This window comes from Telluria sp. LT1R51-2 (genome assembly GCF_059685775.1).
On sequence record NZ_JCASIM010000002.1, the window covers coordinates 685,316 to 741,106 of the forward strand.

Annotated in this window: 54 protein-coding genes (2 of these 54 only partly in view); 29 read left to right on the top strand and 25 right to left on the bottom strand. The window is 63.3% G+C overall.

The genetic code is table 11. From position 1 onward, the window contains the following. On the bottom strand, positions 1–670 hold the beginning of the coding sequence (putA, locus tag AC56LH_RS21260) for a trifunctional transcriptional regulator/proline dehydrogenase/L-glutamate gamma-semialdehyde dehydrogenase (protein ID WP_499649447.1). The gene continues 3,002 nt to the left of window position 1, outside the view; the window shows 670 of its 3,672 coding nt (coding positions 1–670); its start codon is at positions 668–670; the stop codon falls past the left edge of the window. Positions 671–883: 213 nt separating this feature from the next. Here putA and AC56LH_RS21265 point away from each other — a divergent pair, with 213 nt between their 5' ends. After that, entirely contained in the window at positions 884–1,339 is a 456-nt protein-coding gene (locus AC56LH_RS21265) for an Lrp/AsnC ligand binding domain-containing protein (protein WP_183554882.1), read from the top strand. A 1-nt stretch (position 1,340) separates the two neighbouring features. Here the strand turns inward: AC56LH_RS21265 and AC56LH_RS21270 are convergent, their stop codons facing one another. Continuing rightward, complete coding sequence (locus AC56LH_RS21270) at positions 1,341–3,296, bottom strand: PKD domain-containing protein (RefSeq protein WP_499649449.1); 1,956 nt, start codon at positions 3,294–3,296, stop codon at positions 1,341–1,343. Between the two features lie 274 nt (positions 3,297–3,570). Further along, positions 3,571–4,524: a LysR family transcriptional regulator gene (locus tag AC56LH_RS21275; RefSeq protein ID WP_183554886.1), complete on the bottom strand. Its 954-nt coding sequence runs from the start codon at positions 4,522–4,524 to the stop codon at positions 3,571–3,573. A 138-nt stretch (positions 4,525–4,662) separates the two neighbouring features. Between AC56LH_RS21275 and AC56LH_RS21280 the strand changes: the two genes are divergently transcribed. Continuing rightward, the gene (locus AC56LH_RS21280) at positions 4,663–4,860 is read left to right on the top strand and encodes a hypothetical protein (RefSeq protein ID WP_499649451.1); all 198 of its coding nucleotides are present in this window, start codon (positions 4,663–4,665) and stop codon (positions 4,858–4,860) included. A 614-nt stretch (positions 4,861–5,474) separates the two neighbouring features. Here the strand turns inward: AC56LH_RS21280 and AC56LH_RS21285 are convergent. The 4 genes from AC56LH_RS21285 to AC56LH_RS21300 all read right to left on the bottom strand — a co-directional run bounded on the left by AC56LH_RS21285 (position 5,475) and on the right by AC56LH_RS21300 (position 7,992). Further along, the gene (locus tag AC56LH_RS21285) at positions 5,475–5,735 is read right to left on the bottom strand and encodes a YfhL family 4Fe-4S dicluster ferredoxin (protein ID WP_183554890.1); all 261 of its coding nucleotides are present in this window, start codon (positions 5,733–5,735) and stop codon (positions 5,475–5,477) included. 16 nt (positions 5,736–5,751) lie between these two features. Beyond that, positions 5,752–6,252, bottom strand: coding sequence for a pantetheine-phosphate adenylyltransferase (gene coaD, locus AC56LH_RS21290; protein ID WP_367610094.1), 501 nt, complete (start codon positions 6,250–6,252; stop codon positions 5,752–5,754). 123 nt (positions 6,253–6,375) lie between these two features. Continuing rightward, positions 6,376–7,032, bottom strand: coding sequence for a 16S rRNA (guanine(966)-N(2))-methyltransferase RsmD (gene rsmD, locus AC56LH_RS21295; protein ID WP_499649453.1), 657 nt, complete (start codon positions 7,030–7,032; stop codon positions 6,376–6,378). A 66-nt stretch (positions 7,033–7,098) separates the two neighbouring features. Beyond that, the gene (locus AC56LH_RS21300; protein WP_499649455.1) at positions 7,099–7,992 is read right to left on the bottom strand and encodes a DUF6279 family lipoprotein; all 894 of its coding nucleotides are present in this window, start codon (positions 7,990–7,992) and stop codon (positions 7,099–7,101) included. A gap of 25 nt (positions 7,993–8,017) precedes the next feature. On the opposite strand from AC56LH_RS21300, the gene glmU reads away from it, so the two are divergent. Next, the gene (gene glmU, locus AC56LH_RS21305) at positions 8,018–9,394 is read left to right on the top strand and encodes a bifunctional UDP-N-acetylglucosamine diphosphorylase/glucosamine-1-phosphate N-acetyltransferase GlmU (protein WP_499649457.1); all 1,377 of its coding nucleotides are present in this window, start codon (positions 8,018–8,020) and stop codon (positions 9,392–9,394) included. A gap of 134 nt (positions 9,395–9,528) precedes the next feature. On the opposite strand, the gene AC56LH_RS21310 is transcribed toward glmU, so the two are convergent. Beyond that, entirely contained in the window at positions 9,529–10,005 is a 477-nt protein-coding gene (locus tag AC56LH_RS21310) for an Lrp/AsnC family transcriptional regulator (protein WP_499649459.1), read from the bottom strand. Between the two features lie 156 nt (positions 10,006–10,161). On the opposite strand from AC56LH_RS21310, the gene glmS reads away from it, so the two are divergent. Both glmS and AC56LH_RS21320 read left to right on the top strand, forming a co-directional pair. Beyond that, on the top strand, positions 10,162–11,991 hold the full coding sequence (glmS, locus tag AC56LH_RS21315) for a glutamine--fructose-6-phosphate transaminase (isomerizing) (protein WP_499649461.1): 1,830 nt from the start codon (positions 10,162–10,164) through the stop codon (positions 11,989–11,991). Between the two features lie 418 nt (positions 11,992–12,409). Further along, on the top strand, positions 12,410–13,093 hold the full coding sequence (locus AC56LH_RS21320) for a PEP-CTERM sorting domain-containing protein (RefSeq protein ID WP_499649463.1): 684 nt from the start codon (positions 12,410–12,412) through the stop codon (positions 13,091–13,093). A 75-nt stretch (positions 13,094–13,168) separates the two neighbouring features. Here the strand turns inward: AC56LH_RS21320 and AC56LH_RS21325 are convergent, their stop codons facing one another. From AC56LH_RS21325 to AC56LH_RS21335, 3 genes are all read right to left on the bottom strand, one after another. Beyond that, positions 13,169–13,597 (bottom strand): barstar family protein, encoded by a 429-nt coding sequence (locus AC56LH_RS21325; protein WP_499649465.1) that lies wholly within the window; start codon positions 13,595–13,597, stop codon positions 13,169–13,171. Between the two features lie 70 nt (positions 13,598–13,667). Next, a complete protein-coding gene (locus tag AC56LH_RS21330) occupies positions 13,668–15,839 on the bottom strand; it encodes a TonB-dependent receptor (RefSeq protein WP_499649467.1) in 2,172 nt (723 codons plus the stop codon). A 110-nt stretch (positions 15,840–15,949) separates the two neighbouring features. Then, the gene (locus tag AC56LH_RS21335; protein WP_499649469.1) at positions 15,950–16,327 is read right to left on the bottom strand and encodes a DUF2946 domain-containing protein; all 378 of its coding nucleotides are present in this window, start codon (positions 16,325–16,327) and stop codon (positions 15,950–15,952) included. A 558-nt stretch (positions 16,328–16,885) separates the two neighbouring features. On the opposite strand from AC56LH_RS21335, the gene mqo reads away from it, so the two are divergent. Further along, positions 16,886–18,475 (top strand): malate dehydrogenase (quinone), encoded by a 1,590-nt coding sequence (gene mqo / locus AC56LH_RS21340; RefSeq protein WP_499649471.1) that lies wholly within the window; start codon positions 16,886–16,888, stop codon positions 18,473–18,475. 79 nt (positions 18,476–18,554) lie between these two features. Here the strand turns inward: mqo and AC56LH_RS21345 are convergent, their stop codons facing one another. Together AC56LH_RS21345 and tssK are read right to left on the bottom strand one after the other, a co-directional pair. Then, on the bottom strand, positions 18,555–19,097 hold the full coding sequence (locus AC56LH_RS21345) for a DNA-binding protein (protein WP_499649473.1): 543 nt from the start codon (positions 19,095–19,097) through the stop codon (positions 18,555–18,557). A gap of 188 nt (positions 19,098–19,285) precedes the next feature. Continuing rightward, positions 19,286–20,638 carry a type VI secretion system baseplate subunit TssK gene (gene tssK / locus AC56LH_RS21350; RefSeq protein ID WP_499649475.1) on the bottom strand — a complete coding sequence of 451 codons (1,353 nt, stop codon included), beginning with the start codon at positions 20,636–20,638 and terminating at the stop codon, positions 19,286–19,288. A 171-nt stretch (positions 20,639–20,809) separates the two neighbouring features. On the opposite strand from tssK, the gene tssE reads away from it, so the two are divergent. From tssE to AC56LH_RS21370, 4 genes are all read left to right on the top strand, one after another. Further along, positions 20,810–21,334, top strand: a complete 525-nt coding sequence (gene tssE / locus AC56LH_RS21355; RefSeq protein ID WP_499649477.1) for a type VI secretion system baseplate subunit TssE — start codon at positions 20,810–20,812, stop codon at positions 21,332–21,334. A gap of 1 nt (position 21,335) precedes the next feature. Continuing rightward, the gene (tssF, locus tag AC56LH_RS21360) at positions 21,336–23,183 is read left to right on the top strand and encodes a type VI secretion system baseplate subunit TssF (RefSeq protein WP_499649479.1); all 1,848 of its coding nucleotides are present in this window, start codon (positions 21,336–21,338) and stop codon (positions 23,181–23,183) included. Then, positions 23,147–24,316, top strand: coding sequence for a type VI secretion system baseplate subunit TssG (gene tssG / locus AC56LH_RS21365; RefSeq protein ID WP_499649481.1), 1,170 nt, complete (start codon positions 23,147–23,149; stop codon positions 24,314–24,316). The genes tssF and tssG overlap by 37 nt, the downstream gene beginning before the upstream one ends. A gap of 75 nt (positions 24,317–24,391) precedes the next feature. Continuing rightward, positions 24,392–24,799 (top strand): DUF2750 domain-containing protein, encoded by a 408-nt coding sequence (locus AC56LH_RS21370; RefSeq protein ID WP_183554928.1) that lies wholly within the window; start codon positions 24,392–24,394, stop codon positions 24,797–24,799. Between the two features lie 22 nt (positions 24,800–24,821). On the opposite strand, the gene AC56LH_RS21375 is transcribed toward AC56LH_RS21370, so the two are convergent. Continuing rightward, on the bottom strand, positions 24,822–26,807 hold the full coding sequence (locus AC56LH_RS21375) for a PAS domain-containing hybrid sensor histidine kinase/response regulator (RefSeq protein ID WP_499649483.1): 1,986 nt from the start codon (positions 26,805–26,807) through the stop codon (positions 24,822–24,824). A 234-nt stretch (positions 26,808–27,041) separates the two neighbouring features. Here AC56LH_RS21375 and AC56LH_RS21380 point away from each other — a divergent pair, with 234 nt between their 5' ends. After that, entirely contained in the window at positions 27,042–29,300 is a 2,259-nt protein-coding gene (locus AC56LH_RS21380) for a PhoX family protein (RefSeq protein ID WP_499649485.1), read from the top strand. Positions 29,301–29,375: 75 nt separating this feature from the next. Here the strand turns inward: AC56LH_RS21380 and AC56LH_RS21385 are convergent, their stop codons facing one another. Next, positions 29,376–30,275: a LysR family transcriptional regulator ArgP gene (locus tag AC56LH_RS21385; RefSeq protein WP_499649487.1), complete on the bottom strand. Its 900-nt coding sequence runs from the start codon at positions 30,273–30,275 to the stop codon at positions 29,376–29,378. A gap of 94 nt (positions 30,276–30,369) precedes the next feature. Here AC56LH_RS21385 and AC56LH_RS21390 point away from each other — a divergent pair, with 94 nt between their 5' ends. The 5 genes from AC56LH_RS21390 to AC56LH_RS21410 all read left to right on the top strand — a co-directional run bounded on the left by AC56LH_RS21390 (position 30,370) and on the right by AC56LH_RS21410 (position 35,481). After that, the gene (locus tag AC56LH_RS21390; protein ID WP_499649817.1) at positions 30,370–30,987 is read left to right on the top strand and encodes a LysE/ArgO family amino acid transporter; all 618 of its coding nucleotides are present in this window, start codon (positions 30,370–30,372) and stop codon (positions 30,985–30,987) included. Positions 30,988–31,066: 79 nt separating this feature from the next. Beyond that, positions 31,067–32,371: a Xaa-Pro dipeptidase gene (locus tag AC56LH_RS21395; RefSeq protein ID WP_499649489.1), complete on the top strand. Its 1,305-nt coding sequence runs from the start codon at positions 31,067–31,069 to the stop codon at positions 32,369–32,371. Between the two features lie 457 nt (positions 32,372–32,828). After that, complete coding sequence (locus tag AC56LH_RS21400) at positions 32,829–33,836, top strand: zinc-binding alcohol dehydrogenase family protein (RefSeq protein ID WP_499649491.1); 1,008 nt, start codon at positions 32,829–32,831, stop codon at positions 33,834–33,836. A gap of 69 nt (positions 33,837–33,905) precedes the next feature. Then, positions 33,906–34,562 (top strand): oxygen-insensitive NAD(P)H nitroreductase, encoded by a 657-nt coding sequence (nfsB, locus tag AC56LH_RS21405; RefSeq protein WP_499649493.1) that lies wholly within the window; start codon positions 33,906–33,908, stop codon positions 34,560–34,562. 142 nt (positions 34,563–34,704) lie between these two features. Beyond that, on the top strand, positions 34,705–35,481 hold the full coding sequence (locus AC56LH_RS21410) for a glutaminyl-peptide cyclotransferase (protein WP_499649495.1): 777 nt from the start codon (positions 34,705–34,707) through the stop codon (positions 35,479–35,481). Here AC56LH_RS21410 and AC56LH_RS21415 read toward each other — a convergent pair whose 3' ends face one another. Then, positions 35,482–36,507, bottom strand: a complete 1,026-nt coding sequence (locus tag AC56LH_RS21415) for a zinc-dependent alcohol dehydrogenase family protein (protein ID WP_499649497.1) — start codon at positions 36,505–36,507, stop codon at positions 35,482–35,484. It abuts the gene before it with no gap. 26 nt (positions 36,508–36,533) lie between these two features. After that, complete coding sequence (locus AC56LH_RS21420) at positions 36,534–37,823, bottom strand: SDR family oxidoreductase (protein ID WP_499649500.1); 1,290 nt, start codon at positions 37,821–37,823, stop codon at positions 36,534–36,536. Between the two features lie 36 nt (positions 37,824–37,859). Here AC56LH_RS21420 and AC56LH_RS21425 point away from each other — a divergent pair, with 36 nt between their 5' ends. Then, a complete protein-coding gene (locus AC56LH_RS21425; protein ID WP_183554952.1) occupies positions 37,860–38,333 on the top strand; it encodes a hypothetical protein in 474 nt (157 codons plus the stop codon). Positions 38,334–38,340: 7 nt separating this feature from the next. Here the strand turns inward: AC56LH_RS21425 and AC56LH_RS21430 are convergent, their stop codons facing one another. The 3 genes from AC56LH_RS21430 to AC56LH_RS21440 are packed head-to-tail and all read right to left on the bottom strand — an operon-like array spanning position 38,341 to position 40,290. Continuing rightward, complete coding sequence (locus AC56LH_RS21430) at positions 38,341–39,201, bottom strand: oxygenase MpaB family protein (protein ID WP_499649502.1); 861 nt, start codon at positions 39,199–39,201, stop codon at positions 38,341–38,343. Position 39,202: 1 nt separating this feature from the next. Next, positions 39,203–40,135 carry a DUF808 domain-containing protein gene (locus AC56LH_RS21435; RefSeq protein WP_499649504.1) on the bottom strand — a complete coding sequence of 311 codons (933 nt, stop codon included), beginning with the start codon at positions 40,133–40,135 and terminating at the stop codon, positions 39,203–39,205. After that, positions 40,114–40,290 carry a hypothetical protein gene (locus AC56LH_RS21440; RefSeq protein WP_499649506.1) on the bottom strand — a complete coding sequence of 59 codons (177 nt, stop codon included), beginning with the start codon at positions 40,288–40,290 and terminating at the stop codon, positions 40,114–40,116. The genes AC56LH_RS21435 and AC56LH_RS21440 overlap by 22 nt, the downstream gene beginning before the upstream one ends. Positions 40,291–40,340: 50 nt before the next feature. Here AC56LH_RS21440 and AC56LH_RS21445 point away from each other — a divergent pair, with 50 nt between their 5' ends. The 11 genes from AC56LH_RS21445 (at position 40,341) to AC56LH_RS21495 (ending at position 51,476) form a co-directional block, all read left to right on the top strand. Beyond that, entirely contained in the window at positions 40,341–40,550 is a 210-nt protein-coding gene (locus tag AC56LH_RS21445; protein ID WP_499649508.1) for a BrnA antitoxin family protein, read from the top strand. Between the two features lie 89 nt (positions 40,551–40,639). Continuing rightward, the gene (locus tag AC56LH_RS21450; protein ID WP_183554962.1) at positions 40,640–40,927 is read left to right on the top strand and encodes an HU family DNA-binding protein; all 288 of its coding nucleotides are present in this window, start codon (positions 40,640–40,642) and stop codon (positions 40,925–40,927) included. Positions 40,928–41,041: 114 nt separating this feature from the next. After that, positions 41,042–41,680, top strand: coding sequence for a LysE family transporter (locus tag AC56LH_RS21455; protein WP_332531216.1), 639 nt, complete (start codon positions 41,042–41,044; stop codon positions 41,678–41,680). 113 nt (positions 41,681–41,793) lie between these two features. Next, positions 41,794–43,794 (top strand): DUF6600 domain-containing protein, encoded by a 2,001-nt coding sequence (locus AC56LH_RS21460; protein ID WP_499649510.1) that lies wholly within the window; start codon positions 41,794–41,796, stop codon positions 43,792–43,794. Between the two features lie 82 nt (positions 43,795–43,876). Next, positions 43,877–44,143, top strand: a complete 267-nt coding sequence (locus AC56LH_RS21465) for a DUF493 family protein (protein ID WP_183554968.1) — start codon at positions 43,877–43,879, stop codon at positions 44,141–44,143. Positions 44,144–44,157: 14 nt separating this feature from the next. Beyond that, entirely contained in the window at positions 44,158–44,865 is a 708-nt protein-coding gene (gene lipB / locus AC56LH_RS21470; protein ID WP_183554970.1) for a lipoyl(octanoyl) transferase LipB, read from the top strand. Beyond that, a complete protein-coding gene (gene lipA / locus AC56LH_RS21475) occupies positions 44,862–45,854 on the top strand; it encodes a lipoyl synthase (protein ID WP_183554972.1) in 993 nt (330 codons plus the stop codon). Before lipB ends, lipA begins: the two co-directional genes overlap by 4 nt. A gap of 539 nt (positions 45,855–46,393) precedes the next feature. After that, a complete protein-coding gene (gene nadB, locus AC56LH_RS21480) occupies positions 46,394–47,977 on the top strand; it encodes an L-aspartate oxidase (RefSeq protein ID WP_499649512.1) in 1,584 nt (527 codons plus the stop codon). Positions 47,978–48,077: 100 nt separating this feature from the next. Further along, positions 48,078–48,860, top strand: a complete 783-nt coding sequence (locus AC56LH_RS21485; RefSeq protein ID WP_499649514.1) for a sulfite exporter TauE/SafE family protein — start codon at positions 48,078–48,080, stop codon at positions 48,858–48,860. A gap of 126 nt (positions 48,861–48,986) precedes the next feature. Then, complete coding sequence (locus tag AC56LH_RS21490; protein ID WP_499649516.1) at positions 48,987–50,996, top strand: helicase-related protein; 2,010 nt, start codon at positions 48,987–48,989, stop codon at positions 50,994–50,996. 57 nt (positions 50,997–51,053) lie between these two features. Continuing rightward, positions 51,054–51,476 (top strand): PaaI family thioesterase, encoded by a 423-nt coding sequence (locus tag AC56LH_RS21495; RefSeq protein ID WP_258836872.1) that lies wholly within the window; start codon positions 51,054–51,056, stop codon positions 51,474–51,476. 6 nt (positions 51,477–51,482) lie between these two features. Here the strand turns inward: AC56LH_RS21495 and AC56LH_RS21500 are convergent, their stop codons facing one another. The 5 genes from AC56LH_RS21500 to AC56LH_RS21520 all read right to left on the bottom strand — a co-directional run bounded on the left by AC56LH_RS21500 (position 51,483) and on the right by AC56LH_RS21520 (position 55,069). Next, positions 51,483–52,019 carry a TlpA disulfide reductase family protein gene (locus AC56LH_RS21500; protein WP_499649518.1) on the bottom strand — a complete coding sequence of 179 codons (537 nt, stop codon included), beginning with the start codon at positions 52,017–52,019 and terminating at the stop codon, positions 51,483–51,485. 79 nt (positions 52,020–52,098) lie between these two features. Next, positions 52,099–52,746 (bottom strand): BON domain-containing protein, encoded by a 648-nt coding sequence (locus AC56LH_RS21505; RefSeq protein ID WP_499649520.1) that lies wholly within the window; start codon positions 52,744–52,746, stop codon positions 52,099–52,101. Continuing rightward, positions 52,739–53,335, bottom strand: coding sequence for a phosphoheptose isomerase (locus tag AC56LH_RS21510; protein ID WP_183555000.1), 597 nt, complete (start codon positions 53,333–53,335; stop codon positions 52,739–52,741). Before AC56LH_RS21510 ends, AC56LH_RS21505 begins: the two co-directional genes overlap by 8 nt. Positions 53,336–53,391: 56 nt before the next feature. Next, entirely contained in the window at positions 53,392–53,751 is a 360-nt protein-coding gene (locus AC56LH_RS21515; RefSeq protein ID WP_499649522.1) for a YraN family protein, read from the bottom strand. A gap of 1 nt (position 53,752) precedes the next feature. Further along, positions 53,753–55,069, bottom strand: coding sequence for a penicillin-binding protein activator (locus AC56LH_RS21520; RefSeq protein ID WP_499649524.1), 1,317 nt, complete (start codon positions 55,067–55,069; stop codon positions 53,753–53,755). 11 nt (positions 55,070–55,080) lie between these two features. On the opposite strand from AC56LH_RS21520, the gene rsmI reads away from it, so the two are divergent. Further along, positions 55,081–55,791, top strand: the 5' portion of a protein-coding gene (gene rsmI / locus AC56LH_RS21525; protein ID WP_499649526.1) for a 16S rRNA (cytidine(1402)-2'-O)-methyltransferase. 195 nt of this gene lie beyond the right edge of the window; 711 of the gene's 906 nt are visible here — the first part of the coding sequence; its start codon is at positions 55,081–55,083; its stop codon lies beyond the right edge, outside the window.

Consider the following 55,791-nt stretch of genomic DNA (forward strand, 5'->3'; position numbering starts at 1 on the left):
TCAGCGCGGCTTCGCCCAGCATGTCGTACGAGTAGCGGTAGCCGCGCGTTTCGTTTTCGCGGCTGTTCTTCAGCGCCTCGTCGATGGTCTGGCCGGTGACGAACTGGTTGCCCAGCATGCGCATCGCCATGTCGACGCCCTTGCGGATCAGCGGTTCGCCGCCCTTGGCGATCATGCGTGTGAGCGCCGAGCCCAGGCCTTGCTCGCTGTTGGTCGACACCAGCTTGCCGGTGATGAGCAGGCCCCAGGTGGCCGCGTTGACGAACAGCGACGGCGACTCGCCCAGGTGCTTGCGCCAGTCGCCCTTACTGATCTTGTCGGCGATGAGGCGGTCGGCCGTTTCGCTGTCCGGAATGCGCAGCAGCGCTTCAGCCAGGCACATCAATGCGACGCCTTCTTCGGACGACAGCGAGAATTCGTGCATCAGGGCGTCCACGCCCGACGAGCGGGTGCGCTTTTCACGCACGGCGGCGACCAAGCGATGCGAGAGGGCCTGGGCATCGTGGCTGGCGCCGGAACCCTGGGCCAGCAGCCACTGCACTGCCTCGGTTTCATCGCGGCGGTAGGCGGCCGTGATGGCGGCGCGCAGGGGAGTCTGGTCGCGCTTGATTTCAGCGTGAAGGGCGTCGAACGGAACGAAGGTGGAGGCCGGGTGAGCAGCAATCTGCATGGCTATCTAGTCAAAAGAAAAATACACAACGAGGGCCACCGCACAGCAAAAGCGCCGTGCTGTAAGCAACAGCCGGCGCAGATTGGAACTTGGTGGAAATGATTCGATTGTAGAAGGATTTCTTCTGGATTTATTCTGGATTTATCCGATACTGGCAATAGATAGTTTTTGATGCGACAATCTGACCAAATAAAATTTACAAGGAGATGTAGCATGCTGGACAAGATTAGCAAAAAGATTCTGGCCGAATTGCAGAACGACGGCCGCATCAGCAACGTCGAACTGGCGGCGCGCGTCAACTTGTCGCCGGCTGCCTGTCTTGAACGTGTGCGCAAGCTGCACGAATCGGGTTACATCATGGGTTACACCGCCCAGCTCAACCCGCAGTTGCTGGATGTGTCGCTGCTGGTGTTCATCGAAGTCGTGCTCGACCGCACCACGCCTGAAGTGTTCGATGCCTTCAAGCAGAGCGTGCAGATGATTCCCGAAGTGCTCGAATGCCATATGGTGGCTGGCGGCTTCGACTACCTGGTCAAGGCGCGTGTAAAAGACATGGCCGCCTACCGCGAATTTCTGGGCAAGACGCTGCTGCAGAAAGGTGTACGTGAGACGCACACCTATGCGGTGATGGAAGAAGTGAAAAATTCCACCAAGCTGCCGATTCGCTGAATCACGGCTGCCCGGCCTCGCGCACCTGGCCGGTCAGGCGTAACGCGCCGCGGTACAGCAGGCTGGCCGGCAGCGCCTGCGCGGCCTGACTAGCGGCCTGATCCACATCCTGCGGCGTATCGGCGCCGCGGCCGGCTTCGAACGTTGCTGTGCGCAGCAGGCCCACCGCATCCGCTTCGTCGATGCGCACCGCCATCCTGCTGGCGCTGGTTGGCGCGGCGCCCTCATCTGCCACGGCATCGATCACGAAGCGATAGCCGGGGCGATTGTCCAGTTGCCCGGTGCCTTCCAGCCGGACCCGGTTGCCGTCGCGCGCGATCCGATCGAGCGTTTCGCCGTTAAACGACGTGCGGCCCAGCAGACGAAACACGAACGGCGTACCAACCTCTGTTTTGAGCGTGAGTGGCGCTGCCAGCCGGAACGATGTTCTGGCGGCAGGCGAATTGACGCGACTGCCGGAGGCCACACCCGATTGCAGCATGCCTTCGCCCACCAGCTGTACGCCGTCGATAAAGCCAACCCGGACCAAGGCAGACATCGTCGTACGCCTGCGCCCCGAATCGGTGACGATCACGGTCGCGCGGTAATCCCCGGCAACGCCATACGTGTGTTCAGCCTGTACCGTGCCGGTGCCATTGCGCTCGCGCACGACTGCTGGCAACGCCCCACTGCCGTCGCCCCAGTCGATGGTGGCAGTGTGGGTATCGCTCGCATTGCGGTCGCGAAATGACAGCGTGAGCCTGGCAAGCTCTTTCTCGCGCAGCGCCGGTATTTGCAGTGGGCCCAGTACCGGCGCATCGGTACCCGCGCCACCGCAGCGCAGAAACACCAGGCCGGCGTTGGATTGGGCCAGGATGTCCCCGTTGGCGGCAATACCAAGCCCTTCTGTCACCACCAGCCCTGGTGGCGCGTTGTGCAGGCGCAGATTGAGATCGGTTGCCACGCCCGTGCGCGACCAGCGATACGCGCGGCCTTCGTCGAGCATGCTGGAGCGGACCAGGCCGACACTCATGCCTTCATCGTTCAGTGCATTGGCCTCGGACGTGAACATCCCTGCCGGGTGCAGGCTGAGAAAGCCGCGTGCACGCGAATAACGGAAGGCGCGAAACTCGCTCGTGGTCGGACCCCGCACGGCGCCGATGACCTCACCCGCTTGATTGAGCGTCGTGGGATAAGCGGCATTGATGCTGACTGCGCTCTTTCCAGGGCTCGATAGGAAGAAGCCCCGGGTTGCAGCGTCGACGATGCGCCAACCGAGAATGTCGCCCTGATTATTGATGCGGATACCGAACGCACTGCGTGCCCCGAACGTTCCCAGGTTCGTGGGACGGCCGTCAGCGTTCCAGACCAGCGTGGTCGTGCCGCCATTGACAGCGCTGCCCGAGCCGACGACGGTATCGAGATCGTTGATGCCGTAGGCAGCGCCTGGAACGAAGCCGGTGACGCCGGGCAGTGATGACAGGCGATTTGCTGACGTCCAGCGCACTGCACGCACGCTGCTGTTGTCGCTGGACGTGGCAGACAGGCCCGCGATCTGGCCATGTTCATTGATTGCATCCAGGGAGGCGTATTCGCGCGCATTGAGCGACGGTAGCACGACCCGGCCCCTTGCGGCCGACCAGCGCAGCGGTTGGTAGCGCAGGCCGCCGGGACTTTGCGCGTCAAGGAAGCGTGCGTTGAAAATCACCTCGCCTTGTTCGTTCAGACCACCGACAAACGTACGGTCATTGCCTGGAGGACTGATGTCGACAATGCGGTCGCCATTGAAGAACGCCACCTGGGTGCGATCGCCCGGCCCCAGGTACTCGAATGCCGCCTGACCATGTGCATTGACAAAACCGATGTAGCTCGTTGGTGGCGCGAGATTGACAATGCCGTAGATGTCGCCACCACTGCGCCCGGTATCAGTGGCGCCACTTTCCGTAGCCGCATTGGCCCCGCCGGATAGCGCAAGCATGAGCGGCACAATGGTCGCAAACACCCCGTAGTGGCCCGTCGATAAATGGCGCATTGTCATCTCCCTATCTTCATGGATGCGCGTATGCGGTATGCACCGCGCATGACCATTCTGGAACGTGAAGAATCGTGCAGGACGACCTAGCGCAAACCCGGTGACGGATCTCGCGCAAAATGGATTGGGGAATTGCATGGTAGGCAGAGCCACCAAGCAAGGAGGTCAGCGTGCAGGTAAAACGGAATGGTGCGGTTGCGCCATTCCCGGTGACAATTTATCAGACGACCTTGCGCACGCCGCCCTTGGACGCGCTTTCGGCCATGCCTTCAAGGTTCTTGCGCAGCCAGCGGTGCGCCGGACTGCGACCATCGCGTTCGTGCCACAACATGTCCAGGTGAACAGCTGGCAACTGCAGCGGGAGTTCTTTCCAGATCAGGACATCCGCCATGCCGGTCGAGACCAGCAAGTGCTTCGGCAACACGGTGATCAGGTCCGAATTGGCTACCACCCGGCCAGCCGTGAAGAACTGGTTCACCGTCAGCAGGATGCGCCGTTCGCGGCCCATCTGGCCCAGCGCTTCGTCCACCAGGCCGTGGGCGCGGCCCGAGAAGCTCACCAGCAGGTGGTTCGCCTTGCAATACGTATCGAGATCGAGCTTTTCCTTGGCCAGCGGGTGATCCTTGCGCATCACGCACACGTACACGCCCGAATACAGCCGTTCGTGGCGGATCGGCGAACCGGTTTCGTACGACAACTGGGCTGCTACCCCCGGGAAGAAGCCCACCGCCAGGTCGATATCGCCGCGCAGCAGCATCGGCCGCGGTTCGCGCGTGGTCAGCGGCACCATGCGGATGTTCACGCCCGGCGCCTCGCCTTCGATCGAGCGCATCAGTGACGGCAGCCACAGGGCGGCGGTGGCGTCGGCCATTGCCATCCGGAACGTGGCCTGCGCCTTGGAGACATCGAACGTTTCCGGCATCACGGCCGCTTCGAGCGCTGCCAGCGCCTGGCGTACGGCCGGCCACAATGCTTCGGCGCGCGGCGTTGGCTTGACGCCGTAGGCGGTGCGGATCAGAAGTTCATCCCCCAGGCTTTCGCGTAATCGCTTGATGGCATTCGAGACTGCGGGCTGGGTCATGGCCAGATGGCCGGCGGCACGCGTCAGGTTCTGCTCGGTCATGACGGCATCGAATACGCGCAGCAAATTCAGGTCTAGCGTCAGAAAGCTCATGGGATTCGGGATAAAACTGTCGTGAATACAAGTGTACCTCAACTCATTCACAAACAGTATAAGTGCCATCAGCGATGGGAATTAGATTTATATGTTGCGATGCACTAGAGTTATCCACAATCATAGAACGAGTACATCATGTCTTCCACCGCCACCTTAGTTCAAGCCGCCAGCGCGGTGCCCTACAGCCTGTTGTTCAGCATGACCATGTATCTTGCCCTGTTCGGCGGGATCGCCCTGTTTTTCCGGCCGCTGCTGGTCGGCATCGGCCGCGCGCTGTACTTGACGGTGCGCCCACGTCGCAGCAAGTCGGCTTCGCCGTCGAAATCAGTCTGATGATGCGCTCTTACTGATCTGCTCTTCCCCTCGTTGAAACGCGGCACCGGACACGGTAGCCGCGTTTTTTTTCGCCTATTGCTTGGTATTCCAGCAAAGCACGCCCAACTCTCTTGGCTTTGATGGTGACTTGATGTCACCTGGATTTTCTCGGAGCATGCATTTAACGAAGTTCACATAGAATTACATTTTTCCGAAACAGCATAATGCCTAAATTTTGATTTTAGGATCATAGAACATCTAAATAAGCAGATAAAGACGTATCTTAGACGAATTTTAAGAAATATGTAGGTCTCTTTGCATTAGAGATAAATTAGACATAGATAGAATAAATTGACGATGAAAGGTGATTTTAATCATCTTATGTTGTATTTTAAATGAAGTTCACATTCTTTATTATTTAAGTAGTAACCATAAGTAATAGAAATGACGTCGTTAAATTTACTACTGAAAGTACCAGGCGAAATTAACCATGTAGAACGTGAGGAGGTAGACGGGATGCAAGGCGGCGTCAGGACGCGAGCGAACGCCGCCAGCGTGTCAAGCCAGCTGGCGGTGAAGCGATGCAGTGAGGGAGAAGCAAGCCGACAGGGAGGCGTCGGCCAGAGAGGTGATCAGGCGGCGGCTTTGTCGGCCGTCAGACGTTCGTACTTGATGAGGAGTTCTTCGCGCGATTCGCGCCAGGCCGGGTCGAGCGGGATGCAAGCGACCGGGCACAGGAGTTGGCACTGCGGTTCTTCAAAGTGACCCACACACTCGGTGCACTTGTTCGGATTGATCTGGTAATACTCGTCGCCCATCGAGATGGCATCGTTGGGGCATTCGGGTTCGCAGACGTCGCAGTTGATGCAGTCGTCGGTAATCAGAAGGGCCATGGTACTTCCTGGTGGATCAGACGACCGGTGCTGGAGGCAAGCTGGCGATCTTGTTTTGCAGCCAGCGGTCGACCGATGGGAAAACGAATTTGGACACGTCGCCGCCCAGCATGGCGATCTCGCGCACGATGGTGCCCGAAATGAACTGGTACTGGTCGGACGGGGTCAGGAACAGGGTTTCGACATCCGGCAGCAGGTAGCGGTTCATGCCCGCCATCTGGAACTCGTATTCGAAATCGGATACCGCGCGCAGGCCGCGCACGATCACGCGGGCATCGTGCTTGCGCACGAAGTCCTTGAGCAGGCCCGAGAAACTCTCGACCTGCACGTTCGGATAATGGCCCAGCACTTCATTGGCGATCTCGAGCCGCTCTTCAAGCGTGAAGAAGGGACGCTTGTTCCGGCTATCGGCAACGCCGACCACCAGACGGTCGAACAGGCCGGATGCGCGGCGTACCAAATCCTCGTGGCCGCGGGTGAGCGGATCGAAAGTACCTGGATAAACAGCTACAACCATTGCGGCTCCTGTGAAAAATACACCGTGATAGAACGCGCATTATGCCTTAAATACCCGGCATTCGCCCCAGCTTGGGGCGCGGTTTGCCCAATGGCTGTGCAGTTTCCACAGCCTTTCAACAACTCATGCCTGCTTTTCTTGCAGCTTGAGCAGATGATAGTAGACCATGCCGGCCTTGTCCGCACGGACGGCTTCCCAGCCTGCCAGCCAGTCGGGTACGTCTTCACCGTCGGCCAGCAGCGGCGCTTCGGCTTCCGCATATACCATCCCGCCCTCGTTCAGCAGCGCTGCGCACAACGGCAAGGTCTTGGCCAGCAAGTCCTGCTGGTAAGGGGGATCGAGAAAGATCACGTCGAAGCGCTGGCCACGGCTGGCCAGGTCGCGCACGAGCGTCAGGGCGTCGGCGCGCAGGATGGTGACGTTGGTCGCTTTGAGCTTGTCGCGGTTTGCTTCCAGCTGGCGTACTGCGGGGCTGTGGTTATCGACCATCAGCACCGACGCCGCGCCGCGGCTGGCCGCTTCAAAGCCGAGCGCCCCGGAACCGGCGTACAGGTCGAGCACGGTAGCAGCATCCCAGTCATTGCCGAGCTGGTGATTGATCCAGTTGAAGACGGTCTCGCGGACGCGGTCCGGCGTGGGCCGCAGGCCAAGGGCGTCGACGACCGGGAGTAGAGTTCGTTTGAAGGCGCCGCCGATGATGCGGACCTGGTGCTGCGCCATGCGCGGCGCGCCGTGCGGCTTGGTGCCGGCAGGCTTGGAGTTGATGGACTTTCTGTGCATGGGCGGCACTATAGCATGGGGTTTACATGCGATTGCGCGCCGCCCTTCAGGTGCTTTTTCGCGTGCTTATTTACCTGCAGCCAGTGCGTCAAGATCACCAATCCAGCCCTGGATGCGCTCCTGCGCATGGGCTTTCTGCTGGGGCGTCGCGATCCGGATCGCCGTCAGGATGAACTTGGTAGTGTGATCGATGCTGGCATCATAGAAACCCTTGCGCTCCGGCGAGTCCATGCGGCTGGACATCTCGCGCATCAAGCTCGAAACGCGTGCTGCGGCTTGCTCGCGGTTGAGCTTTTTTTGCTGGATCTCGGTCAGTACCGCCAGCACGCGGCGCTGGCGATACTGGCGCTCTTCCAGCCACAGGTTGTTGTCCAGCGGACGCAGGTCGGACGCGCGGCGCAGCGTCGCCTCCTGTTCACTGCTGAAGTTCCCGAACCAGAGTTCCATCTGTTCCATTGATTTCTTGAAGCGGGCGCGCTGGCGCTTGTCGGCGCTGCCATCGATGAACTTGCGGCGGTATTCGTCGTTCTTGTCCTTGAACTTGCGCTCCATGTGGGTGATCTGCTCTGGTGTGATCGACATGGCCAGCGTGGTCAGTTCCGGTACGGCGCGCTGGCCCAGGCGATCGGCGCGGACCCGGATCTCGCGGTAGGCGCCGAGCAGGTCGGCCTGAGTCGGGTTGCCAGCCAGCTGACGCTTGAACGTGCCCAATAATGCAGCATAGTCACGCAATTCGGTCTTGCGATGCCACTGGAACACGGCTTTGATATCGCGCTTGGCCACATCCGCTTGTTGACCTTCGAAGTCGACATACGAGTTCATCCACCAGTACAGTAAAGTGTCACCCTGGTTGTACGAGAAGCGAATCGAGCTGCAACCGGCGGCCATGACCGTCATGGCCAGCAGCAGGAGTGCGAACGCACGTCGGAATGCGCCATCGCGCATGCTAAAATTTTTCATATATTCAACTTTTTGAGAACGGCTTATGAACGTTGTGATCCTCGCCGCCGGTATGGGCAAACGCATGCAGTCCGCCTTGCCGAAAGTACTGCATCCATTGGCTGGTAAGCCCCTTTTGCGCCACGTCATCGATACCGCGCGTGGCCTGAGTCCGCAGAAATTATGCGTGATTTACGGACATGGAGGCGCAGCGGTGCCAGAGATGGTCGCCACAGTGGCAGAATCCACCGGCAGTACGATCGATACCGCGCTGCAGGAGCCGCAGCTGGGCACCGGTCACGCCGTCATGCAGGCGCTGCCGCAACTGGACGATGATCAGCCGACGATCGTGCTGTACGGCGACGTGCCCCTGACCACGATCGACACCCTGCGCCGCCTGGTCGAGGCCGCGGGTAGCGACAAGCTGGGCATTCTGACCGTCGAGCAGGCCAATCCGTTCGGGCTGGGCCGCATCGTGCGTGAAGACGGCAAGATCGTGCGCATCGTCGAAGAGAAAGATGCGACCGAAGCCGAACGTGCCATCAAGGAAATCAACAGCGGCATCATGGCGATTCCGACCCGTCACCTCAAGAAGTGGCTGGCAGCGCTGTCCAACACCAATGCCCAGGGCGAGTACTACCTCACCGACATCGTCGCCCAGGCCGTGGCCGACGGCGTGCCGGTCGTCTCGAGCCAGCCATCGGGCGAATGGGAAGTGGCGGGCGTGAACAGCAAGGTGCAGTTGGCCGAACTCGAGCGCCGTCACCAATTGAACATTGCCCACGCACTGCTGGAACGTGGTGTGACCTTGATGGATCCGGCGCGCATCGATGTGCGCGGTGAACTCATTTGCGGGCGCGATGTCACGATCGATGTGGGTTGCGTGTTCGAAGGCCGCGTCGAGCTGGCTGACGGCGTGCGTATCGGCGCGCACTGCGTGCTGGTCAACGCCACCGTAGCCGCGGACACCAATATCAAGCCGTTCTGCCACATCGAGGACGCCACGATCGGCGCCGTCTCCCAGATTGGCCCTTACGCGCGCCTGCGGCCGGGCACGGCACTTGGCGAAGATGTCCACATCGGTAACTTTGTCGAGGTCAAGAACAGCACGGTCGCTGCGCACAGCAAGGCCAATCACCTGGCGTACGTGGGAGACGCCACGATCGGTTCGCGCGTCAACATCGGCGCCGGCGTTATCACCTGCAACTACGATGGCGCCAACAAGTTCCGCACCGTGATCGAAGACGACGTGTTTGTCGGCAGCGACACCCAGCTGATCGCCCCGGTCACGGTTGGCAAGGGCGCGACGCTCGCAGCCGGCACGACACTGACCAAGGATGCGCCGGCCGGCAAGCTGACCATCTCGCGCTCGAAGCAAGTCACCATCGACAGCTGGAAGCGTCCGGTGAAAATCAAGAAGTAATCCACCGGCCGTGCACAGGCTAATCACAGGAAATGAACAGGATAAACACAGGGTAATACCCTGCTTATCCCATGTTCTTCCCTGTGGTCATCCACATTGTTATCCACAGGCATTCGCGTGGTTTTCTGACCTGGCTACAAGGCGATGCGTGTTTCGAACTTGCTGCGGTGGGTCGCAAAATAGGTCTTCACGTTACGCACATTGGCGTGCGCAGTGAACAGCCGGTGCGCCAGCTCGTGGTAGGCCGGCATGTCGGCCACCTGCACGATCAGCACGAAATCCGGGCCCGGTGACACGCGGTAGCACTGCAGCACCGCGGCCTCCGTGTCTACTAATCCCTCGAATTCGGCCATGCGCTCGGCGGCCTGCACATCGAGCGTGATCTCGACAATGGCGCTCAGGCTTGCCCCTACCTTGTCAGGTGCAACGATGGCCACCTGGCGCTGGATGACGCCGTTGTCCGTCATGGTCTTCACGCGGCGCAGGCACGTCGGTGGCGACACATGCACTAGCTCCGCCAGCTGCGCGTTCGTCTGCGATGCGTCAGCCTGCAGAATGGTCAGGATGCGACGATCGATGTCGTCAAGGACAGGGAGAGCATTGATTGGCATGAAATTTAATTGCATTTAATGCTGCTATATGAAACAAGATTTCACAGCGTAGTGATCATGAAATAATATGACAAATATAGCCGCACACTGTACGCTTATTTCTCCGTAATTGCTCTACGATAATACTCATTGAATATTTTTGAAGTGAGGTTAGCCATGTGCGGTATCGTCGGAGCAGTTGCAAAACGCAACATTACCCCTGTCCTGATCGAAGGTCTCAAGCGCCTCGAGTACCGGGGCTATGACTCGTGCGGCGTGGCCGTGCACCTCGATGGCCGCCTGACCCGTTCTCGCTCGACGTCGCGCGTGGCCGAACTGGAAGCACAGGTCAAGGAAGCGCATCTGGAAGGCTTCACCGGGATCGCGCACACCCGCTGGGCCACCCACGGCGCGCCGGCATCGCACAATGCCCACCCGCACTTCTCGCCAAGCGAAGACAATGCACGCATCGCACTGGTTCACAACGGCATCATCGAAAACCACGACGAACTGCGCGCCGAGCTGACCGCTCTGGGCTACGTCTTCATGAGCCAGACCGACACCGAGGTCATCGCCCACCTGGTCGACCACATGTACAACGGCGACCTGTTCGAGACCGTGCAGCAAGCCGTCAAGCGCCTGCACGGCGCCTACGCCATTGCCGTGTTCTGTCGCGAAGAACCACACCGCGTGATCGCCGCGCGCCAGGGCTCGCCACTGATCGTCGGCGTGGGCAAGGACGAGAATTTCGTCGCCTCCGATGCGATGGCGCTGGCCGGCACGACCGACCAGATCATCTATCTGGAAGAAGGCGACGTGGTCGACCTGCAACTGGCGCGCTACTGGATCGTCGACGTCGACGGCCGCCCGGTCGAGCGCGAAGTCAAAACCGTGCACGCCCATACGGGCGCGGCCGAACTCGGCCCATACCGCCACTACATGCAGAAAGAAATCTTCGAGCAGCCACGCGTGATCGGCGACACACTCGAAGGCGTCACCGGCATCATGCCGGAACTGTTCGGCGACGGCGCCTTTGCTGTGTTCAAGAAAATCGACCGCGTGCTGATTTTGGCCTGCGGCACCAGCTACTACGCAGGCCTGACTGCCAAGTACTGGATCGAATCGGTTGCCAAGGTGCCTGTGAGCGTCGAGATCGCCAGCGAATACCGCTACCGCGACAGCGTGCCGCATCCGGACACGCTGGTCGTGACCATCACCCAAAGCGGCGAAACGGCCGACACCCTTGCCGCGCTCAAGCATGCGCGCAGCCTGGGCATGGAACACACGCTGACCATCTGCAACGTCTCGACGAGCGCCATGGTGCGCGAGTGCAAGCTGGCCTACATTACCCGCGCCGGTGTCGAAGTCGGCGTGGCCTCGACCAAGGCCTTCACGACCCAGCTGGCCGCCCTGTTCCTGCTGACGCTGACGCTGGCCCAGGTCAATGGCCGCCTGACCGATGCCGAAGAAGCCGAGCACCTCAAGCAGATGCGTCACCTGCCGGTCGCGCTGGCCGCCGTGCTGGCGCTCGAGCCGCAGATCATCGCCTGGGCCGACGACTTCGCCCGCAAGGAAAACGCCCTCTTCCTGGGCCGCGGCATCCACTACCCGATCGCGCTGGAAGGTGCACTGAAGCTCAAAGAGATTTCGTACATCCATGCCGAAGCGTATCCGGCCGGCGAACTCAAGCACGGCCCGCTGGCGCTGGTAACCGAAGAGATGCCCGTGGTCACGATCGCCCCGAACGATGCACTGCTGGAAAAGCTGAAGTCGAACATGCAGGAAGTGCGCGCGCGCGGTGGTCAGCTGTACGTGTTCGCCGACGTCGATTCACGCATCACGTCGGGCGATGGCCTGCACGTGATTCGTTTGCCTGAACACTACGGTTTGCTGTCACCGATCCTGCACGTGGCAGCGCTGCAGTTGCTGGCGTATCACACGGCGCTGGCGCGTGGGACCGATGTGGACAAGCCGCGTAATCTGGCGAAGTCGGTGACGGTGGAATAACGTGTTCGCTGTTTGAAGCACTGCTGTGGCGCGCGGGTAAAGCACGCCACAGCCCATTAGAGTTTGCAATAAGCGCCAACCGCGCCGCTACTTCGATCGCGGAATATCTACGTTCGCCCCCCTGCTTGTCCGCTGCAATCTGCAATTCCTCTCAGTACCAATTCCACTCACAACATCGCCTTTCGCCGAGTCGTTGGCTCACGAGTGCCTGCGAACGTCGTGACAATGCCAGCAAGAGAAGCGATGTCTCTGACGCAGCAAATGGCCGTGTGGGCTAGTTGCTACAAAGTCTTTTTAAATTATTAATTTCTAGTGACTAAGTTAATGCAGCCCGGTTAAGATTTAGCTGTAAATACAGTCTCATCAGCCACTTACTGGCTGACACATCCCCAATAAACCGACCGTTCTCGGAGCTCACATGACTTCGTTCAAATCTGTTCTGGTTTCTCTTTTTTTGGCTACCTCTGCACTCGCCGGCGCGCCAGCAAGCGCCGTCCCGACGGTGATCACATTCGACGCCGGTGACCCGATCGGCGGGCTGGGTGTGGGCGTAGTGCTTGGCAGCCAGTACGCGGGCTACGGGGTAACATTCGCTCCCAATGCATTTGCGGGAAGCGGAGGACCGACCGGAAACTGGGCAACCAACACGACAATGAGCGTCGTCAGCAGTTCGGGTGACGTTGGCGGGCTAGGCAGTCCATCGCTGGTCAGTGGCAACATGCTGCGCGCCTTCAGCGGCTGGCTGGATGAAAATGGCGACCCAAGCTTCTCGGCTTTCTTTAGTGGCGGCATCAATTCCTTCAGCGCCGACTTTGCTGGCGTGTCTACCCCTGCGGATGTGCGCGTTCTCGCTTACCAGGGCGGTACCTTGCTGGGCACCGTGGTCGGGTCGACCATTGGCCAGTTCAACCTGGCGTTTGCCAGCAGCGTCCTGTTCGACCGCATCGTCATTGTCCCGGGCAGCTTCAATGATTGGGTCGGTATCGATAACATCACATTCGACGGGTCAGCGCCGGCGGACGTTCCTGAACCGGCAACGATGGCAATCATGGCGCTCGGTCTGACGGGCATGGCCTTCGCGCGTCGCCGTCGTGTAAGGTAATTGAAGAAGCCTCACCGTTTTAAACGAAACGGACAGGATTGATGTCTGCCTGCGGTGGCAGAAACGGGGCAGACATCAGCGATCAGCCGCGCGCAGTGTAATGTTCGGATGATCAGCAAATACCTGCATCACCAGATCAAAGTACGTCGGCCCGCCCTGCCCGAGGCGCGCCAATGCCGCGTGAATCGGGCCAGGTTTGAACACCTGCGGATGCTTGAGTTTTGCGAGATAGTAAGCACGGGTCGCCTCAACGCCCAGGGCAATACGGCTACTGTCCATCTGCTGCCAGACGACGATCGCTGGCGACTTGCCGCGCAGGACCCCATAACCACCGTATAGCATGTCATCCAGCCCATCCAGGCTGGCGCCAAGCTGCCAATCCTCGCCCACCATGAAGACGCGATTGATCTCGTCATAGAATGAAGCGATGTCCCGGATGTTGGCGCCGTCAATGATGAGGACCTGCGGTGGCGATTCGGCAGGCAAACTTGTGGTCGTCGTCATCGATATCGCATCCCGTAGCAAACATCCTATATGTGCCCGCATTCACGGGATTCAATGCGAGCTAACCCGGTCAGAACCGGTAAGTACCGGTCAGCCTGACGTTGCGCCCCTCGCCCGGCATGATCCAGCGCGATACATGCAAGTGGCTCGACACGAAATAATGCTGGTTGAACGCATTGCGTAGTGCCAGTTGCATCTCGATCGACTGACCGTGCCCAAGCTTTCTGGCCCAGGTGTGTGTGGCGTCGAAGCGGCCGTAGCCCGGCAGTGTCGTGCCGTTTGCCTCGTCCGCAAAGCGCGCTCCTTGCAGGTACAGGCCCGCACCGGTTTTCCAGGCGTCGTTCCAGCGGTATTGGCCCCACAAGGTCATCGCATGGCGGGCCACGTTGGGCACGCGCTTGCCGCCATACACGGCATTCTGCCGATAGGCCGCGTCCGTGTATGCATAGGTTGCCGCAACGTCCAGGTTCGCGGTGACCGAACCGGTCAGCGATGCCTCGATGCCTTGCGAGCGCGCCGAACCGTCGATGGTGAAGTCAAAATTATTTGTCGGCGTGCTCTGATCGGCCGAAATCATATTGGTCTGCTGCAGACGATACAGGGCGATATCGCCCATCAACAGCCCTTCCAGCCACAGCGATTTCCAGCCCATTTCCATTTGCCTGGAAACGCGCGAAGGCAGCGACCGGTTCGATGACGACGACACCTGGTTTGGCGACATACCGGACGCGATATTCGCGTACACGGTGTGCTGTGCCGATACGCGGTACAGCACACCCAGTTTCGGCGACCAGCGGGACTCATCCACTGGCAGCGTACCCGCGGCGCCATACATGAACTGCTGGTCCGTGTATCGCAGGCCTGCCACGAGTGACCAGGCAGCAAGATCGATCTGGTCCTGGGCAGATGCCGCGACCGAGGTCAGATCTTCGCTCGTGCGCGAACGCGGTAATCCCACGCCGGCCGGTGGCGCCGTCACGCGGCCGAACACGGGTGCGTAGATATTGATCGGCGGGCTGGTCGCTGCCGGGACAGTCAAGGCAGGCTGGTCGAGCGTCTCCTTGTACCTGTCCAGCCCGAAGAACAGCTTGTGGGTGATGCCGGCCAGTTCTTGCTTGCTGGTCAGCGACATGGCGCTGCTGTCGATCCGTCGTTTGGTAGCAGGCTCCCAGGCCGACACCCTGGCGTAGGTGCCGGCGGGCTGCCCCGCCAACGGCGCGCCGTTCAACAGATTCTTGATCGACGTCGAGTGCGCTGCCAGATGGGTGACATCGACGGCAACCCTGGTAGCGTCGGTGATGGCGAAGTCGCCGTGCAGATCGACGATGCGATTCTTCGTTGTCGAATCGCCGAATGGTTCGCCAAACTGGCGGTCGCGAGGAATGGCCACCGGGCGCCCATCGACTGCGGGGATGCCGTAGTCGGGGCGATAGGTCTGGTTGATGGCCTCGACACCGGCGCGCAAGCGATAACGGCGCCCGTCGCCTTGTGCGATGCCGAGCTTGACGGCCTCCAGGCGATCGGGGACTTGGCGCCACTGGCTCGCATCCGAGCGCGTCACGATGATGCGCGTCGCCAGCGCATGGTCCACCGACAGGACGCGGTTCAGGTCGGCAGTGTACTCGCGCGCGGCATGCTCTCCGGCCGCTACCAGCACGGCGCCGGTGTTGGCCATCGTTGCCTGGCGTGTCACGAGATTGACCGTGCCGCCGGGTTCGCTGCGCACGCCCACCGCCGAGCCCGGGCCGCGCAGTACGTCCACGCTGTCGATGAAGGCCGGCACATACGGGTAGTTCGACAGGCGCACGCCGTCGCGCAAGATACGGTTCGAGCCCGTACCGCTATCGGCAACCGCACCACGCAAGATGAAAAACTGTGTATGCGCCCCGTTGAAACCCGAATCGGCCTGTGCCCCGGGAATATTGCGTAGCGCGTCTTGCAGCGTAGTGCCTGCCTGGTCGCGTACACGCTCGCCATCGACACTGTCGACTGAAAACGGCACGTCCATCGATGAACCGTTTGTACCAAGGGCAAGCGTGCCGGCGCGCTGGCCATCGGGCAACGCGTGGCCCGACACCATCACGATTGGCGTGCGCGTCGTCATCTCGGCAGCTCGCGGAGCTGGGGTCGCAGGCATTGTCTGCGCCTGCGCAACGGCAGGCGTACGCGCGACAATCGTCAGTCCCAGCAAGACGACGCTGACCGTGGCGTGCATGGTGGATGTGCAGTGTGGGTTTTTCATGGAAATCTCTCTCGTGTGGGTACCTGAACGGTCCACCCATCGGCAATATTCAGGCAGGCAAAACACAGCGCATGCTTGCGCATGGCATCACGTCGAACTGCTGCAGAGAATCAGGAGCGCAGAGGAGGCGCGCGTGCTTGCGAGAGATTCCAGATCGCCAGCGGATAGGGCGATTGGAAGAACAGGAAGGGATGGGTTTCCCGGGTGTCGATCAGGGGAATGGAACAGCCCGTAGTCGGTGGCAAGGCGAACGAGCCTGCGTGCGTGGCACAAAGCGGGCAATGGTCGACATGTCCAGCATCGGATGGTGCATGATCGGAAACGTCGCCTGTCGCTGCAGTGACCTTGACGAATCGGGTGCCCCCCATGCTGCAAATTTCAGTCCAGGTATCACCCGACTTGACAGCCATTGCCTGCGACATTGACGGCGCCAATGCAGCAAACAGCATCGCAATGGATGCGAGCCAGGCGGCAAAGCAGCGCGTCATTCTGTCCATTCGCATACTGAAATTATATCAGCGGGTATCAACACAAAGTAGCTATTCAGTCGTTGTTCGGACGCCGCTGAAAACCCGCCTCATGCACGTCAAGAAACCCACCGCATAAACGTCGCGCCACCGCCTCAGTAGTAGTACGCAGAACGCTACCGCTTGAATACTGAGACAGCCTTTTAAGCGGGCCAGCCCCAAGCAAGGCTACTTTGTTTGGGCTATACTTGCCCAACTCCTATACAAGAGTTACCCCCAGTTTCGATGGACGCCAGGGATATTGACTGGCCCGCCTGACTCTCCTGTCAACGCGTTATATCCTTGTTTGCCAGCCCATGATGCCGCCACGATCGGAACCCGGTCGCGGCGATGCATCGGCCTTGCTATTGCGTCGGTTGCCGAGGCTTGTTGCGGCTATTTGCAGCGACAGATCCCGACAACCCGTTCTCTAATGGTGCTTCCTGTTGCTTGCGGAATGCGCCACTACCGAGCCGTCGAATTTTTAAATCAGATGTTGCATGCCAGGCCATCGCACACATTTTTTCAGGTGATACTCGTATGCGCAACTCGCTATTTGTCGTCCTTTCTTGCTTCATCGTTGCTTCGTGCTCGAAAGCGCCCGCTCCATCCAATGACAAGCCGGTGGACGTTGTCCTGATCGGCGCTGGCGTCATGAGCGCCACGCTCGGGACGATGCTCAAGGAACTCGATCCGGAACTGACGATCCAGATGTACGAACGCATGGACTCGGTCTCGGCCGAAAGTTCGGATGCCATGAACAACGCCGGCACCGGTCACTCCGGTTTTGCCGAGCTGAACTACACGCCCGAAATGCCGGACGGTACCATCGAGACCAAGAAGGCGGTCGATATCAACGAGCAGTTCGAAGTGTCGAAGCAGTTCTGGGCCTACCAGGTGCAAAAGCAGTACCTGGGCGCGCCGCAGACCTTCATCAACAATGTGCCGCACATGGCCTTTGTCTGGGGCGACGACAACATCAATTTCCTGCGCAAGCGCTACGCCGCACTGCAGAAGGAAAACCTGTTCAAGGGCATGCTGTATAGCGAAGACCAGGAACAGATCCGCAAGTGGGCGCCGCTGGTCATGAATGGCCGCGATGCAGCGCAGAAAGTGGCTGCGACCCGCATGGAAATCGGTACCGACGTCAACTTCGGCGCCCTGACCCGCAGCATGGTCAAGCACCTGACCGGCACCCACGGGATGACGCTGAACCTGCGTACTCAGGTCGAAGACATCAAGCGCGGCGAAAACGGTCTGTGGAACGTCACCGTCAAGAACCTGGCCGACAACAAGGTCTCGACCGTGAGCACCAAATTCGTGTTCATCGGCGCCGGTGGCGGCGCACTGCCACTGCTGGAAAAGACCGGCATTCCTGAAGCCAAGGGCTTCGGTGGCGTACCGGTCGGTGGCCAGTGGCTCGTCACCACCAACCAGGCGCTGGTTGAAGCGCACAACGCCAAGGTGTATGGCAAGGCATCGGTCGGTTCGCCGCCAATGTCTGTGCCGCACCTGGACACCCGCGTCATCGACGGCAAGAAAGCGCTGCTGTTTGGCCCGTTCGCGACGTTCTCGACCAAGTTCCTGAAAAATGGTTCGTGGATCGACATGCCAGCCTCGGTCAACACCGGCAACGTGCGTCCGATGGTGCAAGCCGGTATCGACAACATCCCGCTGACCAAGTACCTGGTCGAGCAAGTGATGCAGTCGCAGGAAGACCGCGTCGCAACTCTGCGCGAATACCTGCCGGAAGCCAAGAAGGAAGACTGGAAACTGGTCAACGCAGGTCAGCGCGTGCAGATCGTCAAGGACGATCCGGCCAAGGGCGGCCTGCTGCAGTTTGGTACCGAAGTCGTGGCATCGGGTGACGGTTCGGTCACGGCCCTGCTGGGCGCGTCGCCAGGCGCGTCGACCGCTGCGCCGATCATGCTGAAAGTGATCGCGGCATCGGCGTTCAAGGACAAGCTGAAGACGCCCGAGTGGCAAGCCAAGATGAAGGAAATGATCCCTTCGTACGGCCGCAAGCTCAACGGTGATGCAGCGTATGCCAACCAGATCCGTCAGCAGAGCAGCGCTGTCCTGGGCCTGAAAGCCTTCACGCTCGACGTGACGGCCGCATCGCAAGAGTAAGCAAAACCGTCGTAATAACCACAAAGGCCCCGGTGCTTCACAGCGCCGGGGCCTTTGTCGTTGTGCGGTGCAGAGCGTGTTATTTGCGTGAACGCAGCGCTTCGAGTTCGGCCCGCAGCGCGCTGCGCTCGGTGCGCGACGTGTCGAGTTTTGTCTGCAATTCCTTCAGCTCGCCGATCAGGTTGTCGCGCTCGGTCGTGGCGCCGATCAGGTCCATCTGGGCCTGCAGGCGTGCATCCGACTCGGCCGCCGTGGCCGTTACGTTACGCTCGAGCTGCTGGCGCAGATCGGCCAGTTGCGCATCCTTGCCGTCGATGGCCAACTGGTCCTTGGCCTTGCCGACCAGGGCGTCGGTGGCGATCTGGCGCGCGTTGCGCAGCTCGGCCGTCAGGCGCTGGATTTCTTCGTCACGTTCTTCGGCCATCGATTGCGCATGGTCGCGCGCGGCCTGGGCCTCGTCCAGGTCGGCCTGCAGCGCCAGCTTCTCGCTGTCGGCCGTCGCCAGTGCGTCGCGCAGACCGGCGCCGGCATCGTGTGCATACTGTTGTGCCCAGGCACTCAGTTCAGCGAGCAGGGCTGGGGGCATTTCGGCCTTCGGTGGGGCGGCCAGGGCAGTGTTCATTGCGCGTCGGATCGTGTCGTGAAGAGGCGTTCATCATACGCGATAGTTTCCAATAGGAATTAAATGCACTGCCAAATAGCATCGATGTGTTGCGCCGTTGTTGAGGGTAAAAACGCTGTGCATACAACGGCATGGCTGAGTATTCAGACTTATCCACAGGTTTATCCCCATCGGGTCTGCAGCGCTCTTCACGCCACCACGGCCAGCAGTTCCAGCTTGAGTTCCTTCAAGCCTTCGGGTGCGTAGATCGAGATCGATTGCGCCTTGCGCATGCGCTCGAACATCGGCCCCTTCGATTCGAGGCTGAAGTAGCAGGTCTCGGGCCGCACGGGGATCGCTGCCGGTGGCTGCGGTGAATACTGCAGGCGCACGCCGGGCAGCGCCGAGAGGACGAATTTTTCGACGTCGTCCGGTGCACCCACCTTGAAGCGCAGCGGCACGATCTCGACCAGTTCGAGCGCGGCGATGTCGGCCGATACCGCGATGTAGAACGTGGTGGCATCGTCGATCTTGCCCGAGTCGAGCATCCCGATGTGGTACGACGGGCGCACCTCGTTCAGTGCAATGCCGAAGTATTTGGCCGAGATGACCGTGTCGAGCAGCTCGCGGATGATGGCGTGCAGTTTCGCGAATGCGGGCCCGGGATCGCCATGCTGGTAGGCCGGCAGGTCGGCCAGGGTCCAGCTCTTCGAGAACGTCATCAGGCCGCCGGCCACGTCCAGCAGCGACTGGAACAGGCGCTCCGGATGCAACGCCGGATGATGGAAGTGGTGCGTCAGCGCCGCGTAGGCCGAACTGGCCGTGTGCAGCAGCCAGAACGACGACATGTCGCCCGAGCGGAATTCGATCACGTTGCGGGTCGGTTCGCGGTGGTGGCCGTACAGCGCGCCGACCTTGGCCTGCAGCGCGTCGAGCAGGCGCCGCAAGGCCTGGAACAGCACCGGCGAAGCGCCCACCGACAGGGCCGGCGGCACCAGGTCCGGATCGGGCTCGAAGCCGCCGGTGGACATGCGCCGCACGCGCAGCAGCGGGAAGTGGATGTAGGCGTCACGCGGCTCGAACTCGGCCACCAGGCGCAGCGCGCGCCGCAGATAGGCCAGCTGCACCGGCGCGGCCTGCGTGAACAGGTCGGGCGCCTCCAGGTTCACCTGCATGAAGCGCGCAGCATTGTCGGCCGACGTTGCGGCCTGCCCCGGCTGCACGAAGTTGGCATTGAAAGGCTTCAGGCCCGGCAGCGCCGCGTAATACGTCACCGCCTGCACCGTTTGAGCCAGCGTGCTGAGGTCGATCGTGGCGGGCAGCTCGTCGCTGCCGGGCGCCTCGTACAGCTCGCCGTCCTGGAAGCGCAGCGCCAGCCCGGTCACGCGCAGCATGCTGCTGGCCAGCGCTTCGCGGTCGACCTCGCACAGCTCGACGCCCCAGGCGTACGGATGGACCGCCTTGACGCTCTTGAACAGGCAATGCTCGTGATACGCATCCTGGCGCTGGAAGTGCTGGGGGCGCAGCAGCAAGCCTTCGCCCCAGAGAACTTTGCTCGTCATGGTGCTGTCTTCCCAAGTTGTTATGGCCGGAAAGAAACAATAACGACGACATAGAGTTGCCCACGTGAAGTTCATCAACGTTTGGCGACGAACCCCGTGGCAACATGCGATTGGTTTTCACCACGCAACATTCCCCTCTCCCTCCCCTGCCTCACCGCGAAGGAACGCCGCATGAAGGGTTACACGCCGGATCTGTTCGACCGTCTGCTCGGCCAGCCGGTACGCCATGGGACCGTTGTCGCACGCCTGAATGCCGACGAGTTGAAGGACGCGGTGGCGCGCGACCTCGAGGCGCTCCTGAACACGCGCTCGATCGTGCAGGAGGGCGAACTTGCCGGCTACACCGAGTGCAAGACGTCGATGGTCGATTATGGCCTGTGCGATTTCGCCGACCGCTCGCTGTCGAGCCCTTCGGACCGGGCCCACATCTGCACCTGCATCGAAGCGGCCATCACGCGCCATGAGCCGCGCCTGACCGGTGTGAAGGCGCAGCTGGCGCTGCGCGACGAGGCGGCCGGGCCGTCGATCAATCGCCTGAGTTTTTCGATCACGGCGGTGCTGGTAGGGAGCATGTCGCAAGAGCCGGTCAACTTCGACGCCGTGCTGCAGCCGTCCACGCTCCAGTACAGCATCCGCAAGGCCGGCCGCACGGCAGCAACAATGGCAACAGCGGCGTCGCCGGTGAAGGAGGCCTGAGATGGACCAGCTGCTGCCGTATTACGAAAGCGAGCTGGCCTACCTGCGCCACAACCTGCGCGAATTCGCCGAACGCTATCCGCGCATCGCCGGGCGCCTGTCGATGAGCGGCGAAGTCTGTGAAGACCCGCACACCGAACGCATGATCCAGTCGTTCGCGTTTCTCAATGCGCGCATCGCCCGGCGCCTCGACGACGATTATCCCGAGTTCACCGAAGCGCTGTTCGACGTGCTGTACCCGCACTACCTGCGGCCGTTTCCATCGTGCTCGATCGCGCAGATCGACGGCGCCAGCGCCGCCGACCAGCAGACCGGCGTGACGACGATCGAACGCGGCGCCGCATTCAACACGCGCCCCGTGCGCGGCGTGGAATGCACGTTTCGCACCGTGTATCCGGTGGCGGTGGCGCCGCTGACGATCACGTGCGCGGCGTTCTCCCCGATCATCGGCGCGCCCGACACGGTGCGCTTGCCGGCCGGCGCCACGGCCAGCATCAGCCTGGGCCTGGCCATCACCTGCGACGGGCGCGGGCTCGATGCGCTGGCCTTGTCGCTGCCGGCGCTGCGGTTGTTCCTCGATGGCGAGCCGTCGCTGTGCGCGGCGCTGCGCGATGCGCTGCTGGTGCGCACCGTGGCCGCCTACGTGCAGGCCGATGGCGGGCACTGGATCGCGCTGCCGGCGCTGCCGGTGCGCAGCGCCGGCTTTGGCGACGACGAGGCGCTGATCGATTTCCCGGCGCGCTCGCACGCGGCGTACCGCCTGCTCACCGAGTACTTCTGCTTTCCCGAGAAATTCAACTTCGTCGACCTTGACCTGGCCATGCTGACGGCTGCCCTGCTCCGTGGGACGCGCGCGCTGACGGTGCACCTGGCACTGACCGGCATTCGCAGCGACTCGAACCTGGCGCGCATGCTCGGCACACTGTCGACCAACAACCTGCTCACCGGCTGCACGCCGGTGATCAACCTGTTCCCCCAGCGCGGCGAACCGATCCAGCTGACCCACGCCAAAGCCAATTACCCGGTGCTGGCCGACGGGCGCCGCGCCTTTGGCTACGAGGTCAATGCCATCAACGACGTCAATATGGTGCGCCAGACCGCGCAGGGCGAAACGATCATCCAGTTCCAGCCGTTCTACTCGCTCAAGCATGCGCAGACGCCGCAGCACAATGGCCATTACTGGGCGATGGCGCGCGATGAAGCGCTGGCCGAACGCAGCCCCGGTTTCGAGACCCAGATCACGATCGTCGATATCGATTTCGATCCGGCCAGGGTCGAAAAGACCACGCTCAATCTCGAACTGACCTGCACCAACCGCGACCTGCCAGCGCTGCTGCCGTATGGCCAGCCGGGAGGCGATCTGTTCACGGAAGGCGGCTCGGGCACGTACGCCATTGCCTTCCTGCGCAAGCCGACCCGTACCTGGCGCTTCGCGCGCGGCCGCAGCGCGCAGTGGCGCCTGATCTCGCTGCTGTCGCTGAACCACCTGTCGCTGGCCGATGGCGGCGTCGACGCCTTCCGCGAAATGCTGGCGCTGCACGACGTACCCCGTTCGGCCGCCTCGACGCGCCAGATCGGCGGCATCCTCGCGATTGCCTATACGCCCACCAGCGCCTGGCTGTCCGGAAACCCCTTCATTTGCCTGGTGCGCGGAATCGAGGTGCGGCTGAGCGTCGACGAAGAAGCGTTCGTCGGCAGTGGCATCCACGCTTTTGCCCACATCATCGAACGCTTTCTGGCGCTGTACGTGCACGCCAACAGCTTTACCCAGCTGGTGATCGTGTCCCATCAATCGTCCGAGGAATTGCTGCGATGCGCACCCCGAAGCGGCGATCTGAGTCTGCTGTAATCGAGCAGCTGTTTGGCGAGCCGTGGCGCTTCGACTTCTTCCAGGCGGTGCGGCTGCTCGAGTTATGGCTGCGGCGCCGCGGCAAGCCGGCGCACGCTCTGGTGGCCGACATGCTGCGCTTCGAGAATTCGGTGTCGCTGGGTTTTCCGGCCAGCCAGCTCGAAAGCATTCACGCCGACGTGCGCGACCTGTCGATCGGCATGCCGTTCGCGCTGCCGATCGATGCCGCAGCGCTGGCCGACGCGGTGCAGGAAGGCACGCTGCGCCATGTGCACCTGACGCCGGCCTTCATGGGCCTGTTGGGCTGCAACGGCGTGCTGCCGGCGCATTACACCGAGCGCATCGCCGCGCACCAGGCGCACCACAAGAACGAGGAAGAAGACGACGGCCCGCGCGCCTTTCTGGATGCGTTCTCGAACCGCTCGCTGGCGCTGTTCTACGAAGCCTGGCGCAAGTACCGCCTGCCGCTGAAGTACCAGCTCGATGGTCAGGATGCGTTCCTGCCGCTCTTGATGAGTCTTGCAGGACTGGGTAACGAGGCGCTGCGGCAGCGCTTGAGCGACGTGGGCGACGGCGCCGTGCTGGACGAATCGATCGGCTATTTTGCGGCGTCGGTGCGGCACCGGCCCGTGTCGGCCGTGCAGCTCGCGCGCGTGCTGTCGGAGTATTTTGGCCAGCCGATCGTGGCCGAACAATTCATCGGCGCCTGGTACGATATCCCGGGGGCGCAGCAATCGATGCTGGGCCAGGACAGCGCTGTGCTGGGCACGCGCGCGCTGGCCGGCGCGCGCGTCTGGCAGCGCACGCTGCGCCTGCGCCTGATCGTCGGGCCACTGGCGCATGCGGGCTTCCAGACCTTCCTGCCGGGCGGGCTGGCCGCGCGCGCACTCAAGAGCGTACTGGCGCTGTTTACCGGCGTCGCGCTCGAATACGAAGTCGAGGTGGTGCTGCGCGCGGCCGATGTCCACAACACCACGCTCGATGCCATCAGCCCTGGTCGACTGGGCTGGGACGCCTTCCTGGTGCTCGATGCGCCGCCGGGCGACCGGCACGATGTGCGCTATGACCTGCATGCGACACCAGCCCCGATCGTCCAGACACAGCCTGCCGCATCGTCGCCGTTCGTTGTGTGACTAACGCACCCGGTGCATCCCGATGGCGTATCCTGATGGTTGTGGGGCATCACGCCTCGATGGACGGGAGTGGTGATGAGCGAACAGATCATCTCGGCGATCAAGCTGGGTGGCCAGCAACTGGCGGCGGTCGTGACGCTGGCGGGACCGGAACGCTACGAATATTTCATCCGGCGCGCGGCCGAGGCGCGCGAAGTGTGGGGTCTGTATCAGGATGGCTGGGCGCTGGCCAAGACGGACGACGGCACCCTCGTGTTTCCGATGTGGCCGGCCAACGAATACGCCACGCTGTGCGCCGAATTCGAGTGGGACGGCTACGACGCACAGGCGTTCTCGCTGGAAGAACTGATCGAAGAACTGCTGCCGCAGCTCGAAGAAGACAGTGTTTTGCCGGGCGTGTTCTATACGCCGGGCGACAAGGGGATCACGCCCACCGTGGCGCAGCTGATCGGCGACCTAGAGGACGAACTGCGCCGCAACTGATCCACCTGGCCAGGCGCCGGCGTTACAGGCCGGCCAGCAGCGCCTCGACCACGTCGAGCTGCACCGGTTTGGTCAGGTGGTGGTCGAACCCCGCCGCGTTCGAACGCAGACGATCGCTCTCGGCGCCCCAGCCGGTCAGTGCCACCAGCACGATGTCTTCCAGCCCCGGCGTGGCGCGGATCGCACGCGCTGTCTCGTAGCCGCTCATGCCCGGCATGCCGATGTCGAGAAACGCCACGCGCGGGCCGAACGCCTGCGCGACGGCCAGCGCCTCGTAGCCGTCGTGCGCCACTTTCGCCGTGTAACCCGAGATCTCCAGGATCATCGACAGCGTCACGGCCGCATCGACGTTGTCGTCCACCACCAGCACCTTCAGACCGCCGGTTGGGTTCTCGGGCGCCGGCGCAGGCTCGCCTGGTACCGGTCCGGTTTGCACTTCCTCGGCGGCCAGTGGCAGGAGTACCGTGAAGACGCTGCCGGCATTGACGCCCGCGCTGCTGGCGGCGACGGAGCCGCCATGCATCTCCACCAGGCGCCGCACCAGCGACAGGCCGATCCCCAGCCCGCCCTGCGAGCGGTCGACCGTGCGGCCGATCTGGCTGAACATCTCGAACACGCCGGCCAGCGCATCCGCAGCGATACCCACGCCGCTGTCGCGCACCGTGATCACGGCGTCAAGCCCGTCGCGCCGCGCCGACAGCGCAATCTGCCCGCCCGGTGGCGTGTACTTGGCCGCATTATTGAGCAGGTTGGCCACGACCTGTGCGATGCGGGTGGCGTCGGCGTCGACGGGCAGCCCCGCATCGGGCACGTCGACCGTCAATGCGTGCTGGCCTGCCTCGATCAGCGGCATGCTCGTTTCGACCGCGCTGGCCAGGATGGCCGCCAGGTCGGTGCGCTGGCGCTTGAGTTCCAGCTTGCCGCCGCTGATGCGGGCGATGTCGAGCAGGTCGTCGATCAGGTGCACCATATGCCCGACCTGGCGCTCCATCATGTCGCGCACCTTTGCCATGGCCGCCGGATTGTCGCCGCTCAGACGCATCACCGACAGGCCATTCCTGATCGGCGCCAGCGGGTTGCGCAGCTCGTGCGCCAGCGTGGCCAGGAATTCCGTCTTGCGGCGGTCGGCTTCGGCCAGGTCGTCGGCCAGCCGGCGCAGTGTCGATTCCGACTGCTTGCGCACCGAGATGTCGTTGAACAGGAGGCCCACCTTGCGGCTGTCCGCGCCGCCGATGCGGGTCGCGTAGACGTCGAACCAGCGGTTCATGGCCGGTGCTTCGTTTTCGAAGCGCACCGGTTCGCCCGTGAGCGCCACGCGGCCATAGGTGTCGAACCAGAAGTCGTCGAGCCCCGGCAGCATCTCGCGCGCGGTGCGGCCGATGGCGTTTTTCAGGCCGGTGTGCGCTTCGAAGGTCGGGTTCATTTCCAGGAAACGGTAGTCGATGGGCCGGTTCGCCTCGTCGAACAGCATCTCGAAAATGCAGAAGCCTTCATCGACCGAGTCGAACAGGGTGCGGTAGCGTTCTTCGCTGGCGCGCAGCTGCCCGACCACCCGCTCGCTCTCGATGTTCGCAGCCTGCAGCTGGTGCAGCAGCCGTTCACGCTCTTCGCTGGCGTTGCGCTGCTGCGTGATGTCGCGCGAGATCACGAGCAAGTGGTCGCCCTGGCCATCGCTGCTGGCGGTGCGCGTGATCACCACATCCCACCACTTGGACGTGCCTTTGGCGGTCGGACAGGCAGCGACGAGCTGGCCCGTACCGCCGGCGCGCGCTGTCTCGAGGGCCGTACGCACGGCGGCGTGGGATTCGGCGGGCCAGAACGCGATCCAGGGCTGGCCACGCAGCGTGGCGATATCGTCGATCTCCATCACGCTGCGGCCATTGCAGTTCATCGCGAGGATGGCGCCGTCGATGTCGAGCAGCTTCACGCAGTCGGGGATGGCTTCGAACAAGGCCCAGCCGAAGGTGACGGCGTCCTGTGCCGGCATGGTGTCGCGGGGTTCCTGCATGTATGACCTTCCGGCTATGCCTCCAGATGGAGAACGTTAAAACAATTTCAACAGGAAATTTTACCCAGATCGGCGTGACCTTGCAGTGTTTATGTATGCGCCGTGCATCCGGTCAGGGCATACCTTCCCGGCCATGTCATCAAACTGTGACCAAACTGTCACGCAGGCGTCATCTTGCCTCACTACTATTCACGGGCTTTCCCTTATCCCCACAACAAATACAGGATCCATCCCGTGAACAAGCCGACCGATCTCGCCCGCCATGGCATCGACCATGACGATATCGACCTGAATACTTCGTCGAACGAGCAATTCAGCACTGTCATGAACGCCCGCCTGAGCCGCCGCAACATGCTGCGCGGCGGCGCCGCCACGGCCGCCACCGCGTTGCTGAGCACGTTCGGCCTGACCGCCTGCGGCGGTTCGGATGATGATCCTGTCACAGCGGCGCCACCAGTGAACAACACGCCGCCGGCGCCGGTCGAAAAGCTGCTCGGCTTCACCGCCGTCGGCAAGAGCCTGGCCGATAGCGTCGTCGTTCCGGCCGGTTACACCGCCAGCGTGATCTACGCGCTGGGCGACCCGCTCGCGGCCGGCACCGCCGCTTACAAGAACGACGGCACCGATACCGATTTCGAGAACCGCGCGGGCGACCACCACGACGGCATGGAATTCTTCTCGCTGTCCGCCGATGGCGCTGTCTCGACCAGCGGCGTCACGCGTGGCCTGCTGGCCATGAACCACGAAGCGACCACCAACGAAGGCCTGGCCTCGTTCTTCGTGCACGCCAATGGCGGCACCAACACGCTGCCGCGCCCTGCGCTGGAAGTCGACAAGGAGATGGCGCTGCACGGCCTGTCCATCGTCGAAGTGCGCACCACTAACGGCAAGTGGGAATACCTGCAGAATTCGAACTTCAACCGCCGCGTGCACCAGCAGACCGAAGTCCAGATTTCCGGCCCGGTGCGCGGCAATGCACTGGTCAAGACCAAGTACTCGCCGGAAGGCACCAGGTTCCGCGGCACGCTCAACAACTGCGGCACCGGCCGCACCCCGTGGAACACCTATCTGTCGGGCGAAGAAAACTGGGCTGGCTACTTCACCCGCTCGGCTACCGACAACGCTGCGCGCGGCGACAAGAGCGTCGCATCGCTCAATCGCTACGGCGTGGCGCAGGGCGCAGCCTCGCGTCACGGCTGGGAAACAGGCGGCACGGACGACAAGTACGCACGCTGGAACATCAGCAAGAAGGGCACGTCGATCGACGGCAGCGATGACTATCGCAATGAACTCAACGGCGAAGGTTACATCGTCGAGATGGATGCCTACGACAAGACCCGTCCACTGAAAAAGCGCACCGCGCTGGGCCGCTTCGCCCACGAAAGCGCTGCCTTCGGCCGCCTGCTGGCCGGTACGCCGCTGGCCATCTACATGGGTGACGATTCGCGCGGCGAGTACATTTACAAATTCGTCTCGAGCGCCCCATGGAATCCGGCCGATGCGGTCGCTGCCGACCGTATCGCCACCGGCGACAAATACCTCGACAGCGGCAAGCTGTATGTAGCCAAGTTCAGCGCCGACGGCAAAGGCAGCTGGATCGAACTGAATATCGCCAATGCCGCAATTGCCGGCTACGCCACCTACAAGTTTGCCGACCAGGCCGACGTGTTCGTCAACGCCCGCCTGGCGGCCGATGCCGTCGGCGCGACCAAGATGGACCGTCCTGAATGGTGCTCGGTCAACCCGGCCAACGGCGAGATCTACTACACCCTGACCAACAACAGCAACCGCCGCGCCGAGCCAAGCGGCTCGAGCCAGATGGGCCTGGACGCGGCCAACCCGCGCGCCTACACCGACATGAAGGGCACCACCGCCCAGCCGGGCAACCCGAACGGCCACATCATCCGCATGAAGGAAGATGCCGCCGGTTCGACCGCCACCACCTTCAGCTGGGACGTGTACCTGTTCGGCGCCGAAGCGGCGGCCGCTGCAAGCACGATCAACCTGTCGGGCCTCTCGGCGGACCAGGACTTTTCGAGCCCGGACGGCATGTCCTTTACCGTCTCGACCGGCATCTGCTGGTTCCAGACCGATGATGGCGCCTACACCGACGTCACCAACTGCATGATGCTCGCTGGCTTGCCAGGCACCGTTGGCGACGGCAAGAAGGTCACCGTGCCGAACGTGAAGGCCGACGGCTCGGTCCTGAACGTCGACACCTACGTCGGCAAGGCGCCCACGGCGGACACGCTCAAGCGCTTCCTGGTGGGCCCGAAAGGCTGCGAGCTGACCGGCATCGCCGAAACGCCGGACGGCAAGGCGCTGTTCGTCAACATCCAGCACCCGGGCGAAACCACGGCTGCTGCGAATATCGGCGACCCGACCAAGTACACGAGCCAGTGGCCAGCCAACGCCGGCTACGGCGCGGGCAAGCGTCCGCGTTCGGCAACGCTGGTCATCACCAAGAACGACGGTGGCCGTATCGGTTCGTGATCGCTTGATCTGATCGTTGCCTGACCTGAAGGGCCGGCTGCTTGCGCAGCCGGCCTTTTTTCGTTGCGACGCTGTTCAGGGCCGCGCAAGCGGCAGCAGCGCCTTGCTGGCGGCCTTGAGCAGCGCAGCGCCCATGCGTTCGAGCCGCGGCGGCTGGATGCGCCACGCATGCCAGTACAGCGGCACGTCGTGCCCGATGGCGGGTGACAGGTCGACCAGGTCGCCGCTCTGCAACAGCGCCGTGCACTGCTCGTGCGGCAGCATGCCGTAGCCCAGCCCGAGGCGCACCGCCTCCGCGAATGCATCGCTGGACGGCACGTAGTGAAACGGATACGCGCCGTCCGGCAGCCCGAATTGCGTGAGCAGGAACGACGACTGCATCGCATCCTTGCGATCGAAGACCATCAGCGGCGCGACTTGCGCGGTGGCGCGCGTGATCCCGGCCGGGAACCAGCGCCGCGCGAATGCGGGCGAGGCCACCAGCCGGTAGCGCATCACGCCCAGCAGGCTGGCGCTGCAGCCGCGCATCGGTTCCGGCTCGCCCGAGATGCAGGCCACTGCATGGCCACCTTCCAGAAGCGAGAACGTGTGGCCCTGGTTGTCGAGGATGAATTCGACCAGCAGCTGTTCGTCGATTAGGATGGGCGCCAGCACCGGCAGCAACCAGGTCGCCAGCGTGTCGTTGTTGACCGCCAGCGTCACGCGCGCCGGGCCCGGGTCGCCCGCCATCTCGGCCAGGAACTCCGATTCGAGCAGCGTGGAACGGCGCAGGTATTGCAGCAGCCGCGCACCGGGCGCGGTCGGACGGCAGGGCCGGCTGCGCACCAGCAGCGGCGCGCCCATGTCCTGCTCCAGTGCCGAGATGCGCTGCGAGACGGCCGACGGCGTGATCCTGAGCTGGGCGGCGGCGGCTTCCAGGCTGCCGGCGTCGATGGCGGCGAGGAAGGCGGCGCTGCGGCGGGGATCGAGTTTCATGATTAGCGCTTCTTACGTGGCCTGAATAATCATGAATATAATTGAAGTGGAGTTCATGGGCTGGAATAGTGGCGGCTTTCGCTCGGAGGCCGCCATGTTCTCGCAACAGATTTATCTTCAGGGGCTGGGCCTGGGCGCTGGTCTCATCATGGGCATCGGCGCCCAGAACGCGCACGTGCTGCGCACCGCGGTGCGGGGCCGGCATGTACTGCCGACGGTCGCGACCTGCATCATCGTCGATGCGATCCTGATCGCGGCGGGCACCAGTGGCCTGGGCGCGCTGATCGAAGCGTCGCCGGTCCTGATGCCGCTGGCGCGCTACGGCGGCGCGGCATTCCTGATCTGGTACGGGCTGCGCTGCTGGTCGAGCAGCTGGCGTGGCGGCGCGACCCTGTCCGGCGACGCGGCTGCGCAGGCGCAGACGCTGAGCGCGGCGCTGGCGACCGTGCTGGCGCTGTCGCTGCTCAATCCGCACGTGTATCTGGATACTGTCGTGCTGCTGGGGGCGGTCGGCAGCAGCCTGGCCGCGAGCGAGCGCAGTTCGTTTGCGTTGGGGGCGATCACGGCCTCCGCGCTGTGGTTCTCGGCGATTGGCCTGGGGGCGCGGCGCTTCGCGTCAACGCTGGCGCGACCTGGGGTGTGGCGCGTGATCGAGGCACTGACGGGCGCCGTGATGCTGGTGCTGGCGGTGCTGCTCGTGGCCGACGCGTGAGGCTGCAAAAAAAGTCGATGGACACGGTGCATCGCGGTGTAAAGTTGCATTTTGTCTATCCAATTTTCGAGGAGCTGGCTTGAACCGCAAGAACCGTTTGGCACTGAAACTGATGGCCCTGTGCATGGCCACCGTGGGCTGGTCCGGCGTCCACGCCGCCGACGTCATCATCAGCGCCGAGCGGCTGCTGGACGTGAAAACCGGGCGCATGATCGACAAGCCCGAGATCCTTGTGCGCGACGGCAAAGTCGTCAGCATCGGGCGCGCGGGTGGCGCAGGTGGTGCAGTCGCCGCTGGCGAAGCCCCCACGCGCATCGACCTGCCCGGCATGACGCTGCTGCCCGGCCTGATCGACATGCACGTGCACATCGACGCCGACCCCACTTACGGCGGCTACAGCAACCTCGAATACAACGACCGCTTCTGGTCGGCGCTGGCCGTGGTCCATGCGGGCAAGACGCTCGACGCGGGCTTTACCACCGTGCGCAATCTCGGCTCGGCCGACTGGAACGACGTCGGCCTGGGCCAGGCGATCGACGCCGGCAAGGTGCGCGGCCCGCGCATCATCCCCGCCGCCTGGTCGTTCGGCCCAACCGGCAGCCACTGCGACAGCACCTACTTCCCGCCATCGATGGACCAGAAAGGTCCGTACAACGCCGACGGTCCGGACGAAGTGCGCAAGTCGGTGCGCTCGCTGCGCAAGTACGGCGCTCAGGTCATCAAGGTGTGCGCCACCGGCGGCGTCTTCTCGCGCAACACCGAGCCGGGCCAGCAGCAAATGAACCTCGCCGAACTGCGCGCGGCCGTCGAAGAAGCGCACCAGTGGGGCCTGCAGGTCGCCGCGCACGCGCACGGCGCCGCCGGCATCAAGGACGCCATCCGCGCCGGCGTGAACACGATCGAGCACGCCAGCCTGATCGACGACGAAGGCATCGCCCTGGCCAAGAAGCACGGCGCCTGGCTGTCGATGGACATCTACAACGGCACTTACACGGCGCTTGAGGGCAAGAAGAATGGCGTGCTGGAAGACAATCTGCGCAAGGACCGCGAAGTGACGGAACTGCAGCGCCAGAACTTCAAGCGCGCCCATGCAGCCGGCGTGAAAATGGTATTCGGCACCGACGCCGGCGTCCACCCGCACGGCGGCAACGGCAAGCAGTTCGCCGTGATGGTCCAGTACGGCATGACGCCACTGCAAGCAATCCAGAGCGCCACGATCAACGCCGCCGAAGCACTGGCACGCAAAGACGTCGGCATCATCGAACCCGGCCGCTACGCCGACCTGGTCGCCGTCGAAGGCGACCCAACCGTCAACGTCCGCCTGCTCGAAGCCCCCGCCGTCGTCATCCAAAACGGCACCATCGTCAAACGCCTCACCCCATAAAAATGAGGGTCAGTGTAGAATTAAAAAGTAATAGCCCTGCGTCAAGCCAGTAAATGTTGCAGCATCAACAGCGTTGAATCACTTGAACCTGCGCCAGCTTTAATTAGGGTCAGAGTCGAATTAATTTTCAATTTATTTTCAAAAATTGACAAACAATTCGACTCTGACCCTAATTGTTTTCTTTGAATTTTATGCGATCAGGGATGATTTAATTTCCTTATTTAAATTAGTATCTTACAGGCAAACTTTTATGCCGTATTACCCCATTAAACAATGAGGGTCAGAGTAGAATTAATGAGCAATTGATCCAATTTCCGTTCGATCTGGCTTCAACCTCGAGCTCGGCTTTATGTCTTGCAAATCAATTAGGGTCAGAGTCGAATTAATAAGAAATTGATTAACTGAAGTTGTCAAACAATTCGACGCTGACCCTCATTGTTTGTTTTTAGGAGAAGAAATGAAAGCAATTGTTTATACGCAGAATGGGCTGCCGATCGATGATCCGAAGGCGCTTGTCGAGATGGAATTGGCGATGCCGGAGGCGGGCCCGCATGATGTGGTGGTCGAGGTGCGTGCGGTGTCGGTCAATCCGGTCGATACCAAGATTCGCCTTGGCGTGGCCGTGACTGAACCGCGTGTGCTTGGGTGGGATGCCAGTGGTGTCGTGCAGTCGGTTGGTGACAGTGTCACGCTGTTCGCGCCGGGCGATGAAGTGTTTTATGCCGGATCGCTTGTTCGCCCCGGCTCCAACAGCCAGTTCCAGGCGGTCGATGAGCGCATTGTTGGCAAGAAGCCCCGTACGCTCGGCTTTGCCGAAGCGGCCGCCCTGCCCCTGACGTCGATCACGGCCTGGGAACTGCTGTTCGACCGCCTGCGCGTGCCCGAAGGCGGCGGGGCCGGCAAGTCGCTGCTGGTCATCGGCGCGGCTGGCGGGGTTGGTTCGATCCTGATCCAGCTCGCGCGCCAGCTCACCGGGCTGACCGTCATCGGCAGCGCATCGCGCGATGCCACGCGCGAGTGGGTCACCAAACTGGGTGCGCACCATACCGTCGACCACACGCGCCCGATGCAGCCGCAACTGGCCGAACTGGGCTTCGACCAGGTTGATATCGTCATCAGCCTGACGCACACCGATCATCACTATGCCGACATCATCGAGGCTCTCGCGCCGCAGGGCCAGCTGGCGCTGATCGACGATCCTGCCACGCTCGACGCAGTGCCGCTCAAGCGCAAGTCGATCTCGCTGCACTGGGAGCTGATGTTCACGCGCTCGCTGTTCGGCACACCCGACATGGTGCGCCAGCATGAGCTGCTGAACCGCGTGGCGGACATGGTCGATGAAGGCCGCCTGACGACGACCCTGGGCGAGCACTTCGGCCCGATCACCGCCGACAACCTGCGCCGCGCACATGCGCTGATCGAAAGCGGCAAGGCGATCGGAAAAATCGTCCTCGAAAACTTCTGACGCCGGAATCGCTTACCATCGTGGGATTGAAAAATCCCACGATCACCCAGCGAAAGCGAAAGGAACACCATGGACATTCTGTCGGCCGCCAAGAAGCGCCATACCGCCAAAGCCTACGATAGCGAGCGTCGCATCCCCGAAGAAGTGATGCAGCAAGTGTATGACCTGCTGCGTAACAGCGCGTCGTCGGTCAATTCGCAGCCATGGCACTTCATCGTCGCCAACACGCCCGAAGGCCGCGCGCGCATTGCCAAGGCGACCCAGGGCGGCTACGTCTACAACGCCGCCAAGGTCAACGATGCATCGCACGTGATCGTGCTGTGCGCCCGCGTCGACATGGACGAAGCGCACCTGGACGCAGTGCTGGAGCAGGAACAACGCGACGGGCGCTTCCGCGACGCGCAGGCGCGCGCCGGCCAGGACGCCACCCGCCGTGGCTATGTCAACCAGCACCGCTACGGCACCAAGGATGTGGCCCAGTGGCTCGAGAAGCAGGTCTATCTGGCGCTGGGCACCGCGCTGGTCGGCGCAGCCACGCTGGAGATCGATGCGACGCCGATGGAAGGCTTCGACCAGAAGATCCTCGACGCCGAATTCGGCCTGAACGAGAAGGGCTTGACCAGCCTGGTGCTGGTGAGCTTCGGTTACTCGTCGCCAGCCGACTTCAATGCGGGTTTGCCGAAGTCGCGCCTGACGCAAGAGGCGACGTTCACCTTCATCGATTAATGCGAGCGTAAGACTGGCCCACTTCGGTGGGCCTTCTTTTACATGGAGTCGCCGTCGCAGGCCGCCCCTGCGTACGCTGACGCGCCACCTGCCGCACCAGGCTTCGTGCTACAGTCTCCTGCCGCTTTCCTCCCGACCCGCCATGCTGAAACAGCTCACCACCTTTGCCATTGCCGCCCTCGTCGTCGCCAGCAGCGCCCACGCTGCGCCGCCGGTCTACGGCTTCGTTGTCAAGAACACCTACCACCACGATCCGCAAGCGTTCACGCAGGGTCTGTCCTACCGCGACGGCTACCTGTACGAAAGCACGGGCCAGATCGGCCACTCGACGATCCGCAAGGTCGAAATCAAGACGGGCAAGGTGGTGCAGAAGGCCGATCTGCCAGCGAACGTGTTTGGTGAAGGCTCCACCGCAGTGGGCAATACCCTGGTCGGCCTGACCTGGCAGTCGCAGGTCGGCTATGTGTTCGACCTCAAGACCTTCAAGCTCAAACAGCAGTTCAAGTACGAGGGCGAAGGCTGGGGCCTGGCGGGCGATGCAAAGCAGCTGTACATGAGCGACGGCAGCGCCGCCATCCGCATCCTCGATCCAAAGACGATGAAAGAGCTGCGCCGCATCCAGGTCACGGCCGAGGGCCAGCCGGTGCCGCGCCTGAACGAGCTCGAATTCGTGAACGGCGAGCTGTATTCGAATGTCTGGGGGACAGACCTCATCCTGCGCATCGATCCCGACAGCGGCAAGGTGCTTGGCCTGATCGACCTGACCGGCCTGCTGCCGCCCGAAGCGCGCGGCACCACGTCCGTCGACGCCGTCCTGAACGGCATCGCCTGGGACGAAAAAGGCAAGCGCCTGTTCGTCACCGGCAAGCTGTGGCCCAAGCTCTTTGAAATCGAGCTGGTGCCACGCCTGCGCCGCTGATTACGCGGCTTTCGTCACGTCGATCACGACCTTGCCGACGTGCGCGCCGGACGCCAGATAGCGGTACGCGTCCTGCGCCTGGTCGAACGGGAACACGCGATCGATCACCGGCTTGACGCCGCTGGCATCGACGAAGCGCATCACGTCTTCCAGCATCGCGCGGCTGCCCACGTGCACGCCCACCAGGCGCTTGGCGCTGGCCAGCAGCGTCGCCGGATTGACTTCGCCGCCAAAGCCGCTCACGCCGCCGATGATGGCCACCGTGCCGCCCATCGCCACCGCCGCCACCGACCGGTTCACGGTGCCCTGGCCGCCTACTTCCAGTACCACCTGCGCGCCCACGCCATGGGTCAGGTGCAGCACTTCGTCCTGCCACTCGGGGATGGTGGTGTAGTTGATCGTGTGGTGCGCGCCCAGTTCGCGTGCGCGCGCCAGTTTTTCATCGCTCGACGAGGTCACGATCGTGCGCAGGCCGGCCGCGCGCGCCAGTTGCAGACCGAGGATCGACACGCCGCCCGTCCCCAGCAGCAGCACGGTGTCGCCGGGCTTGACGTGATTGCTCGAGACAAAAATGGCATTCCACGCGGTGACTGCCGCGCAGGGCATCGTGGCGGCCTCGATGAAGCTCAGGCCCGCCGGGACAATCGCCAGCGCATCCTCGTGCAGCACGACTTCTTCGGCCAGCATGCCGTCGATATCGCCGCCCAGGCCATTGCGGATCTTGGCGGGCGTCGGTGCGCCCTCGTGCCAGAACGGAAAGAACGAACCGGCCACGCGATCGCCCACCTGCACGCGCGTGACGCCCGGCCCGACGGCCAGCACTTCGCCGGCGCCGTCCGAGCACGGGATGATCGGATCGTCGACCGAGACCAGGTAGTTCCCGGACGCGACCATCAGGTCGCGGTAGTTGAGCGCAACGGCGTGCACGCGAATGCGCACTTCGCCCAGGCCAAGGTCGCGCACCGGATACTCGATGGCATGCAAGCCGTCGATGTTGGCGCCGTGAAGAATTTGGTAAGCCCGCATGGGTGCTCCTATGTCAGTTGAAATCGTTATTTTTCGTCGAGGTGGTACAGCAGCCAGATGGCCGCCAGCAGCGGCAGGTTCTTGATCAATGGCCCGAACGGATGGACCAGAAATTGCGGCAGCATCAACGCAATCACGACGCTGTACACGCCGATCAGGCCAAATTGCGTCACCCACAGCCAGCGTCGCCGCGGCAGGAACAGCGTGCCCAGTCCCAGCAACAGATCAAGGCCCGCCGCGCCATACAGCGCGGGCAGCTGCAGCTCCGGCGGCACGCCCGCCTGCGCCAGCAGCGCCAGGCTGTCCTCGATCGGGAACAGGCCGAGCGAGACGATCGCCGTGATGATCCAGACCGCGGCAATGCTATAGCGCAGGACCGGCAGCAGCCAGCCAAGCTTGGCACGCGCGCGCTCGCACTCGGCGTCCTGGATGAACGCACTGACGGGCCGTGGCGGATGGCCGATCAGGTTGGCTGTGAGCGTCGCGTCGGCGCTGTTGTCGTGATCGAGCATCTTCAGCGCGTCGCGATCCAGCAGCGAGCCTGGCAGCAGCCCGGCAAAGCCCGCGGCCAGGCGCGCTACCCGCCCGGGCAGGTGCAGCACTGGCTGGCGGCCCATCGCCATTGCGCGGCGCAGGGTGGCCAGATACTCGGTGAAGGGCATCGCCTGCGGCCCCACCAGCGGCACGCGCATCGTCGCGCCGCCGTCCGGCGCCATCGGCAGCCGGTGCTTGAACAGGCCGATGATGGCCGCTACCAGATCGTCGATGTGGATCGGCTGCACCAGCTGCGGCTTGCTGCCGAAGCGCAGCGTGAACGGCATGCTGGCCAGCGTGCGCATGGCGCGCGCACTGCCGCCGTCGCGGCCATATACGAGCGACGGCTGGACGATGTAGGAACGCAGTGGCAGCGACGCGAGGTAGTCGTCGGCCTCGCGCTTGGACACGTGATACGGCGTGGTGCCCTCGCGGTCGGCGCCCAGCGCGGACAGCTGGATCACCATTTGCACGTCGTGCGATTCGGCGCAGGCGGCAAACAGGGCGCGCGGCGTTTCCTTGTGCAGGCGGACAAACGTCTGGCGCCCGCTCTCGCGAAAAATGCCGACCGTGTTGATCACGGCGTCGATTCCCGAGAGGCGCGACAGCCAGGTTGATTTATTGTTATCGTTGGTGAAATCAGCATGGATATAGCTGAGGCGCGGGTCGTCGCTCGTTTCGGGATGACGCACCGCACAGACGACGTGGTGGCCTTCGGTCAGCAACGCTTGCAACAAGTGTTGCCCAACAAACCCGCTTGCACCCGTCAGCAAAATCCGCATCCGATGTTCCCTTTACGCGATCGAAAAGAGGATTGTATGAAATATACGGTAATACAGCGCGCACTCGTCTCCGGTGCGGCCTCGAGTATTGTCTCGACGGTCGCCATGGCGCTGGTCGCAAAGAAAGAAACCGGCAGCCCCTATGCCGCAACCAATGCTGTCAGTCACTATGTGCACGGTCGCAAGGCCAGCTTCCGCGACCGCTTCTCGCTGCGCTATACGGTGCCCGGCCTGTTGATTCACCATGCCAGCGCCACGGTCTGGGCACTGGTGTTCGAGCGTGTGATGGGCGGCGTGCTCGATCAGAAGAACCCGTCGGCCGTCCTGGCCTCGGCAGCGGCAACGTCGGCCTTTGCCGCCTTCACCGATCACAAGCTGACGCCACGGCCATTGCAGCCGGGTTACCAGAAACGCCTGTCGAACAAGTCGCTGGGTGTGGTCTACACGTCGATTGCCGTCGGCATGGCGCTAGGCTCGATGTTCTTGCGGCGTAATCAGCCGCCGAAGTGATGGTGTGTTAGTGGTGCGGCCTGGCTGTCGCCAGCCGCCGGGTGGCCTGCGCCGGTGGCGTGTCGCCCAGTGGCAGCAAGCCGGCTCCGCGCGCCAGGGCCCGCACCAGCGTGGCCTCACCCGGGCGCAGGCAGTGGCCGCGAAGTTGCGGCAATGAGCGCACCGGCTCCGGTGTGATCTCGATGGCGGCGCGCACCAGCAAACGCTGGAGCGGCCGCAGGGGCGCCGGCAGGATCGGCGCCTCGCCCATGATCCGAATGAAATCGGCCAGGATGGCCGACCCTTCCAGGCCACGCGCGCTGCGCGCCAGCATGGCTTCCCATTCGCTCCACGAGCGCGGCGCACCCGTCGCACCATACAAGCGCGCTGCAGGCTGCGCTTCGGCGAACGCCGCATCCTTCTCAAGCAATGACAAACGGCGCGCGTAGCGGTGATACGCCTCGGTGAAGCCGAAAGTGGCCGTGGCCTGGACCCAGTCGAGCAGGCGCGGATCGTTCGCGTGGTAGGGCACGCCATCCGGCGTGGTGCCCTGCACGTGGTGGTGAATGCGCACCACGTTCGCAATCAGTTGTTCGGCCGCCGAGCGGGGGCCGTACACCGTCATCATTGCGGCAAAGCCGGTGCGGCGCAGGCGCAGGCCCGGGTCGCGCCGAAAGCTGCTGTGGTCCCAGACGCCGGTGCGCACCGAGGGTTCGGCCAGTTCGAGCAGCACTGCCGTCACCCCGCCGATGAACAGTGCGACCGGGTTGGCGAACACCTGCCAGGTGATGCCGCCGGCCGGCGCCAGCGCCGGTTCGCCGGCCGGCTGGCTGAAGTCGAACGCCATGCCGGCCGGTGGTTGCATCAATGCCCGCAGCTGCGCCAGCACGTCAGCCTTTCTTGCCCCGCATGCGCTGCACCAGCGTCACGACAGCGACGATGATCGCGCCCACGAGCACGCCGACAAGCGCGTCGACCAGGGTCGGAACCAGGAATGCCAGCACGCCACCGATCGCTGGCACGTCAGCCACGCCGGCGGCCATGTTTTGCGCGAAGTGGTGCACGGCAGGGATGGCGTGGGCGATGATGCCGCCGCCGACCATGAACATGGCGGCGGTACCGACCACCGACAGCACTTTCATCAGGCGCGGCGCGAACGCCAGCAAGCCCTTGCCCAGGCCGCGCGCGGCGCCGTTCTGGCTCTTGCTCAGGTACAGACCCGCATCGTCCATTTTTACGATCGCGCCCACCAGGCCGTACACGCCGATCGTCATCAGGATGGCGATCGCCACCAGGACGGCGACCTGCTGGCCGAAGGCCACGCCCACCAGGGTGCCCAGCGAAATCACGATGATCTCGGCCGACAGGATGAAGTCGGTGCGCACGGCGCCCTTGATCTTTTCTTTTTCCAGCGCGACCAGGTCGACCTCGGTATTGGCCACTGCCGCCACGTGCGCGGCCTTGTGCTGGGCATCTTCCTCAGGGCTGTGCAGGAATTTGTGCGCGAGCTTTTCGGCGCCCTCGAAGCACAGGAACGCGCCGCCGATCATCAGGAGTGGCGTGATGAGCCACGGCAGGAACACCGAGATGGCCAGTGCGGCTGGCACCAGGATCGCCTTGTTGACGAACGAGCCCTTGGCCACGGCCCAGACCACGGGCAGCTCGCGCTCGGCGCGCACACCCGTGACCTGCTGCGCATTGAGCGCCAGATCGTCGCCCAGGACGCCGGCGGTCTTCTTGGCGGCGACCTTGCTCATCACGGCAACGTCGTCGAGGACGGCGGCGATATCGTCCAGTAAGGTCAGTAAACTTGCTCCAGCCATGGGTCGTGCTCCTTCAAAATTAAGTTGCAATGATAGTAACCGAGGCGCCGTAAAGTACCTACACGGTTCAGCGCCGGTTTTTGCGTTTCAACCCCGCCAATCTGCATCTCGTCGCTTTTGCTGCGCGCGCCGGATGCGCTGTACGTATCGTCCATGCTGAAGGTTGCGGTGCTGCAGCCTCGTCCCCCACCACGAAGGAGATCCCATGAACAACGATTCGCTCCAGGCCGCCGCTCCCGTTCGCCGTGTCCGTGCTCCCAAGCGCAAGACCCGCATCACCATCTATCTCGACGACGAAGTACTCAACGAATTTCGCACCCTGTCCGAGCGTTGCGGGACCGGATACCAGACCCTGATCAACGCCGCGCTGCGCAACCGTTTGAACGGCCCGATCGGCGAAACCGGCGTCGCATAAGGCTTCCTTTCAGATTTCCCTCCTGGCGCGGCATTACACTTAGCAATATTTATGCTAATCTTCCCGCTCTTTTAACCCCGGAGGGATTTATGAAAAAAGGCGAACTGATCGCAGAATTCGCGAAGCGTACCGAGATGTCCGGTGCTGCCGCTGGCGTGGCCGTGAACACGATTATCGAGATCATCACCGAGCGCCTCAAAAAAGGCGACACGGTCGGCATCACCGGCTTCGGCACCTTCTCGGTGACCAAGCGTGCTGCGCGCAAGGGCCGCAATCCTGCCACCGGCGAAGTGATCAAGATCGCGGCGTCGAAGAGCCCGCGTTTCTCGGCTGGCGCGACCCTGAAGGCATCGGTCAACCCGACCAAAAAGAAGTAAGCACCACCCCACGGCCTTGTGCCGCGGCCCCTGTGCGGGTCGCGCGCGCGAGGCTGATGCAGTAACGTCCCGTCGTCCACCCTCCCCGCTGTTCCCCTTTTCCTGCCTGCCACCATGAGCTTCGCCACCTGGATTGCCTTCGTCATCGCCGGTTCCCTGATCGCCATTTCGCCCGGTTCCGGCGCGGTGCTGTCGATGTCGCATGGTCTGGCGTATGGCCTCAAGAAAGCCAGCGCCACAGTGCTGGGCCTGCAACTGGGCCTGATACTGGTGCTGATCATCGCCGGCGCCGGTGTCGGCTCGCTGCTGCTGGCGTCCTCGGTCGCCTTCACGATCGTCAAGGTGGTCGGCGCGCTGTACCTGATCTATCTGGGCGTGAGCCAGTGGCGCGCCGCGCCAGCGCCCGGCCCCGCCGCATCGACCGTCGGCCTGGAAGCGCACCCGCCGTTCGGGCGCCGCGTGCTGACGGGCTTCCTGACCAACACCACCAACCCGAAGGGCATCATCTTCATGGTGGCGGTGCTGCCGCAGTTCATTTCGAAAGACGCCCCGCTGCTCACGCAACTGGCGATCCTGGGCGTGACGATGGTCGTCATCGATTCGGTCGTCATGCATTGCTACGCTGCGCTGGCTGCGTCGATGCAGCGTTATATGCGCGATCCGCGCCACATGAAACTGCAGAACCGCGTGTTCGGCGCGGTGCTCGTGGTGATCGGCTCGATGCTGTTTTTCGTCAAGCGCCAGCCGGGCTGACGCGCCGGTCTGCCAGCAGATGCAACTGTTTGTAAGCCGCGTTGCCCCACCCGAGGGCGCGCGGTGTAATGCGTTTGTAGTTTTCCGTCTGCGTTCCCCTCCGGAGCACCACCATGACCCATCGTTTCGTCCCCACCACCGCGCTCTTCGTACTCGCGGCGTTTTCCACGTCCGTGCCCGCACAGACGGTGTTGCAGACCGACGCGCTCGAACAGGGTCAGGCGGCGTTTCAGGATGACACGCAACTGGCCGAAGCCCCGGGCCGGGCCGGGCGCATCTCGCTCGTTCAGGGCAAGGTCGATATCGGCGGGGATGTCGGCGCCGAATCGTCCCCGGCGCAACTGAACTGGCCAATCACGTCGCGCAACCTGATCTCCACCGCGCGCGGCGCACGCACCGAACTGCGGATCGGCTCCACCGCCATCCGGCTCGATGGCGACAGCTCGCTCGAGGTGACCGAACTGGATGACGACAGCCTGCGTCTGCGCCTGCACTACGGCAGCGTCAGCGTGCGCGTGATGAATGCCGACGTCGTGCCCGAATTCGAACTGCGCACCGCGCAAGCCACCGTGCGCCTGACGCAGCCGGGACGTTTGCGCGTCGATGCCGAACGTGAGCGCGATACGAGCCTCGTGAGCGTGCTCGATGGCGAAGCGCAGGTCGACGGCGCCGGCGCCAGCCTGACCGTGCGTGGCGGGCGCGCCGCCCAGGTGCGCGAGGAAGACGTGCGCACGCTGCAGGCGCAGCGCGACAACTTCGACGCCTGGTCGCTCACGCGCGACCAGGCGCTCGTGGCAGCGCAATCGTCGCGCCATATCGGCACCGAGATGACCGGCTACGAAGAACTCGATCGCTACGGCAGCTGGAGCACCAGTTCGGACTACGGCAGCCTGTGGACCCCGCAGGTGGCCGCCGACTGGACGCCCTACCGGGACGGCAGCTGGACCTTCATCGCTCCGTGGGGCTGGACCTGGGTCGACAATGCGCCGTGGGGTTATGCGCCCTTCCACTACGGGCGCTGGGTGCAGGTCCGGGATCGCTGGGCGTGGGCGCCGGGCCGTCTCGAGCGGCGCCCGGTGTGGTCGCCGGCGCTGGTCGGCTGGGTGGGCGGCAGCAACTGGAATGTCGGCTTCCAGTCGCGCAACCTGGCGGCGCACGGCTGGTATCCACTCAGCCCGTATGACCGTTACGTGCCGGGCTACCGCCTGTCGGGCGAGCGCCTGCGCCGTCTGAACGACTGGCGCCAGGCCAACCGCCGCGAGCAGTATCAGCCAGGTCGCCACAATGGCCTGACCGTCGTGCCGCGCGACCAGTTCGGCGGGCGCGGGCCGGTGATCGTCCCGCGTGCGCCGCGTCCGAACCGCCCGGAGCAGCTGATGCCGGGCACGCCGGGCAGCGCGCCGCCACCGCCACTGGCGGCGCGCCCCGGCTGGAACCGTGACCAGCGCGACCGGCGCGACCTGCCCGAGCGCGCGAATGCCGGACGTACCAGCGTCGAGCGCCCCGGCCTCGAGCGCCCTGGCCTTGACCGCATGCAGTTCGAGCAGCAGGCGCGTGAACGCGGCGAGCAAGAGCGGCTCACACGTGAACGCAATAACGGCGAGCGGCTGGCGCGCGAGCGCATGGAGGGCCAGGAACGGGCACTGCGCGAGCAGGGGGAGCGTGAACGCATGGGGCGCGAGTTCGAGAACCGCAACCAGATGGACCGCATGCGGTTCCAGGTCGAGCGCAACGACCGAGAGCGGTTCGGGCGTGAACGCATGCGCGAGCAGGCCGAACGCATTCAGCGGCAACCGGTCATGTCGACCAATGCGCCGGTGTTTGCGCGGCCGGAATCGCGTCCTGATTCGCGGCCAGATTCGCGGCCAGATTCGCGTCCGGACCGGCGGCCAGATTCGCGGCCAGACCCGCAGCCAGACCGGCGACCCGAGCCTGGTCCGATGCTGAACGCGCCCCAGCGCCCTGCCGCGCCACCGCAGATGGTGGCCCCGCCGGCGCCGCGCCCGCAGCCGTCGGTGCCCGCCTTCGCGCCGCCGCAGCGCAACAATGACCAGCGCAACAATGACCAGCGCGCCAATACCGACGCGCGCGGCGTGTCGCGCGTGGAGCGCTGAGCGATACCGGCGGTTTTCAGCCCACCCGCAGGGCGAAACCGCCGGTATTGGCTACAATGCGCTTTTGCACAGGATTACAGCCATGGACCCCAAAGATTCCCTCATCGAATACCCGAGCGACTTTCCGATCAAGGTGATGGGCGCGAGCCACATCGACTTCGCCCCGACCATCGTGGCGCTGGTGACCCAGCTCGACCCGACCTTCGACGAGAGCAAGCTGGAAACCCGGCCGTCGGCCAAGGGCAACTACACGGGCCTGACCGTGACCATCCGCGCCACCAGCCGCGAGATGCTCGACGAGGTGTACCGCACGCTGTCGACGCATCCGATGGTCAAGATGGTCCTGTAACGGCGTTCGCCTCAATGTCAGCGACCTCCCCCCTGATTCGTGAACTCGGCCAGGCTGACTACGAGCCCACCTTCGCGGCGATGCGCGCCTTCACCGATGCGCGCACGCCCGAGTCGCGCGACGAGCTGTGGATCGTCGAGCATCCGCCCGTGTTCACGCTGGGCCTGGGCGCCGACCGCGAGCACGTGCTGGCCCCGCACGACATCCCGGTAATCCAGACCGACCGTGGTGGCGAAGTGACCTTTCATGGGCCCGGCCAGGTCGTGATCTATCTGTTAATGGACCTGCGCCGCAACAAGCCGGGCGGCAAGCTGTACGCGCGCCAGTTTGTGGAAAAAATCGAACAGGCGGTGATCGATGTGTTAGGGGCGTATAATCTTGGCGGTGAGCGCGTTGCCGGTGCACCCGGCATCTATATCGCAGACGGTCCGCGCAAAGGCGCCAAGATCGCCGCGCTGGGCCTGAAAGTACGCGGCAATGGTTGCACCTACCATGGCGTATCGCTGAACGTGGCGATGGACCTGGCCCCGTTCACCTGGATCAATCCGTGCGGTTACTCCGGACTGGTCACAGTCGATATGCGCACGATGGGCGTCGAGGCGCCGCTGCACGATGTACAGCGGGCGCTGGCCCAGGCCCTGGTCGATCAGCTGGCACCCGAGGGCGTCCAGCCAGACCCGAACAAACCAACTGACAGCCCCGCGAGGGCAACGAGCCTATGACTTCCGAAATCGATACCGGCGTCGCCGCCGCAGCCGCCTACAACGCCAGCGAAAAGCAAAAAGGCGCCAGCAAGACCTCGCGCATCCCGATCAAGATCGTGCCGATCGCCGAGATGGAGCGCCTGAAAAAGCCTGACTGGATCCGCGTCAAGGCGGCCACCGCCTCGTCGCGCTTCTACGAAATCAAGGACATCCTGCGCGCCAACAACCTGGTGACGGTGTGTGAAGAAGCGAGCTGCCCGAACATCGGCGAATGCTTCGGCAAGGGCACCGCGACGTTCATGATCATGGGCGACAAGTGCACCCGCCGCTGCCCGTTCTGCGACGTCGGCCACGGCCGCCCTGATCCACTGGACATCAACGAGCCGGCCAACCTGGCCAAGACCATCGCCGCGCTGCGCCTGTCGTACGTCGTGATCACGTCGGTCGACCGTGACGACCTGCGTGACGGCGGCGCCGGCCACTTCGTTGAGTGCATCCAGAAAACCCGCGCCTCGAGCCCGAACACGAAGATCGAAGTGCTGGTGCCCGACTTCCGCGGCCGCCTCGAGAAAGCACTCAACATCTTCGCCGACGGCCTGCCCGACGTCATGAACCACAACCTGGAAACCGTGCCGCGCCTGTACAAGGAAGCCCGTCCGGGCGCCGACTACACGCACTCGCTGGTGCTGCTGCGCGACTTCAAGAAGATGTACCCGAGCGCGGTCACCAAGTCGGGCATCATGGTCGGCCTGGGCGAGACCGATGAAGAAATCCTGCAAGTCATGCAGGACATGCGCGACCACGACATCGACATGCTCACCATCGGCCAGTACCTGGCGCCGACCAATTCGCACCTGCCGGTGCGCCGCTACGTGCACCCGGACGTCTTCAAGATGTTCGAGCAAAAAGCCTACGAAATGGGCTTCGTGCACGCTGCCGTGGGCGCGATGGTGCGCTCGTCGTATCACGCCGACCAGCAGGCGCACAACGCTGGCGTGGCGGCATAAGCGCCCTCACACGGCCTTCCCGAGTCGGTGCTGACGCGCCGGCGAAGGCAGGCCGCACTGCCTGACCTACCGCCGCGCCATGCCGGCGGCACCCATCTCCCCGCACCGCACCGCACCGCATCGCATCGCATCGCTTCGTTCGCAAGGACGGGCTGCTGCTTTGATCGCCTTGTCGCCAGCGTTGCTGTATGCATCAATTGCCTGCGCTTCCTTTATCTGATATTCAAACAGACTTCTGCTGATTGCCCGTAAATATTTACGTGGCACTAATTCATGACGAGGTTATGACAATCGAGCCATAAAAATAGAAATCGCCTCTAATATATTGATTCTCACTGAATATATCTGGACTGAATCTCGAATATGATGCTGGAGGGGTATTATTCAATAAATGAGAATGCTATGCGAGGTAAATGGAATTATATTTAGTGCGATGCTAATATAGTTTGGTTCCAGCGCGTGTCTGACGAGAATGCACGATATTCAACGTCGACCATTTCGCTAAACGTTTACCCACATAGTTCATATTCAAGGATGCCATGAAATTTGGCATGCTCGTCGTTGGCGAAGGCTTGGCCGCATTAACGCTGTTATTGAATACACCATCGACAATCAAGGTGGGTGTTGTATCGCGCAGTAAATTCGATGAGCCGTCGAGCTATTGGGCGCAGGGCGGGATTTCAGCGGTATATTCTGTGGACGACGATTTCGAGAAGCATACGACCGATACGCTCCGCGCCGGCGACGGCTTGTGCAACGAAGCGACCGTGCGCGCAATCGTCACGGCAGGTACCAGTGTGCTGCAGTGGCTGATCGACATGGGCGTGCCATTTACGCGCGAGAACGAGCAGATCCATCTGACGCGCGAAGGCGGGCATTCCGAACGTCGCGTTGCGCACGTCGACGACATGACCGGCCGGGCCATCATGCAATCGCTCCAGGCCAAAGCGGCGCTGCTGCCGAATGTCACCTGGATTCGCCAGTATGAAGCAGTGGAACTGATATCCGACGGTGGCCGGGTTACCGGCCTGATTGCGCAAAGCCTCGCAGATGGCGATGTCAGCGTATTCAGCGCGCCGAATGTGGTATTGGCCACGGGCGGAATAACCGGGTTATATCCGTATGCCACGAGTCCTCACGCCAGTAAAGGCGAGGCAATTGCAATGGCCTGGCGTGCCGGTGCCAATATTGAAAATCTCGAATTCGTTCAATTCCATCCGACTGCTTATCAGCATAATGGCCAGGTCATCAGTCTTATCACGGAAGCAGTAAGAGGCGAGGGCGGACACTTATATAATACTGCGGGTGAACGTTTCATGTCCCAATATTCGGGGCAGGGAGAACTGGCCCCGCGTGATATCGTCGCACGTGCAATTTATGCCGAAATGGCCAGGTTACGCGCACCTTATGTGTGGCTCGATATTTCCCATCAAGGCGAGAAATTCGTGCAAAGCCATTTCCCGAATCTGGTGGAATTGACCCGGCGCCACGGCTGCGATTTGTCCACGAAACCTGTGCCGGTGTCGCCGGCCGCGCATTACACCTGTGGCGGCATCGCGACCGATTTGCACGGTCGTACCAGCGTTGCAGGTCTGTATGCGATCGGTGAAGTGGCCAACTGCGGTTTGCACGGCGCAAACCGCTTGGCCAGCAACTCACTGCTCGAATGCGTGGTCATGGGGCGTGCCTGCGCCGAGGCGGTATCCGGCAGCGACGCCCTGTCCGGGGCGGGCAAGAAGCTGACGATCCGGGTGCCCACGATCGTCGAGACCAATCTGTCGCTGGCGGCACTGCCCGAGTTGCGTGCGTTGCTGTGGAATCACGCTGGTATCGTTCGCTCGTGCGATGGCCTGGCCACCGGATTGCGCGAGCTTGCCCGACTGGGTGACGGACCGTGCGGACTGCTGCCCTACGGCCAGGCGCTGCGTGCCAGGAATATCCACGATGCCGCCTATCTTGTCCTGCACAGCGCATCGCTGCGCAAGGAGTCGCGTGGAGGGCACTTCAACACCGATTTCCCCGACAAAGCGCCGGCGATGCCCACGATCGTCACTGGCGTGGATCGCACCGTCTGGCGCCAGGCCGCCGTCCGCGCGCAGGTCGAGGACAACGTTCCGGCCTGAGTGCCCGACCGGGCATGACCGGGGGATGAGCGCAGCGGTGGTCGCTGACGGCACGCGCGCTCATTCAGATTCAATCAGTTCGTTCAAATGAAAAGTGCCCATGTTATTCAATCTGATCGCAGCGGGCGTTGCCGCGGGTTTTCTGGCAGGGATGTTCGGCATTGGCGGTGGCGCGATTGTCATTCCAGTGCTGATGTATCTGTACCAAAGTGGGGGCATGGACAACAACGAGGCGATCCGCCTCGCATTCGGTACCTCGCTTGCCACCATGGCATTTACCGGTATGGCGTCATTTCTGAGTCACTGCGAGCGTGGCAATGTCGATTTTGTCTGGCTGAAAAAGCTGTTCATCCCGGCAGGGTTGGGGGCAACGGCCGGCGCCCTGGTGGCAACGCGCATACCGGGCGTCTGGCTTGCGCTCGGCCTGGCGTTGATGCTGGCCTATTTCGGGTTCAAGTTGCTCATCCAGCGCGAGCATGACGGGACGGTATCGGTGGCCTTCGTGCGCTTTCGTATGGTCGCCGGTGTCTTGTCAGGCGTAGCGTATTCATTGGCGGGCATGGGCGGTGCTTCGGTCATCACGTTCTTCCTGACCCATGTCGGATTACCCATTCGCCGCGCGATCGGCACCGCCACCGGCGTCATCCTGCCCATCTCGCTGGGCGCGATGATCGGCTTCGGCGTGACCGCCGGCGCGCCGCACGACTGGCGCTGGGGCTATATCGACCTGCATGCGCTGCTGGTGATGAGCGTGTGTGCAGTGGTGGCATCCAGACTCGGCGTGTGGGCGGCGGCGGCATTGCCGACCTTGGTGCTGCGCCGGGTATTCGGGTTGTTCATGATGGCCCTGGCGGGCAAAACCATCTACACGGTGATGCTGTAACCCGAGCCAGCGCAGGTCGTCGCCAGCACGCTGGCAGCGCCGGTAGCACGGCAGGAAATTGGCCAGGGCCGTGCGCGATTCGCATCCGCGATATAGTAGCGGCAACCGATTTTCGCGCAGCCAGCCATGAGCACTCTTCCGAGCAATACCCCCGCCGATGTTCCCGAAGACGACGCCGCACTCGAGCGCACACTTGACCTGGCCGCGCGCGGCATCGAACTGGTCAAGCTGGAAGGCCGCGTGTTCCTGCGCTTCTCGGGCGTGGTGCGCTACGAAGGCTTGCAGGTGCCGTACCGCCTGGTGCCGTCGCGCGGCGTGCTGGCCAAGCCGAGCAAGTGGCGCAAGCTGGACGCGGCCGGGCGGCGCGCGCTGATCGAAGAGCGCACTGGTGACGCCGACCTCGCGCGCCTGCACCAGGACGCCGAGGAATTCGTGCGTGATCTGGCGGGCGATGCGGACGACGCCGGCTACGACCCGATGCTGTTTCTCGATGTGCTGGACGAACTGCAAACGTCCGAGCCGGCCGAGTATGTGTTCCAGCGGATTTCGCAGCGCCTGACCCACGCGATCGAGCGCGACGCCGAAGAGCGCCACGCGGCGCGCACCAAGGAGAGCATCAACCTGGCCGAGTACCCGCGCTCGTTCGACGTCGCCAGCCGCATGGGCCGCAAGTTCATCGCGCTCCTGGGCCCCACCAACTCGGGCAAGACGCACCGTGCGATGGAAGCGCTGGCCAACGCGCGGAGCGGCGTGTATCTGGCGCCGCTCCGCCTGCTGGCGCTGGAAAACTACGAGCGCCTGCAGGCTGCGCGCCCGCACGGCGAGGCGATCAAGGTCAGCCTGATCACGGGCGAGGAACGGCGCCTGGTGGAGGGCGCGACGCACGTCGCCAGCACCGTCGAAATGCTCGACTCGAAAACGCCGATCGATGTGGCCGTGATCGACGAGATCCAGATGCTGGCCGACCGCGACCGCGGCGCCGCCTGGACCGCCGCCGTGTGCGGCGCGCCGGCATCGGTCGTGTACCTGGTCGGCGCGCCGGAAGCGCGGCGCGCGATCGAGGCACTGGCCGAGCGGCTCGATGTGCCGCTCGAGGTGCACGTGCTCAAGCGGATGGGGCCTCTGGAGATGGAGCCGATGGCTGTGCGCAAGCTGTCGAACCTGCGCCGGGGCGACGCCGTGATCGCATTCTCGCGCCGCGAGGTGCTCAAGTGGCGCGACATGATCACGGATAAGGGACTGTCGGTGGCCACCGTCTACGGCAACCTGTCGCCCGAGGTGCGCCGCGCGCAGGCCGAGCGCTTTCGCGACGGCCAGGCCGATATCGTGGTCGGCACCGATGCGCTGGCGATGGGGCTGAACATGCCGATCGCGCGCATCGTGATGACGACCACGGTCAAGTACAACGGCGTGGAGGAAGAAGAAATCTCCGCTGCGCTGGCCAAGCAGATCGCGGGGCGGGCAGGGCGCTACGGCGTGCACGACGAAGGCTTCGTCGTCGGCTACGACGACGAGACGCACCAGGTCATGCGCTCATTGATGAAGGAAAAAATTCCGGCGGTGGCCACCAGCGGCTTCGCGGTCGCGCCATCGCTCGAGCAGCTGCACCGGATTTCGTCGGTAACGGGCGAGACCTCGCTGGTCAAGCTGCTCAAGCGCTTTGTCCACAATATCGACGTGCCGGACGGCTTCTTCTACCCGCGCATCACCGAAGACCAGAACGAGCGCGCCGAGTGGCTCGACACGCTGCCGCTGTCGGTGGCCGACAAGTTCATGCTGTCCCTGGTGCCCATCTCGAGCCGCGTCCCGGCGCTGCAGAAGGCGTGGGAACACTGGTGCCTGTCGCTGGCCAAGAAGATCGTCGTCAAGCTGCATGGGCACAGCAATCCGCAGCAGCTGTTCTACATGAACCTGCAAGAGGTCGAGGACCAGTGCCGCGTGTATTCGGCCTATGCGTGGCTGGGGTACCGGGCGCCGGACTACTTCCCGAGCATCGCGCTGGCGCAGGAACTGGCGCGCGAGGCGTCCGAGCGCGTCGACGCGCTGCTGCAGCAGCAGAACGCGGCGGCCCGGCAGCGGCACGGTGGAAAGAGTAGCGGCAAGGGTGGCAAGCACCACGAGGGCCGGCGCCGCTGACGCCAAGGGTGGTCTCGGTGTACGATGCCGCTTTCATAAAAACACCGAGACAACCCCATGAGCATTCCACACACCCCTGACGCCTTCAACACCTTCGGCGCGACCTACCTGCCTGGCCACCTGGGCATCCAGATTACGGAGGTCAGCCCCGGCAAGCTGGCCGCCGAGATGCCCGTCGCGCCGCACCTGCTGGCGCCGAATGGCTACCTGCATGCCGGCAGCGTCGTCACGCTGGCCGATACCTGCGCCGGCTATGGCTGCATCAGCAACCTGCCGGAAGGCGCGCAGAACTTTACGACGATCGAATTGAAATCGAACCACCTGGGCACCGCGCGCGAAGGCACCATTGCCTGCGTCGCCACCGCCGTGCACCTGGGCCGCACGACGCAGATCTGGGACGCCACCGTCACGGACAAGGCCAGCGGCAAGACCATCGCGCTGTTCCGTTGCACGCAGATGATCCTGTATCCGAAGGCGTAACCAGAATCAGCCGGCCAGCTCTTTCTCGATCAGCTTGTGCACCGCGCCGAAGTCCGGCGCGCCGACATAGGTCTTGATGATGCGGCCCTGTTTGTCGATCAGGAAGGTGGTGGGCGTGAGCGTGACATCGCCGAACTGGCGCGCGATATCGCCCGCCGAATCAAGCGCCACGGTAAATGGCAGCTTGCGCTGCTCGGCAAAATTGAGCACGTAGTCGGGCCGGTCATACTGCATCGCGACGGCGACGAATTCCAGGCCCTGGCCCTTGTACTTGTTGTAGGTCGCGACCATGTCGGGCATCTCCTTGACGCAGGTGACGCACGACGTGGCCCAGAAGTTGACCATCACGACCTTGCCGCGCAGCGACTGCGTCGACACCTTGTCGCCGGCGATGCTGATGAACGTGACGTCCGGGGCCGGCGTGCTGCTGGCCAGCGAGGCGTAGCCGATACCGGCCAGCGCCAGCACGACGGCGCCGATGGCGGCAGGCTTGATCCAGGAGCGGGAAGAGGTAGACGCGGTGGACGCGGGGGATGCGGTCATGGTCGGCGATCGAATAAAAAAAGCGGCAGGGCCATTATAGCCCTGCCGCTTTTTTGCATGGTGCGGATGCACGCGGGGTTCAGGAACCCTGGGGTGCGTTCTGCGCGTTGGCCTGCTTGGCGCGTGCGTCTTCTTCGCTGATGTATTCGAAGATCTTCACCACGCTCGTCACGCCCGAGACGCCCTTGGCGACGTCGGCAGCGATATTGCCTTCGCGCGGGGTCACAAGACCCATCAGGTAGACCACGCCGCGTTCGGTCGTGACCTTGAACGAGATCGCCGACACGGTCTTCATGTCGACCAGGCTGGCCTTGACCTTGGTGGTGATGAGCGCATCGTTCGAGCGCGACGTGTAGCTCGACGAACCCGAAATCTTCAGTTCGTTGATGACCGACACGACGTTTTCAATCTTACGCACTTCGCGCTCGGCCGCAGCCTTCATGGCCTCGTCGCGTACTTCGCCGGTGAGCAGCACCTTGCGGTTGAAGCTCGTGACGTTGATGTTGCCGTTGCCATTCGTGACTTCGCGCATCTTGATCTCGGCCTTGACCGTGACCGACTTGTCTTCGGTCTGGGCGCCCAGCGTGCGGCGGTCGACCGCCGAGACGGCGCTCCCGATGCCGGCGCCGACGATCAGGCCGAAGCAGCCCGACAGCGATGCCAGCAGGGCCGAGCCCAGAACGACTTTCGTCAACAGCACGGCCATGGGCCGGCGGGTATTACGCATTCTCGTCTCCTCCGAACAGCGCGACGTCGATGCCGTCGCAGATGCAGTGAATGGCGCACAGGTGAACTTCCTGGATCCGCGCGGTGCGCGAATGCGGGACGTTGACGTGGACGTCGGCGTCGGTCAGCAGCTTGGCCAGCTGGCCGCCGTCCTTGCCTGTAAACGCCACGATGCGCATTTCGCGCTCGAGCGCCGCTTCGACCGCAGCGAGCACATTGCCCGAGTTGCCCGAAGTGGAAATGGCCAGCAGGATGTCGCCAGCCTGGCCGAAGGCCTGCACCTGCTTGGAATAGATTTCGCGGAAGCTGTAATCGTTGCCAACGGCGGTCAGGATCGACGTGTCGGTGGTCAGCGCGATGGCCGGGAGCGGGAAGCGCTCGCGTTCGAAGCGCCCGACCAGCTCGGCAGCAAAGTGCTGGCAGTCGGCGGCCGAACCGCCGTTACCGCAGGCCAGGATCTTGTTGCCATTGGACAGGGCGCCGAACATGAGTTCGACCGCCTGCGAAATGTGGGGAGCCAGGGTTGCAGCCGACCTCATCTTCAGGTCAGCGCTCTCCTGGAAGTGAGCGAGGATGCGTTGTGTATTCATAGCCGAGGATTATAGTGTAGTAGCAAGGCGCACTGGGCAAGGTCGGTAAAAATTGCTTACACTTCAATCACGTTCTGCAGCCACTCGATCTGTTCACCATCGATGGCGACCACGTCGAAGCGGCAGGGTGGCGTGACGGGAAAGCGCAGCAGGTAGACCTGGGCCGCGCAGACCAGGCGCCGGATCTTGGCCGGCGTGATGCTGGCCGCGGCGCCGCCTTGTCTGCTGCTGGCGCGCTGACGCACTTCCACGAACACAAGGGTGGCGCCGTCGCGCATGATCAGGTCGATTTCGCCGCCCTTGCAGCGAAAGTTTTCTTCCACCGGCGCCAGCCTGCGGCGGCGCAGATAGGCGCTGGCGGCAAGTTCATACTGGTGACCCTGGGCCTGCCGTTGTGACAGGCGCCCGGACCACATGTCACAGGCCGGTAGAGACCGCTTCGAATACGCGGCCGGTCACGGCGGCGCCATCGGCGCCAGGCATCGCATCACGCACGACGACGCCGGTTTCGACGCGGCGGAACGCACGCGCGCCTTGCCCCATGTCGATTGACAGACGACCCGTGGCGCCGTCGAGCTCGAATGCGCCGGAAGGACGCAGCGACAGTTCACGGGCGATGCGGTAGGCGTCGATGCCCAGGGCGTACAGGCGCTGCAGGTCGAGGCCCTGGCCGCCGCTGCTCCAGCTCGGGTAGCTTGCCACGGCCGGGTGATCGGCCTGCACGGTCCACGGCAGGTCGAGGATGCGCACGCCGACCAGCTCAGGCGGGATACTGGCCGGGTCGCGGCCCGGGTTGACCGAGGCCGTGCCATAGGTGGGCATTGAGGTGCCGAGCGCGCTGCGCACCTGGCGCAGGCTGTTGGCATCGAGCGCCGCATAGACCAGTTGCGGCGGCTGCGATTGCAGGCGCGCGCGCAGGTCGGCCAGTGCATTGGCGTCGACGTAGCCACCCGCATTGGGCAGCTCGACCGTGTTCTGGACGCGGCCCAGCTCGGACCAGCGCGCGCTGAAGGCGCCCGACAGGCGCTGCTGCCAGGTGGCGCGCCCGGTCAGCACCAGTGCCTGGCCGGATGGCTGCTCGCCCGCAGCCCAGTCGGCCACCTGGCGTGCTTCGTCTTCGAGCGAGAAGCCGATGACGAGCATCTTGGACGGCAGCGCAGACGCGACCTGCGGGTGGTTCAGCGCGATGGTCGGCTTGGTGACGGCGCCGCTCGTGGCCAGGGCCGCCACGGCAGGGCGCGCGAGCGGGCCGACCACGATGTCGTTGTCGGCGGCCGCCATGCGGTAGGCGTCGAGCGCGGCTTGCGACGAGTCGCCGGTGGGCACGAGGTTGACGGTGACGTTGCCGCGCTGCTGGTCGTACGCGGCCATGAAGCCGGCGCGCACCGCTTCGGCCGGCTGGGCCAGCGCCTGCGATTCGAGGGGCAACAGCAGCGCGACGCGGACGGTGGGGCCGCTTGGCGCCGCCGCGGCACTTGGCGTGCTGCCATCGGCGCTCGGCGGCAGTTCGACCGGACTGGTCTGGACACCGCTATCGGAACGCGGCGCAGGTGGTGTATAAGCAGAGTCGGCAGGTGCGGCAGGCGCACCACTTGTCACTGACGCGCCTGGGCTGCACAATCCGCCTGGCATGCCACAACCGGTATCGGGTGGCAAGGGCGTACTGCCGCACGCGGCCAGCAGTGTCGTGAGTGAGGCGGCAATCAAGCCCGTGAGATTTTTTTTCTTCAGCATCGGAACCCTATATGACAGAACAGCAGACCATCGACATCGCCCGACTTCCCGTCATGGGCGAGGCGGCCCAGCAGTCCTATCCTACCGCAACGCTGTATGTCGTGGCTACTCCGATTGGCAACGTCACCGACATCACCTTGCGTGCTTTACACCTGCTGGCCCTGGCCGACGTCGTCGCCTGTGAAGACACGCGCAAGACTGGCGCGTTATTGCAACGCTTTGGTCTTTCCAAGAGCACGATCGCGGCGCACCAGCACAATGAGCGCGAAGTGGCCGACAAGATTGTCGAGCGCCTACGCGCCGGCCAGCGGGTGGCGCTGGTGTCCGACGCCGGTACGCCGGGCGTGTCCGATCCGGGTGCGCGCATCGTCGATGCCGTGCGTGCTGCCGGCCTGAACGTGGTGCCGTTGCCGGGCCCGTCGGCGGCGATCACGGCGCTGTCGGCCAGCGGCCTGGTCAACGACCGCTTCCACTTTGTCGGCTTTCTGCCGGCCAAGGCCAAGGGGCGCGAAACGGCGCTGGCGCCCCTGACGCGCGAAACATCGACGCTCGTGTTCTATGAAGCGCCGCACCGGATCGTCGATTGCGTCGAAGCATTGACGGCCGCGTTCGAACCGACCCGCCAGGTCGTGTTTGCCCGTGAGCTGAGCAAGATGTTCGAAGAAATCCACCGCTGTACGCTGGGCGAGGCGCTGGCCTGGGTCAAGGCGGACGCGCACCGT

What these genes read in the sequence shown, in the direction of transcription:
- AC56LH_RS21280 (WP_499649451.1), top strand. Translation starts at nt 4,663, where the DNA reads ATGTCTTCCACCGCCACCTTAGTTCAAGCCGCCAGCGCGGTGCCCTAC.
- AC56LH_RS21520 (WP_499649524.1), bottom strand. Translation starts at nt 55,069, where the DNA reads ATGCTGAAGAAAAAAAATCTCACGGGCTTGATTGCCGCCTCACTCACG.
- tssF (WP_499649479.1), top strand. Translation starts at nt 21,336, where the DNA reads ATGGACCAGCTGCTGCCGTATTACGAAAGCGAGCTGGCCTACCTGCGC.
- lipB (WP_183554970.1), top strand. Translation starts at nt 44,158, where the DNA reads ATGTCAGCGACCTCCCCCCTGATTCGTGAACTCGGCCAGGCTGACTAC.
- AC56LH_RS21505 (WP_499649520.1), bottom strand. Translation starts at nt 52,746, where the DNA reads ATGCGTAATACCCGCCGGCCCATGGCCGTGCTGTTGACGAAAGTCGTT.
- AC56LH_RS21460 (WP_499649510.1), top strand. Translation starts at nt 41,794, where the DNA reads ATGACCCATCGTTTCGTCCCCACCACCGCGCTCTTCGTACTCGCGGCG.
- tssK (WP_499649475.1), bottom strand. Translation starts at nt 20,638, where the DNA reads ATGACGAGCAAAGTTCTCTGGGGCGAAGGCTTGCTGCTGCGCCCCCAG.
- AC56LH_RS21335 (WP_499649469.1), bottom strand. Translation starts at nt 16,327, where the DNA reads ATGACGCGCTGCTTTGCCGCCTGGCTCGCATCCATTGCGATGCTGTTT.
- AC56LH_RS21390 (WP_499649817.1), top strand. Translation starts at nt 30,370, where the DNA reads ATGTTCTCGCAACAGATTTATCTTCAGGGGCTGGGCCTGGGCGCTGGT.
- AC56LH_RS21485 (WP_499649514.1), top strand. Translation starts at nt 48,078, where the DNA reads ATGTTATTCAATCTGATCGCAGCGGGCGTTGCCGCGGGTTTTCTGGCA.
- AC56LH_RS21450 (WP_183554962.1), top strand. Translation starts at nt 40,640, where the DNA reads ATGAAAAAAGGCGAACTGATCGCAGAATTCGCGAAGCGTACCGAGATG.
- AC56LH_RS21495 (WP_258836872.1), top strand. Translation starts at nt 51,054, where the DNA reads ATGAGCATTCCACACACCCCTGACGCCTTCAACACCTTCGGCGCGACC.
- AC56LH_RS21500 (WP_499649518.1), bottom strand. Translation starts at nt 52,019, where the DNA reads ATGACCGCATCCCCCGCGTCCACCGCGTCTACCTCTTCCCGCTCCTGG.
- coaD (WP_367610094.1), bottom strand. Translation starts at nt 6,252, where the DNA reads ATGGTTGTAGCTGTTTATCCAGGTACTTTCGATCCGCTCACCCGCGGC.
- AC56LH_RS21330 (WP_499649467.1), bottom strand. Translation starts at nt 15,839, where the DNA reads ATGAAAAACCCACACTGCACATCCACCATGCACGCCACGGTCAGCGTC.
- AC56LH_RS21490 (WP_499649516.1), top strand. Translation starts at nt 48,987, where the DNA reads ATGAGCACTCTTCCGAGCAATACCCCCGCCGATGTTCCCGAAGACGAC.
- AC56LH_RS21415 (WP_499649497.1), bottom strand. Translation starts at nt 36,507, where the DNA reads ATGCGGGCTTACCAAATTCTTCACGGCGCCAACATCGACGGCTTGCAT.
- AC56LH_RS21400 (WP_499649491.1), top strand. Translation starts at nt 32,829, where the DNA reads ATGAAAGCAATTGTTTATACGCAGAATGGGCTGCCGATCGATGATCCG.
- AC56LH_RS21510 (WP_183555000.1), bottom strand. Translation starts at nt 53,335, where the DNA reads ATGAATACACAACGCATCCTCGCTCACTTCCAGGAGAGCGCTGACCTG.
- AC56LH_RS21275 (WP_183554886.1), bottom strand. Translation starts at nt 4,524, where the DNA reads ATGAGCTTTCTGACGCTAGACCTGAATTTGCTGCGCGTATTCGATGCC.
- AC56LH_RS21420 (WP_499649500.1), bottom strand. Translation starts at nt 37,823, where the DNA reads ATGCGGATTTTGCTGACGGGTGCAAGCGGGTTTGTTGGGCAACACTTG.
- AC56LH_RS21300 (WP_499649455.1), bottom strand. Translation starts at nt 7,992, where the DNA reads ATGAAAAATTTTAGCATGCGCGATGGCGCATTCCGACGTGCGTTCGCA.
- AC56LH_RS21455 (WP_332531216.1), top strand. Translation starts at nt 41,042, where the DNA reads ATGAGCTTCGCCACCTGGATTGCCTTCGTCATCGCCGGTTCCCTGATC.
- glmU (WP_499649457.1), top strand. Translation starts at nt 8,018, where the DNA reads ATGAACGTTGTGATCCTCGCCGCCGGTATGGGCAAACGCATGCAGTCC.
- AC56LH_RS21515 (WP_499649522.1), bottom strand. Translation starts at nt 53,751, where the DNA reads ATGTGGTCCGGGCGCCTGTCACAACGGCAGGCCCAGGGTCACCAGTAT.
- AC56LH_RS21425 (WP_183554952.1), top strand. Translation starts at nt 37,860, where the DNA reads ATGAAATATACGGTAATACAGCGCGCACTCGTCTCCGGTGCGGCCTCG.
- nfsB (WP_499649493.1), top strand. Translation starts at nt 33,906, where the DNA reads ATGGACATTCTGTCGGCCGCCAAGAAGCGCCATACCGCCAAAGCCTAC.
- AC56LH_RS21325 (WP_499649465.1), bottom strand. Translation starts at nt 13,597, where the DNA reads ATGACGACGACCACAAGTTTGCCTGCCGAATCGCCACCGCAGGTCCTC.
- glmS (WP_499649461.1), top strand. Translation starts at nt 10,162, where the DNA reads ATGTGCGGTATCGTCGGAGCAGTTGCAAAACGCAACATTACCCCTGTC.
- tssE (WP_499649477.1), top strand. Translation starts at nt 20,810, where the DNA reads ATGAAGGGTTACACGCCGGATCTGTTCGACCGTCTGCTCGGCCAGCCG.
- tssG (WP_499649481.1), top strand. Translation starts at nt 23,147, where the DNA reads ATGCGCACCCCGAAGCGGCGATCTGAGTCTGCTGTAATCGAGCAGCTG.
- rsmD (WP_499649453.1), bottom strand. Translation starts at nt 7,032, where the DNA reads ATGCACAGAAAGTCCATCAACTCCAAGCCTGCCGGCACCAAGCCGCAC.
- AC56LH_RS21410 (WP_499649495.1), top strand. Translation starts at nt 34,705, where the DNA reads ATGCTGAAACAGCTCACCACCTTTGCCATTGCCGCCCTCGTCGTCGCC.
- AC56LH_RS21320 (WP_499649463.1), top strand. Translation starts at nt 12,410, where the DNA reads ATGACTTCGTTCAAATCTGTTCTGGTTTCTCTTTTTTTGGCTACCTCT.
- AC56LH_RS21345 (WP_499649473.1), bottom strand. Translation starts at nt 19,097, where the DNA reads ATGAACACTGCCCTGGCCGCCCCACCGAAGGCCGAAATGCCCCCAGCC.
- AC56LH_RS21310 (WP_499649459.1), bottom strand. Translation starts at nt 10,005, where the DNA reads ATGCCAATCAATGCTCTCCCTGTCCTTGACGACATCGATCGTCGCATC.
- AC56LH_RS21285 (WP_183554890.1), bottom strand. Translation starts at nt 5,735, where the DNA reads ATGGCCCTTCTGATTACCGACGACTGCATCAACTGCGACGTCTGCGAA.
- AC56LH_RS21370 (WP_183554928.1), top strand. Translation starts at nt 24,392, where the DNA reads ATGAGCGAACAGATCATCTCGGCGATCAAGCTGGGTGGCCAGCAACTG.
- nadB (WP_499649512.1), top strand. Translation starts at nt 46,394, where the DNA reads ATGAAATTTGGCATGCTCGTCGTTGGCGAAGGCTTGGCCGCATTAACG.
- AC56LH_RS21445 (WP_499649508.1), top strand. Translation starts at nt 40,341, where the DNA reads ATGAACAACGATTCGCTCCAGGCCGCCGCTCCCGTTCGCCGTGTCCGT.
- AC56LH_RS21465 (WP_183554968.1), top strand. Translation starts at nt 43,877, where the DNA reads ATGGACCCCAAAGATTCCCTCATCGAATACCCGAGCGACTTTCCGATC.
- AC56LH_RS21440 (WP_499649506.1), bottom strand. Translation starts at nt 40,290, where the DNA reads ATGGACGATACGTACAGCGCATCCGGCGCGCGCAGCAAAAGCGACGAG.
- AC56LH_RS21270 (WP_499649449.1), bottom strand. Translation starts at nt 3,296, where the DNA reads ATGCTTGCGCTATCCGGCGGGGCCAATGCGGCTACGGAAAGTGGCGCC.
- AC56LH_RS21385 (WP_499649487.1), bottom strand. Translation starts at nt 30,275, where the DNA reads ATGAAACTCGATCCCCGCCGCAGCGCCGCCTTCCTCGCCGCCATCGAC.
- mqo (WP_499649471.1), top strand. Translation starts at nt 16,886, where the DNA reads ATGCGCAACTCGCTATTTGTCGTCCTTTCTTGCTTCATCGTTGCTTCG.
- AC56LH_RS21375 (WP_499649483.1), bottom strand. Translation starts at nt 26,807, where the DNA reads ATGCAGGAACCCCGCGACACCATGCCGGCACAGGACGCCGTCACCTTC.
- lipA (WP_183554972.1), top strand. Translation starts at nt 44,862, where the DNA reads ATGACTTCCGAAATCGATACCGGCGTCGCCGCCGCAGCCGCCTACAAC.
- AC56LH_RS21265 (WP_183554882.1), top strand. Translation starts at nt 884, where the DNA reads ATGCTGGACAAGATTAGCAAAAAGATTCTGGCCGAATTGCAGAACGAC.
- AC56LH_RS21435 (WP_499649504.1), bottom strand. Translation starts at nt 40,135, where the DNA reads ATGGCTGGAGCAAGTTTACTGACCTTACTGGACGATATCGCCGCCGTC.